We start from the raw sequence: 46,320 nt of genomic DNA, 5'->3' as shown, positions 1-46,320 counted from the left end.
CCGCACCACCGCCCGGGGCCCGGATCCTTTTCAGCACCCGGGCCCCGGTCTTCAGTAGCGGGGACAGGATTTGAACCTGCGACCTCTGGGTTATGAGCCCAGCGAGCTACCGAGCTGCTCCACCCCGCGTCGTTGAATGCAACATTACGTCACGCCGCCGACCAGTGCAAATTCATTCAGACGGCGGGTGCGGGCCGCCCGTCGGGCGCCCCGCACCGCTATGCGGTCAGTTCCTGGTGCAGCGCTTCCAGCAACCGTGCGGCCCGCTCGGCCACCTCGGCCGGCCCCAGCTCGACCGCCCGCGCGCACCAGCGCTGCCCCTCCGTGAGCTCGCCACGACGGGCGGCGAGCAGCGCGAGGCGCAGGGCCGCCCGGCCGTGCCCCTCGTTCGCCGCACGGCTCCACCACAGGGCCGCCTCGCGCTCGCTGCCCTCGCGGGCGAGCAGCAGCCCCAGGTTGAACGCGCCGTTGCGGCTGCCCGACTCGGCGGCTTCCCGGTACCAGTGCGCGGCACTCTCCATGTCGCCGCGCGCCGCGGCGAGCATTCCGACCCGCACCTGCGCACGGCGGTGCCCCTGCTGGGCGGCCCGCTCGTACCACTCCTCGCACTCGGTCTTCTCCGGCATCGGCTCCCCGAGCGCGGGCGGTCCGGGCGGCGGCTGTCGCGCGTCCAGCACACCGGCCAGCCGGAATGCGGCCTCGGCACTGCCGCCGCCCGCGGCGCAGCGCAGATGACGCTCGGCCTCCTGGCCCTTCCCGTCGCGCAGCAGCGCCATGCCGACCTGGAGGGACGCGTCGGTGTGCCCGGCCGCCGCGGCCCGCTGGTACCAGGCCAGCGCCGTACGGTCCTCGTCACGCCCCGCGTGCAGGATGCCGAGGTTGAAGGCCGCGTCGACGCTGCCGGCCTCGGCCGCCTTGGAGAACCAGGGCTCCGCTCCGGTGTGGTCCCCGGCCTGGAGCAGGAGCACGGCCAGCGCGTTGGCCGCCTCGCGGTGCCCCGCGTAGGCGGCACGGCGATACCACTGCTCGGCCTGCGGCGTACGGTCCTGGGCGGCGCAGAGCAGCCCGAGGTTGTACGCGCCGTTGACGTCACCCGCGTCCATGGCGGCGCGGTACCAGCGCTCAGCGGTCTGCTGCTCGCCCCGGGCGGCGTGGAGGGCCCCCAGGGCGTTGGCGGCGTTGCCGTCGCCGTCCTGGGCGGCACGCAGCCACCACACGGCCGCGCTCTCCTCGTCGCCCGCGTCCCGCAACAGGAAGCCGAGCGCGCAAGCGGCCCGCGGCTCACCCTCCTTGGCGGCGGTGAGGTACCACCGGCCGGCCTCCTTCAGCTCACCGCGCTGCTCCAGGATGGCGCCGAGGTGCAGAGCGGCCCGACGGTGACCGCGCGCGGCGGCCTGGCGGTACCACTGCTCGGCCTCGCCCATGCGTCCGGCGTCCGGGCCCGCCACGGGTCCGTCGCCGCTCCGCTTGCGCTCGCCGCCGGCCTTTCCGTCGCCGGCCCTGGCCTGCTTGACGATGCCCGTACGCGGACCGCTCGCGGCTTCCTCGGCCTGCGGCGCCTCCGGGGCTCCGGGCGCCCCGAGCACCCGGCCGGTGGCGTGGGAGCCCGTACCGCGTCCGAGACCGAAGGCGTCGTGCGGATCAGCGAGAGCCTTGCGCTCCAGGGTGCGCGCCAGGCGGTACGCGGCCTCGCGGTGCCCCTGCTCCGCGGCGGCCCGCAGCCATCGCTCGGCTCCGACATCGCTGCGGTGCTCCAGCAGGTCGGCCAGGGCGTAGGCGCCCAGAGCGTGGCCCTGCTCGGCGGACTGACGCAGCCAGTATTCGGCGCCCGGCTCGTCGCCGCGCTCCCGGAAGTGCCGGCCGAGGGCGTGGGCGGCGGCCGCGGAACCCGCGACGGCCGCGATCCGCCACCACCCGGCGGCCTCGTCCGCGTACCCGCGCTGGTGGAGGAGGACGCCCAGGTTGTTGGCCGCCGCCCGGTCGCCCTCGGCGGTGGCCGCGCGCAGGTACCGCTCGGCGGCGTCCAGGTCACCGCGGCGCAGCAGCAGCGCGCCGAGGACGCTCATCGAGGCGGTGTCACCGGCGTCGGCCGCACGGCGGTACCGCGCTTCGGTCTCGACTCCGTCCGCGGTCTCGGCGGCGTACGCGGTGTCGGCTGTGCAGATGGCGTCGGCAGAGCTGGTGGCATCGGTCGTCTCGGCGAGAGCGGCGACAAATGCCGCATCCGACATGCTTTCCGTCTTCTCGACGTGCCGCTGCACAAACCGCCCTGTCTCCAACAGAGTTGCCCTGTCCCCCATAAATACCATCGTCGCACCACCTGTAACCCGCGTACACCTGGTATATCGCGGACAGTGAGGTCACTTCAGCGTTTTGTCGACATGCCCACAGAGAGACAAGTCAAACACGCCCGGGCTCAACTCATGCCCCGCAAACCGCACTTCACGCGGATGGCGCCCGAAAGACTGACAACATGACAAAGGCCCGAATCCTGTTGGATTCGGGCCTTTGTCTTTTCAGTAGCGGGGACAGGATTTGAACCTGCGACCTCTGGGTTATGAGCCCAGCGAGCTACCGAGCTGCTCCACCCCGCGTCGTTGTGTTGAAACAGTACCACGACGCGGGGGTGGATTTTCTCAGCTCCCCTGGTCAGTGCCCTTGTCGTCGGCCTTGTCGGCCGCCTCGGCACCGTCCGCACCACTGCCCGGCTTGGGCTGAGCCGCGGCCGCCCTCCGCAGGGCGTCCTCCAGATCCGCCTGGGCCTTGCCATAGGCGGTCCAGTCCTGCTTCTGCAGGGCCTCCTCGCCCTCCGTGTACGCCTTCTGGGCGTCCGCGATGGCCTTCTTCAGTGCGGCGTCCCCGGTTGCCGGCGGCTCCGTGGGGTCGCCCGGCGGCTCCGTGGGCTCCGTGGGCTCCGTCGGACCGGTGTCCTCGACCCCGAAGACGGCGTTGAGCGCCTCACCGAGACTGTTCTCGAAGACGATCTTCGACCCGTACGACGCGGCCACCTTGCGCAGCAGCGGATAGTTCTGCGTGCCACCGCGCGTGTACACCGGTTCGATGTAGAGGAAGCCTCCGTCGAGCGGCACGGTCAGCAGATTGCCGTACTCGATGTCGGAGTCGGTGCCCTTGAGGTTTCTCACGAACTCGGCGACGTCGTCGTTGCCGTTGAGCTCACTCTGTACCTGGCCCGGGCCCTTCACCGTGGTGGTGACTCTCAGCAGCCTCATGGTGCCGTAGTCCTTGCTTGCCGCGTCCGCGTCCACCGCCATGAACGCCCCCAGGTCGGGCCGCCCCTTCGGTGTGAACGTCGTGGTCAGTGAGAACTTCTGCGCGTCCTGACCCGGCATCTTCATGCTCAGGTAGTACGGCGGAACGGCCCCCGGCTCCTTGTTGGTGGGGTCGTCCGGCACCTGCCAGGCGTCACTCCCGCTGTAGAACTGGGCGGGGTCCTGGACGTGATAGCGCGTGAGCAGCTCCCGCTGGACCTTGAACAGGTCCTGCGGGTAGCGCAGATGGTCCATCAGTTCGGTGGGGATGTCTCCGCGGGACTTCACGGTCCCGGGGAACGCCTTGCGCCAGGTCTTGAGGACCGGGTCCTTGGTGTCCCACTCGTAGAGCTTGACCTTGCCGTCGTAGGCGTCGACGGTGGCCTTCACCGAGTTGCGGATGTAGTTGACCTGGTTCTGCTGGGCGACGACCGCGCGCTGGTTGGTGGTCAGCGAGTCGGCCGTGGTGTCCCCCAGCGTCGTACGCGAGGCGTACGGGTAGCCGTTGGTCGTGGTGTAGGCGTCGACGATCCACTGGATACGGCCGTCGACGACCGCCGGGTAGGCGTCTCCGTCGATGGTCAGCCACGGGGCCACCGCTTCGACGCGCTCCTTGGGCGTGCGGTTGTACAGAATCCGCGAACCCTCGCCGATGGCTCCCGAGTACAGGATCTGCGGCTCGCTGAAGGACACGGCGTAGGCGGCGCGGTTGAACGCGTTGGCGAGACTGACGCCGCTGTCGCCGCTGTAGCTGGTGGTCTTCTCGCCGTCCTCCTCGTAGTCGAGCTCCTTCTGGGGCCCGCCGACGATGGAGTACTGAGCGGTCTTCTCGCCGTAGTAGATCCGCTGCTCGTACTTGCCCAGCTGGCCGCTGGCCGGCAGCCCCGACTCGGTGAAGTCCGGGGAGCCCGCCGGGTTCGTGCCCGTCGTGGTCCCCCGGGCCGCGATCGCGCCGTAGCCGTGGGTGTACGTGAAGTGGTCGTTGATCCAGTTCCGCTTGGGCAGACCTTCGAGGTTGAGTTCCCGAAGACCGATGACGGTGTCCTGCTCCTTGCCGTCCGGGCCCTTGTAGCGGTCGACGTCCAGCGTCTTGGGGAACTGGTAGTAGTTCCTCTTCTGCTGGAGCTGCTGGAAGGCCGGGGAGACGACGTTCGGGTCCATCACCCGGTAACTGGCCGCCGCGTCCGCGTCGGTGCGCAGCTTGGCGTCGTCGGTTTCCGTGCTCTTGCCCGTGTAGTCGTCGACCTGCGCGTCATCGATGTCGTACGCGTCGCGTGTGGCGTCGATGTTCTTCGCGATGAACGGCGCTTCCTTGGCCTGCTCGTTCGGCTGGACCTGGAACTTCTGCACGATCGCCGGGTAGAGCCCGCCGATCAGGATCGCCGAGAGCACCATGAGCCCGAAGCCGATCACGGGCAGCTGCCAGGTGCGGCGCCACAGCGTCGCGAAGAACAGCACGGCGCAGATAGCGGCGATGCAGAAGAGAATGGTCTTCGCCGGCAGGTAGGCGTTCGCGTCGACGTACCGGAGGCCCGTCCAGTTGTCGGTGGCCTTGAAGTCGCTCGACTTCACCGCCAGCCCGTACCGGTCGAGCCAGTACGCCACGGCCTTCAGCGAGACGAAGATGCCGAGCAGCACCGAGAGATGGCCGGTGGCCGCGGCGGTCGCCCGCGCGCCCGGGCTGGTGATCCGCAGTCCGCCGTACAGGTAGTGCGTCAGCGCGGCGGCGATCAGCGACAGCACGGCCGCCGCGAACCCGAAGCCGAGCATGAAGCGGTACCAGGGAAGGTCGAAGGCGTAGAAGGACACATCCAGGTTGAACTGGGGGTCCTTCTGGCCGAAGGCCACACCGTTGACGTACATCAGCCACGTACGCCACTGGCCCGAGGCGGACGCTCCGGCGATCAGCCCGACGAGCGCGGTGATCGCGAGCAGCACCCACTTCTTGTACGGGGCGACGCTCATCCGGTAGCGGTCCAGGCTCTGCTGTTCCAGCGACATCGCGCTCAGCGGCGGCCGGAGCCGGTGCGCGAGCCAGATGTTCACACCGACGGCGATCGCCATCAGCAGTCCGAAGACGAGGAACAGTCCGATCTTGGTCCACAGAGTGGTGGTGAAGACGGATGAATACTCGACCGACCTGTACCAGAGCCAGTCCGTCCAGAACCCCGCGAACATGACGAAGGCCATGGCGAGAACCGCCAGGACACCCAAAGTCATGAGCAGGGTACGGACGCGCCGGGACGGGCGGCCGACTCTGATCCGTGGCCCGGTCGGGCCTCCGCCGCGGTCCGGCATCTGGAAAGCCAACGTGCGCACCTCGAAGTTCGCGGTCGTGTGGAGCAGGCCCAGCGATCGTAGAGCCCACCTATGCAACTTACTGAGGCTTTACCTAGTTCCCGTTACCGGGGCGGAAGGAGGCAGGATATTGAGCATGCCCAACGTTTCCCCCTCCGGCCCTCCGATGGCCGCGAGCCCCCTCACTGTCGCCGTACTCGAAATCGACGCCTATGCCGCCAACCTCGGCTGGGACCAGCCGGCCCGGCTCTTCGCCCTGGTCGACACCGCCCGGCTGCGCGTCCAGGAGCCGGGCCTGGCCGCTCAGCTCGGTCTGGACGACACCGGTTCCACGACCGCCACCCTCACACCGGTCGAGCAGGACGAACTGCCCGCCGGTACCGCGCTGGACGAGTTCCTCGCCACCATCGCCTGGCCCGACGCGGTGGTCGGGTGCGCGATGACCGTCGAGCGGCTGATGCTGCCGCCGTCCGCCGAGGCTTCCGTCCCCGAAGGGCTGAGCGATGCTCAGCTGACCAAGTGGGTCGCCAAGCACCCGGACCGCCAGGAGGTCCGGATGACGGTGGCCGTCCTGCGCGACGGATCACGGGACTCGGCCGTACGGCTGCGGGAGAAGGACTCCCCGACCGAGGTGCTGACCGGCGCGGGACTCGTTCCCGGGCTGGCCGAGGCGCTCGCCGCGACCTTCGAGTCCTGACCCTCTCGTCCTGACCCTCTCGTCCCGGTCCCTCCGCTCCCGGTCCTCCCGGGCCGGAGGGGCCCGGCCGTCAGCTCGCCGAGCAGCTCGGCAGGCCGGCGGTGTCCCCCGTCCGGATCTTCTCCAGCGACTTCTTGGCGTCGTCGAGGGTCTTCACCCGTACCAGCGTGAGACCGCTGGGGATGTCGGACGCGGCGGCAGCGCAGTTGTCGTCGGGAGTCAGGAAGTACCGGGCTCCCGCGTCGCGCGCGCCCACCAGCTTCATGTTGATGCCGCCGATGGGGCCGACCGTGCCCTCGTCGTCGATCGTGCCGGTGCCGGCGATGAACTTGCCGCCCGTCAGGTTCCCGGGCGTCAGCTTGTCGATGATGCCCAGGGAGAACATCAGGCCAGCGCTGGGGCCGCCCACGTCGGCGAGCTCGATGTCGATCTCGAACGGGAACGTGTGGTCCGTCCCGGCCTGGATGCCGACGATCGCCCGGTTCTCCTTCGGCGCCTTCTTCGTCGTGATGACGATCTTCTCGGTGGAACGGGGCTGTTTGCCAGCCTTCTCGGCGGCAGCCGCCTCCTTGGCCGGGACGATCGTGAAGGTGACGTCCTCGCCCGGCTTGTGCTTGGTGACGAGCGCGGCGACGTCCTCGGGCTGCTTGACGGGCGCACCGTCGACGGCCTTGATCACGTCGCCCGCGTGCAGCTGCCCCTGGGCGGGGCTGCCCTTGATGACGGTGGACACCACGATGCGGGACGAGACGGGGATGTCCAGCTCCTCCAGGGCGGCGACCTTGGCGCTCTCCTGGGACTGGCTGAACTCCTCGGCGTTCTCCTGCGTCGACTCCTCTTCCGTCTTGCCGTCCGGGTAGAGGGTGTCGTGAGGTACGACCACGCTGTCGTGAGCCAGCCAGCCGTACACAGCTCCGACGATGTTCATCTCGTAGTCCGCACCGGTGACGCGGACCGTCGTCATGTTCAGATTCCCCGTGGTGGGGTATGTCTTACGGCCGCTGATCCGGAGGACGGGCTCGCCCCGTGCATCGCCCAGCGTGTTCACGGTCGGCCCCGGGGACATCTCGGAGTACCCCACGGGAATCAGCACGCCTGCGCAGAGCAGCGCGATGAGGATCAGGGTGGAGGCGAGCATCGTCGCGGTGCGGCGTGGCATGGAACGACAGTACGGGAATGGCCTGTCAGTGCACCGTCGGGGCCGGTCCGTACGAGGACGCCGGCGGGGCGACGGGCTGCGTCATGCGACGGGGTGCGGGGTCATACGGCATCGGAACCGGAGTGCGATTTCTCCATCGCGTCACGGAACCTTGCGTAGCCGGCGAGCTCGGACACATCGCCGGTCGTGCGATTACGCGCGGCCCAGCTCCCCCATATCGCAGCGCCGACAGCAGCGAAGAGTGGAATCAGCAACCAAGCGAGTGCCGCCATTACGACCTCCCTTCCCCGTGAGTGACCGCAAGTGACCGATCAGCAGATTAACGATCTGGAAGGCCAACGCTCACGGCAGGGGGGCGGTTACGCAAATCGGGGCTGATACTCCCCGGTCCGGTTTGCGCTCAGCAGGCTCCCACCCACTCCTCCGTGCCGTCCGAGAAGCGCTGGTGCTTCCAGATCGGGACCTCGTGTTTGAGGTCGTCGATGAGCTTCCGGCAGGCGTCGAACGCCTCTCCCCGGTGCGCGCAGGAGACGGCGACGACCACCGCCAGATCGCCTACCGCCAGTTCACCCACACGGTGGACAGCGGCCAGTGCGCGGACCGGGAACTCGGCGACGACCTTCTCGGCCACCTTCCGCATCTCGTCCTGCGCCGACGGATGACAGGAGTAGCCGAGCGCTCCGACGTCCTGTCCCTCGTCGTGATTGCGCACCGTGCCGACGAAGAGCGCGATGCCGCCCGCCGCGTCGTCCCCCACGGCTCGGAAGATCTCGTCGACGGAGAGCGGCGTTTCGCGGATCTCCAGCAGCCGGATGGGGTCGAGAGCCGCCTGCTCGCCGGGGTGGTCATGGGTACGTGCCATGGGGTCCATCGTGCCGCACGGCACCGACATCGCGGAACAGCGATTTCGTCCGGCGGACCGCCGGTGCCCTTGGAGCCTCCTACAGACACCCTGCGCGGCGTCTGCGCAGGGCCCGCAGCGGACGGACACCGGCGGCCTGATGCGAGCGATCCCTAGATGCGGCGGCGTGCCTTACGGGCGCGCCGGACCAGGGCGGCGGTGCCCAGCAGGGCGACGGTCGCCCCGGCGGCACCGGCAGCGGTGGCGTCCTTGCGGCCGAGCCGGCGTCCGGCGAGCGTGTGGCGGCCCTCCACCTCTTCGAGGAGCGCTCCGAGCACCTCCTCGTTGGTCCACTTGGGCCGCCATCCGGCGTCGTGCAGCCGGCTCACGCTGACCACCCAGGGATGCATCGTGTACGCGAGGTCGCCCGCCGGCGAGGGGGTGAGACCGATGCGGTGGAGCCGCGCCGCCGCGCCGAGCGCGACCGCCGAGGGGAGCTCCATGCGACGTACGCCACTGAGTTCCTCGACCTCCGGCTGCTCCAGCCACCCGTCGCAGCCGACGGCGAACTCTCCGTCGATCTTTTCGAGGGCGGCGTACTCCAGGGCGGTCACCAGGTCGTCGACGTGGCAGAACTGCCAGGTGGGACGTGATCCCGCGACGACCAGGAGCCGCGGCGACTCGAAGTAGCGGGTCAGCGCCGTGTCCGTACCGCCGACCAGGACCGTGGGCCGGACGACGGTGACGTTGAGCCCGGGGTGGGCGCGTGGTGCGCGGCGGCCCAGCCGCTCGATCTCCAGCAGGTCACCGACTCCGGTGGCCTCCGCCGTGGCGCGCAGTTCGGCGTCCTCGGAGAGCGGGACGTCGTTGTCCGGAAGGGCCCCGTAGACCATCGCCGAGGTGCACAGCACGACCCGGTGCACGCCCACGGCGGCGGCGGCCGTCAACACCGTCTGGGTGCCGCGCACGTTGTACGCCGTACGGGCGGCGGGGTCGGTCTCCAGGTCGAGATCGAGCGCCAGGTGCACCACGACGTCCGCGCCGCGGAGCTTCTCCGCGATGGCGGGGTCGCGTACGTCCAGGATGTGCCAGGTCGCCTCGGAGACCTCTCCCCGGCGTTCGTCGATGGCGATGACCTGCTTGATCTCGTCGGATGCGACAAGATGTGCGACGAGAAGTTCACCGACGCCGCTCGCGGCGCCGGTGACCGCCACCACGGGGCCCCGGTTCCTGGAGCGGTTCTTTTCGGGCTTGGTCTCGGACGAGGGGTCGGCCAGGTTTCGCGCTGCGCGAACCTGCGGATCTGGGGAACTCACCGGGCGTCTCCAGCGGTTGTCTTCAGTACGTACCCGAATGACGCGTACGTACCAGGTGGCGTCCATCCTGCCGCAGGCCGGGAGCCGGCGGAGCACTGAGGCCCTAAGCGGGCTTGGTGTCTACGCTGGATGGTGATGTCGGGCAGTCGCCGTCGGTTCGAGCCGGCGGCCCTACGAGCCGAGGAAACCCGTGAGTGACACCCCATTCGGATTCGGCCTTCCGCCGGAGGAGCCGGACAACGGCGACGAAGGCAAGAAGAAGGACCCCACCGGAGGTGGTCAGGGTCCGGGCGGCCCGGGCAACCCGTTCGGCTTCGGTCCGGGCGCGGGCGGTGACAATCCGTTCGCAGCCATGTTCGGTTCGATGAACCCGAACGACCTGGGTGCGGCCTTCCAGCAGCTCGGCCAGATGCTCAGCTACGAGGGCGGTCCCGTGAACTGGGACATGGCCAGGCAGATCGCCCGCCAGACGGTCTCGCAGGGCACCCCGGACGGCACCAAGGACGCGAGCGTGGGTCCCGCGGAGCGCACGGCGGTCGATGAGGCACTGCGGCTGGCGGACCTGTGGCTGGACGGCGTGACCTCGCTCCCGTCCGGTTCGGTCTCGACCGTCGCCTGGAGCCGCGCGGAGTGGGTCGAGGCGTCCCTCCCCGCCTGGCAGCAGCTCGTCGACCCGGTGGCCGAGCGTGTCGGCCTGGCCATGGGCGATGTCCTGCCCGAGGAGATGCAGGCCATGGCGGGCCCCCTGATCGGCATGATGCGGTCGATGGGCGGCGCCATGTTCGGCCAGCAGATCGGGCAGGCCGTGGGCGTGCTCGCCGGTGAGGTGGTCGGTTCCACGGACATCGGGCTGCCGCTCGGCCCGGCCGGCAAGGCGGCACTGCTTCCGCTGAACGTCGAGCTGTTCGGCAAGGACCTGGGCGTGTCCCAGGACGAGGTGCGGCTCTACCTCGCGCTGCGCGAGGCCGCCCACCAGCGTCTCTTCGCCCACGTGCCGTGGCTGCGCTCGCATCTCTTCGGTGCGGTCGAGGCGTACGCACGCGGGATCAAGGTGGACACCAGCAAGCTGGAGGACGTGGTCGGCCAGTTCGACCCGACGCAGCCCGAGCAGTTGCAGGACGCCCTCCAACAGGGAATGTTCCAGCCGGAGGACACCCCCGAGCAGAAGGCGTCGCTGGCCCGCCTGGAGACGGCGCTCGCGCTGGTCGAGGGCTGGGTGGACGCCGTGGTCCACGAGGCCGCCAAGTCGCGGCTGACCTCGGCGGACGCGCTGCGCGAGACGCTGCGCAGGCGCCGGGCGTCCGGTGGTCCCGCCGAGCAGACCTTCGCCACGCTGATCGGACTCCAGCTGCGCCCGCGCCGGCTGCGGGACGCCTCGCGGCTGTGGGCCTCGCTCACGGACGCACGGGGTGTCGACGGCCGTGACGGTCTGTGGGAGCACCCGGACATGCTGCCGACGGCCCGTGACCTGGACGATCCGGACGGCTTCGTCCATCACGAGCAGCTGGACTTCTCCGAGCTGGACAAGATGCTCGGTGAGGCCGCCAAGGGGCCGCAGAAGCCCGCTCCCGAGGCGGACGGCGGCACCGACGGGCCGGGCACCGAGGACAAGGGCGGCAAGGACAGCGGCGGCAAGGACAGCAAGGGCGACACCGACCAGTGAGCCTGCACGACGACGCCGTCCTCGTTCTGAAGGGCTACGCCCCCGAGGCCGACGCGGCGCAGGACGAACTGCGCCAGGTCTACCTCGACCACCTGGCACAGCACGCGGACGGCATGTGGAAGGCGTGCGGGGCCGGACACCTGACCGCCAGCGCGCTTGTGATCGACGCCGACCGCGGCCGGGTTCTGCTGACCCTGCACAGGAAGCTGCGGATGTGGCTCCAGATGGGCGGGCACTGCGAGCCGCAGGACTCCGCGCTCGCCGCCGCCGCCCTGCGTGAGGCGACGGAGGAATCCGGGATCGAGGGCCTGACGCTGCTGCCCGGCGGGCCGGTGCGGCTGGACCGGCACCCGATTCCGGCGCCCTGCCACTGGCACCTCGACGTGCAGTACGCGGCGCTTGCCCCGGCCGGAGCCACCGAGCAGCTCAGCGACGAATCGCTGGACCTGCGCTGGTACGCGTACGACGAAGTCGCGTCCGTGGCCGACGCCTCGGTCGCGCGGTTGCTGGAGGGGACGCTCACGGCGCTGGAACGGCGCGCACAGCCGTAACACCCGACCGGCATCGCGTAAGGGGCGGTCTCCAAAGAGACCGCCCCTTACGCGATGCCGCTGTGTACGGATCAGTTCCAGGCGTTGTTCTGGTTCTGAGCGTGCGCGCCCTGCTGGCCGACGCCGAACTGCGCGCGGGCACCCTGCCCGATCTCGGCGTGCTGCGGGGGCATGACCTCGCTCGGCTGGACGAGGGCGAAGCCCTGCCCGAGGAAGCTGAGCTCCCAGCCCTCACCGGTGTTGCCGCGCCGCCGCCTGACGCCGGAGGAGTGCGTCTGGGCCTGCATCTGCACGCGCAGCGAGCTGGACCAGGCCACGATCGCGTCGGCGTCGACGTTCACGTACTTGTCAGGCGTCACCTGCATCATCAGCGGCTGGCCGGAGGTCATCAGCGCGACCTTGCCGTTGCCGGTGATGTTGAGCTGGTACTTCCCGGTGCCCGAGAGGCCGTACTGACTGTCCACCGCGATGACCTCGGTGTGCAGCGTGGAGTCCAGGGCGAGGACGTAGGCGCTGTCCACCGTCATGCCCTCGTGGTCGACGTCCACGACGTGGATGTACTGGGCGAGGTTGGCCAGGTAGACGGTGCCCTGCCCGGTGCAGCGCATCAGGTCGAGGCCCTCGCCCGTGTTCGCACGGGCCCGGCGCTGGCCCTGCGAGCGGTACTCGCCGTCGAACTCCATCAGTCCCTGGTACGCGACCATGGCGCCCTTGCGGGCGAGGATGTCGTCGTGGCCGGTCAGCGAGACCCGCAGGAGCTGCGGGTTCTGGATGGTGTACCGGTCCTGGGACTGCTGCTCGGTGTGAGCGAAAAGCGGACTCTGCATGGTGTGTTCTCCCCCCTCAGTTCCGGACCCGAAGGCGGTCGGTACTGTCCTCGCTCGGCTGGACGACGACGATGCCCTGTCCCGAGAAGGCCATCTGGTACGCCTCTCCGCTGCCCCGCCCGATGAGCGAGGAAGCCTTGAAGCTGCGCTTGCCCTTCACCTTGAGGTTCGGGGACCACGCGACCAGGGCGTCCGGGTCGACGTACGTCTCGTCCTCGCCACGGCCGCAGTCGACGACGATAGGAGTGCCGCGGGAGGTGATGGCCACCCACCCGGTGCCCTGGATGCCGACGTTCCACAATCCCTGGCCGGCGAACTTGGCGAGGCCCTTGACCCGCTCGACGCCCCAGGTGAGATGGGCGTCGAAGGCCAGGAGGTTGGTGCCGTTGACCGAGAGGGAGTCGTTGTCGAGGTTGATGACGACTACATCGGCGCCGTAGTCGGCGAGGTAGAGCAGCCCGTCGCCGGAGCACTTCATGACGGGTGCGCCCTCGCCGGTGACCCACTGGGAGGCGGCCTGCCGGACGGCGGGCGGATTGGGTTCGTACTGGATGAAGCCCTCGTACGCCACCATCGAGCCGGTGCGTGCGTACAGGTCCTGGCCCGTGGCCATGGCGACCTTGAGCATCGTGCGGCCGTGATTCTCCATCCGGGCCGTTACGGGGGTCGGGGCGAAGCCCGCGAGTTGCTGGTTCATGACGGGCTCCCTCACACCTCGTAGGGCTGGACGACGATGAAGTTCCCGGGCGCTCCCCGGAACTGGAGGTTCACGGTCTCTCCGCTGTGTCCCGGATACGCGTTGCGGCGCAGCCTGACCTGGCTGGAGACGATCACCTGGGACGCCGACGACCAGGCGACGACGGCGTTGCAGTCGGCGAACGTGGTCGGGGTGACCGGCAGGACGACCGGGACACCATGGGTCTTCACGACCACGGTGCCTGTTCCCTGGAACAGCATGGTGAACAGGGCGCCGCCGGGGATGCCGTGTCCCTCGATCCTGCGGACCTCGTACTGGAGCGACTCGTCGAAGGCGAGCACGCTCTCGGCGGAGACGCAGATGCCGTCGCCCTGCAGCTCGATCGGATGCAGATGCGAACCTTCCTCGGCGAGGAAGACCTGGCCTCGGCCCGTACAGCGCATCAGCTGCATTTCCTGACCGGTGGCGTTACCGACCACACGGCCCGCGAAACCCGCGCTCTTGTAGCCGAAGTCGACCTTGCCCTGGTACATCACCATGCTGCCCTGGCGTGCCAGCACAGGGGTGTTGCCCATGGTCAGATCGACCCTCATGAGCTGCTGGTTCTGAGGGGTCCAGCGCTGGCCGGTCGGCGTCTCCTTGTAGAGCTGGAGAGCCGCCTGCAGACCGGCACCGCCCTGCGGGACCCCTTGGGGGACACCCTGGGGCACGCCTCCCGGCATACCGGGAGGCTGCTGCCCGAAGGGGGCCGGGGCCTGCTGACCGTAGGGAGCGGCAGGCGGCGCGCCCTGTCCGGGAACCTGCCCGAACTGCGGCTGCTGCGGCTGCGGCGGCTGTCCGTACGGGGACGGGGCCTGCGGCGCCACCGGGGCAGCCATGGTCGGCGCGGAGTGCATCGGCTGCTGCGGCGGCGCGGGTGGCGCTGCGGCAGGGGCTCCGAAGACCGGTGCGGGCTGAGGAGCCTGCGGTGCCTGTGGAGCCGGGGCTCCGAAGGCCGGGGGCGCGGTCGCCTGTGCGGGCGGGGCGAACGACGGGGCGGCCGCCTGCGGCTGGGGAGCGGCCTGGGCTTCCTCCGCGACCTCTCCGCCGAAGTTCTTCAGCAGAGCGTCCAGACCACCGTCGAAGCCCTGCCCGACGGCGGCGAAACGCCAGACGTCCTTGAGGTAGAAGTCGCCCAGCATCACGGCGCGCTCGGTGGTGAACTCCGAGCCGGTGAAGGCGTACCTCACCACCTCTTCGCCGCCGGCCACGATCCGGATGTATCCGGGTCCGACCTGCGACATCTGCCCCGCACCGTCGAGAGTCGCGGTGAATGACAGCTTATGGATGTTCGCCGGAATGCGGTCGAGCGTGACGCGGAACGACTCGGTGTCGCCGGACTGTGCGCCGAGCAGCTGAATGGACTCCTCGGGCGACTTCGGCTGATTGAAGAAGATGAAATACCGGTCGTCCGAGAGCTGCTCATTGGCGTCGAGGCCGAAGCAGCTGATGTCGAAGGTCAGTCCGGGTCCGGCGATCTGCACACCTACGTACAGATCCGTCCCTGGCGTGAGGTCACTGATCTTGGCCTTGTGGCCGCGTTGGAATTCCCTGGCCATGCGTAACGACCGTCCCCCATCCCGAATGTGAATGCGTCGCGTCAGGCTATCCGCAAACGACGACATCGAGCCAAGTCGGTACAGACCCGGTACAGAATCACCGAACGTCACTCCTCGCGCGCGGCGGGCAGGTGCGGAAGCCGGTCCGCCGCCACGACACCTTCGAGGTAGCCCCGGGCCCGCTCGGTGCGCGGATACGCCTCGAGCAGCTGCCAGAAGCGGGGGCCGTGACCGGGAACGAGCAGGTGTGCCAGCTCATGGACGAGGACGTAGTCGACGACGTACTCCGGCATGCCCTGCAGCCGGTGCGACAAGCGGATGGAGCCCTCGGCCGGGGTGCAGGAGCCCCATCGGGTGTTCTGGTTGGTCACCCACCTCACGGAAGCGGGCCTTGCCCGGCCTTCGAAATACTGGGCGGACAGCCGCTCGGCGCGCTCGGCCAGCTCGCTGTCGCCGATGACACGCTTGCTTTCCTGGGCGGCGAGCTTGTCGAGCATCACACTCACCCAGCGCCGTTCCTCCGCCTCCGACATCCGGGCGGGGATCAGCACGATGGTGCGGTCGCCCTCCCGGTACGCGGAGACCGTTCTGTTACGCCGCGCACTTCTGCGGACCTCGACCGCGCTCGTTGCCGAAGCCCGGGGCTGGCGGGCGGCCGCGCTGCGCTGATTGCTTCCGGCGCTGCGCACGGGGATCCCCCCGGCGAGGCCGGGTGACGATTCGGCGGGCACGCCCCGACGTTACCCGCTGTCAGTGGCGGAAGTCCCGGCTCCGGGACGGTTCGGCGCTGATCCGGTCCACAGCGTGCGCCATTTGAACGACTAATACCCCCTGCCTGTGGATAACTTTTCGCGGACTTCGCGCCGCCGCCGCATTCTGGCAAAGGATCTTCACAACGACCGGGGAGAAGTCATGCATCCGATGCTCAAGCCAGCACTGCGCCGCGCATGGCGCGGACGGAACACCGTCCAATTCGGGGTGACGCCCGCCCACGCGGTGACGCTCGGGCCCATGGATATCGCCACGGGGAGCTTTCTGGAACTGCTCGACGGCACGCGCGGTCTGCAACTCCTCCGCGAAGAAGCCCGGGCGCTGGATCTGTCGGACCGTCATGTGGACGTCCTCGTCGCGCGCCTGACGGAAGCCGGCCTGCTGGACGATCCCCGGGGCGGCGGCCCGGAGGCCGACGCGTTACGCGACCGGGCCGCCGCCCTGGAGCGGCAGCGGCCCGATCTCGCGTCACTCTCCGTCGTGCACCCGGAGCCCGGCAGCGGACTGCGGCGGCTCGCCGCCCGGCGGGCCATACGCGTGCAGGTGCGGGGAGCGGGCCGGGTGGGGGCCGTGATCGCCGGGGTGCTGTCCGGAGCGGGAGTGGGCCGGGTCGAGGTGCTGGACGGCGGTCGTGCCGAGCCGGGGGACGTCGCCCCCGGAGGTCTCCCGGCCTCCGCGGTCGGGGAGCGGAGGGACTCGGCGGCCCGTCAGCTCGTCCGCCGGTCGGCAGTGGGCGGAACGCCGCGGGCCGCCGAGACGGCCGGGACACCGGCCGGCGGCGAGCCGGGGCTGTCCCTGATCGTGGTCGCGCCGCGGGACGGCCTCTCGGTGTACGCCCCCGATCCCGCCACCGCCGCTCCATGGATCAGTTCGGGAACTCCCCATCTCTACGCGGGTGTGATCGAAGCCACAGGGGTGGTCGGGCCGTTGGTACTGCCCGGAGGCACGGGATGCGCGGGCTGCCTGGCCCTGCACCGCGCCGACCGCGACCCGCAGTGGCCGCGCATGCTGGCGCAGTGGCGCTCCGGGCGCCGCAGCGCCGTTCCGGCCTGCGACGTGGGCTTGGCCACAGCGGTGGCGGGGCTTGCGGCGGCCCACGCGCTGTCCTTCCTCGACGGGGAACTGCCGGCCAGCACGGGCGCCCGGTGGGAGGCCGCGATGCCACTGCTGGACTGGCGGTCGGAGCAGTTGGGGCCGCATCGCGACTGTTCGTGCGGTGCGGCCGGGCACACTGAGGGGGAGCTCACCTCCGAGGCGGGTGCCGCGCACGACACAATGGCCGGGTGACCGCTGTCGACGGCAACGCCGAAGACTCACGCGGCACGGTCTGGGAACTGGAGGGGCACATGTCTGATCTTCCCCGGAAGGCGGTCACCCGTACCGCCAAGCTGGCCGCGCTGCCGCTCGGCTTCGCGGGCCGTGCCACGTGGGGGCTGGGTAAGCGGATCGGCGGGAAGTCCGCCGAACTGGTGGCCCGCGAGGTGCAGCAGCGCACCGCCGACCAACTCTTCCGCGTCCTGGGTGAGTTGAAGGGCGGCGCGATGAAGCTCGGGCAGGCGCTGTCCGTCTTCGAATCGGCGCTGCCCGAAGAGGTCGCGGGACCCTACCGGGCGGCGCTCACCAAACTGCAGGAAGCCGCGCCGCCCATGCCCGCGCGCACGGTGCACGCGGTGCTGGAAGAACGACTGGGCGAGGACTGGCGGGATCTTTTCCTCTCGTTCGAGGACAAGCCCGCGGCCGCCGCGTCGATCGGGCAGGTCCACCGGGCGGTGTGGCACGACGGGCGGGACGTCGCGGTGAAGGTGCAGTACCCGGGCGCGGGTGAGGCACTGCTCTCGGATCTGACCCAGTTGAGCCGCTTCGCCCGGCTGTTCGGCCCGCTGGTCCCGGGGATGGACGTGAAGCCGCTCATCAAGGAACTGCGCGAGCGGGTGGCGGAGGAGCTGGACTACGGGCTGGAGGCGGAGTCCCAGCGGCAGCACGCGACGGAGTTCGAGGACGATCCCGACGTGGTCGTCCCGGGTGTGGTCCACCAGTCCGAACAGGTCCTGGTGTCGGAGTGGATCGACGGCATCCCCCTCGCCGACGTGATCGCCGAGGGCACGGTGGAACAGCGGGACCGGGCCGGTCAGTTGCTGGCGCGCTTCCTCTTCTCGGGTCCGGCGCGTACGGGTCTGCTGCACGCCGATCCGCATCCCGGCAACTTCCGGCTGCTGCCGGCGGCCGGCAGCGACGACGGGGACGAACAGGGTGCGGACGGCCTGGGCGCGGACGAGCAGGGCGCGGGCGGGCTGCAAGGTGACCCCGGGCAATGGCGTCTCGGGGTACTGGACTTCGGCACGGTGGACCGACTGCCGGGCGGGTTGCCGCAGACCATCGGCGACTCGCTGCGGATGACTCTGGAGGGCAACGCCGAAGCGGTGTACGAGCTGCTGCGCGAAGCCGGGTTCGTCAAGGAGTCGATCGAGCTCGCGCCGGACGCGGTGCTCGGCTACCTGCTGCCGATCATCGAGCCGGCGGAGGTGGACGAGTTCACTTTTACCCGCGGCTGGTTGCGTACGCAGGCGGCCCGCATAGCGGACCCGCGCTCCCCCGCCCACCAGCTGGGCAAGCAGCTGAACCTCCCGCCGTCCTATCTGCTGATACACCGCGTGACGCTGAGCACCATCGGCGTGCTGTGCCAGCTGGGCGCGACCGTGCGCCTCCGGGACGAACTCGAGTCCTGGCTCCCGGGCTTCGTCGCGGAGGACGAGCCGGTGGAGTGCGAGCAGGAAGCCGAGGAGCTGCCGGTCGAGCAGGAGGGCGCCGCCGTCGAGGCGTAGGACCGGCGGTTGAGCGGGGAGAGGGCCGCCGCCATCACCACCAGGCGGAGTCGAGGCGGCTCTCGATCGCCCTGATGTGGGCGCGGGCGCAGTCGCCGCACAGGTAGTGGCGTCTGCCGTTCTCCACGGAACAGCTCCACGTCGGCGGTGCGGTCCCGCCGTGGGCGGCGGTTCCGCACCGGGCGCACACCACACGCTCGGCACCCGGCTCTACGGGCTGAGTCTCCTCGTCCACCTGGTGACGATAACGCCGCGGAGGCCGCGCGGCGCGGTACAACGCACCGCGGGGCCGGCCTGTTCGGACCGGCCCCGCGGTGGGGGTGGCTGCTCACCGGGCAGAGCGGTTGCCCGGGCAGCCTGTTGTTTTCGGGGCTCGGCCCCAGGGATCTCCTCCGGAGATCCTCAGTGCATGACCGCCATGGCCAGCGCACGGCGGGCACGCATCGAGGCGCGCTCCGCACGGCGGTGCATCCGCCGGGCGGCGACGAGGCGCACGGCCTGTCGGTCCGCCTCGGCCTCCCTCAGGCGGTCGTGCATATGCGCACGAGCCATGGCTTCTGGGATGAGTTGCATCTCGCGGGTCCTGTTCTGACGCGAGTCGTTCGCGCCGGTGATGGTGACGTTCGGGGTTGCGGAGCCGATGGGCTCGCTCGTGGGGGAGGTCATTGGTGCCTGATTCCGGGGGTCATGGGTGTGGGGACGGTCGATGGTTCCGGTGCGCGTGAGGCGTGCGGGGGCGGGGACCCCCAGGCCGGCGGTCACGCCGCGACCGGGTTCTTGCGCGGGCGGCCACGCGGCCGCTTGCGGGCGACGACGACACCCTGGACGAAGAGCTCGCCGCCCCAGACGCCCCACGGCTCGCGCCGCTCCTTGGCGCCGGCGAGGCACGCCTCGACGAGCGGGCAGGTGCGGCAGAGGGACTTGGCGTACTCGACGTCGGCGGGCGACTCGGCGAAGAAGACCTCGGGGTCGTACGAACGACAGGGGACGGGCACACCGAGGTTCTCGATGGCGTCGTCGAGCGCGGTGAGCGCGGTGAGGGGGAGCAAGGTGGAGTCCTCCGTGAGGCCGGGCGGGGAGATCGTGTCGGAAGGCGGTACGGACGGGGCGTGCGTTTCGAGTTGCACGGTGGTGTTGTCCTCGTCTGGTCGTGCCGGCCTGTTGGCCGGTTGGCGGCTGGTACCAGGTGCTGCTTGTCCCGAGGCTCCTTCGTCACGTCTCATCCCGTTCGGACAAAACAAAAGGGCCGCGGATCCCGAGTGGGGTTCCGCGGCCCTGAAGGCGCCGGCCTGATTCTCGATCAGGCTGGATCGCTCCAGGGTTCAGGCCCACGGAAGGCCCACATCGTGTGGTGCTGCGTCGTCTGCTTCTTGGCTCCGGCACCGACGGCCGCAAAGGCATAGGCCGGGGCCTGTCCCTTCGCTACTGCTGCTGCCGGTGCCTCGATCGGTCGCTCATTGCGCTCCCGCATCACGGGCAGGAGAGCGGCCGGAGACAGCGGACGGGCGGCGGAAATGCCGGACAGACCGGTGCCACGAAGCACGGATTCCGAAGAGCAGGCGAGGCCGAGCGAGTACGCGGAGACGACCGAGAGATCGGTCATTTTGCTGGAGCTGATGATGCTGATCACAGGAATCGCCTCCTCTCGGCGTCTAGGGGGACCGGCCGGGGCCGGTCCTGCGTATTCGGATAAGTACAGCACGGAATCAGGGCTTCAGAGAAGTCGCTGTTCCCGTGGTTAAGAACCTATGGTGATGACTGGGGCGGGCGCAAACTATTTTTTCGACGAGTTTTTCTCACACCTCACCGTCGCCCTCCCCGGCCTCCCCATCCACGGCCTCACCTGCGCAGATGGCCAGCACGTCGGCGCCGAACCTGGTCAGCTTCCGGTTGCCGACGCCGGCGATGGTGACGAGCTCGCCCTCACTGCCCGGCACGGCCTCGGCGATCGCCATGAGGGTCTTGTCCGTGAACACGCAGAAGGCGGGCTGGCCGATCTGCTGAGCCTGCACGGCCCGCCAGTCGCGCAGCCGGCCGTACAGCGCCTCGTCCATGTCGGAGGGGCAGTCCTCGCAGCGCATCAGCTTCATCGCACCGGCCTCGGTGAGCGTCCTGCCGCAGACCCTGCACCGCACGGGGCCGCGGCGCTTGCGCCTGGCCCCGGCATCCGGCCCACCGCCGACCGCTCCCGTGCCCGCACCGGAGCCGCGGTCGATACCTCCGCCGCCACCCGCGCCGCCACGGGTGCCGAGCGCGACCGAGCCGGGCCGCAGGCCGTTCAGGAAGCGTGTGGGCCGTCGGCCGCCCCGGCCGCCGGGCGAACGGGAGAGCGCCCACGACAGCGTGAGGTGGAAACGGGCCCGGGTGACGCCGACGTAGAGCAGACGCCGCTCCTCCTCGACCTGTTCGTCGGTCTTGGCGTACGTGATCGGCATCATGCCCTCGGTCAGTCCGACGAGGAACACGGCGTCCCACTCCAGACCTTTCGCCGAGTGCAGCGAGGCCAGCGTGACGCCCTGGACGGTGGGGGCGTGCTGGGCGGCGGCCCGCTCGTCGAGCTCGGCCACGAGATCCGACAGGGTCGCTCCCGGCTTGGCCTGTTCGAAGTCCTCGGCGAGCCGCACCAGAGCGGCCAGTGACTCCCAGCGGTCCCGGACCGCACCGGAGCCGGCCGGCGGCCTGCTGGTCCAGCCCTTGGTGGAGAGCACCGCCCGCACCTCGGAGGGCAGACCCTCGGCCTGGTCGAGCAGGGAGTCGTTGCCCCCGGCGCGGGCGGCTCCGCGCAGGGCCATCCCCGCCTCCCTCACCTCCGCGCGCTCGAAGAAGCGCTCCGCGCCGCGCAGCTGGTAGGGCACGCCCGCGTCGGCGAGTGCCTGTTCGTAGACCTCGGACTGGGAGTTGACGCGGTAGAGCACGGCGATCTCGCCGGCCGGGACGCCCGCGGCGATCAGATCGCGGATGCGGCGTGCGGTGCCTTCCGCCTCCGCCGGTTCGTCCGCGTACTCCGTGTAGGCCGGGGCGGGGCCCTTGTCACGCTGCGAGACCAGTTCGAGCCGGTGCTCGGCCGCCCGGCCCCGGGCCTGGCTCAGCAGACCGTTGGCCAGGTGGACGACCTGGGGGGTCGAGCGGTAGTCCCGGACCAGCTTGACCATGGTGGCGTTCGGATGGCGGGTGCGGAAGTTCAGCAGATGGTCGGGGGTGGCTCCGGTGAAGGAGTAGATCGTCTGGCTGGCGTCACCGACGACGCACAAGGTGTCCCGGTCGCCTAGCCAGAGGTCGAGCAGCCGCTGCTGGAGCGGGCTGACGTCCTGGTACTCGTCGACCACGAAGTGCTGGTACTGGCTGCGGACGTGGTCCGCGATGTCGTGCCGGTCCTGGAGGATGCCGACGGTGAGGAGCAGCACGTCCTCGAAGTCGATCACGGAGCGGTCGCGCTTCAGCTGCTCGTACATCCCGTAGATCTGGGAGAGCTCGGCCGGATCGCGCGGGGCGTCCCGCTGGGTCTTGGCGACCGCGGCCGGATAGTCGGCCGGCACGGTCTGGGTGACCTTGGCCCACTCGATCTCGCTCGTGGCGTCCCGCAGTTCGTTGCGGTCGAGTTTGATCCCGCAGCGGGCGGCCGCCTCGGCGACCAGCTGCACCTTGCGTTCGACCAGTCGCGGGAGCTCGCCACCGACTGCTTTCGGCCAGAAGTACTGGAGCTGGCGCAGGGCCGCGGAGTGGAAGGTCCGCGCCTGCACACCGGTGGCGCCCAGCTGGCGGAGACGGCCCCGCATCTCGCCGGCCGCGCGGTTGGTGAAGGTGACGGCCAGCACTGTCGTCGGCTGGAGTATCCCCGCGCGCACCCCGTACGCGATGCGATGGGTGATCGCGCGCGTCTTGCCCGTACCGGCGCCGGCCAGCACGCACACGGGTCCGCTCAGAGCGGTCGCGACCTCGCGCTGCTCGGGGTCGAGCCCGTCGAGCACGGCGTCCGGGGACTCGGGGACCTGTGGGAAGAGGGTGGAGTGCGTTGCTGCTGTCACCCCGCCATGCTGCCAGGTCGCAGGAGGCGGGCGCGGAAGTTGTCCACAGGCGTGAACGATCCGTCGTACTTATCTCCGCCGACCGGCACCGTGCCTTCGTCGGGCCGGCAGGCCCCGATCCCGCTGAGGGCCCCGTTTTCCCGAGGTGCGGCGGGAATGGGGGGCGGGGTCCCGTACGTTCCCTTGCGTGCGGGAACGCACAATCTCAGCTTTACAGCGAGACGGACGAGACAGAGGAGCGCGAGACATGCAGGGCACTGTGACGATGTACAGCACCACGTGGTGCGGCTACTGCCGTCGGCTCAAGGGTCAGATGGACCGCGAGGGCATCGCCTACACCGAGATCAACATCGAGCAGGACCCGGATTCCGCGGCGTTCGTCGAGAAGGCGAATGGCGGAAACCAGACGGTTCCGACCGTACTGTTCCCGGACGGTTCGACCCTGACGAACCCCTCGCTGGCCCAGGTCAAGCAGAAGGTCGGCGTCTGACTCGCTGCCTTGTCCGCGCCGGAAAGCCCCCGCCGATGCGGGGGCTTTTCGCTGCCCTCGTGGAGCCGTCTCTGAGGCGTACAACGAGACGGTGGGTCAGGCCGTGCTGCGCGGCCTCGGGAGCGGCTTCCCGTACCAGAGCTCGATGAGCCTGGCGGCGATCGAGATGCCGAACGGCGGCATGACCTCGCCCGACTCGAAGGCCGCCGTCAGGTCCTCGCGGGAGAACCAGCGGGCCTCCTCGATCTCCTCGCCGTCCACGTTGATCTCGGACGTCGTCGCCCGCGCCATGAAGCCGAGCATCAGGCTGGACGGGAAGGGCCAGGGCTGGCTGGCGATGTACTCGACCTCGCCGACCGTGATGCCCGCCTCCTCGAAGACCTCGCGCGCCACGGACTGCTCGATCGACTCCCCCGGCTCGACGAAGCCCGCGAGCGTGGAGAAGCGGCCTTCCGGCCAGTGGACCTGGCGGCCCAGCAGGGCCCGGTCCTGGTCGTCCGTGACCAGCATGATCACCGCGGGGTCGGTACGCGGGTAGTGCTCGGCGCCGCACGCCTGGCAGCGGCGGATGTGGCCGGCCGCCGCGATGACGGTGCGCTCGCCGCAGCGCGAACAGAAGCGGTGCAGGCGCTGCCAGTTCTCCAGGGCGACCGCGTGGACCATGAGTCCGGCGTCGCGGGGGGCGAGGAGGAGCCCCGCCTCGCGCAGACCCGCCGGGCGGGCCGACTGGTCCATGCGGCCGGGCAGGGAGTCCTTCTGGAGGGCGAAGTAGCTGACGCCCTCCTCGTCGGTGCCCAGGAAGTAGCGGTGGGTCTCGGTGACCGGTGCCTCGAAGGCCGGGGTCATCACGATCTCGGTGCCGCCGTCGGCCGAGTCGTCGATCAGCACCTGGCCGCCGGAGACGACGAAGACCCTCGTCGTGGGGTGGCTCCAGGCTGCGGCCAGCCATGCCTCGTCGAGGCGGTGGTGGGCGGCGCGGTCGATGCCGCTCGGTGCGGTGAGACCGATGGGCCGGTCTGCCGTCGCGTTGTCGAAGGTGCTCACAGGTGCTTCCTACTCCCCCGGGATGGATCGGGTGCCATGAGGTCTCAGCGGAGTGCCGCGGCCAGCTCGCCCCAAAGATGGGCGGCGGTCTCCACACCCTTGAGAAGGAGGTCGAGCTCGACCTTCTCGTCGGGGGCGTGCCAGCCGTCGGACGGTACGGAGATGCCCAGGAAGAGGACGGGGGCGCCGAGCACGTCCTGCAGGTCGGCCGCCGGTCCCGAACCCCCTTCACGGGTGAAGAGGATCTTCTTCCCGAAGGCCCGGCCCATCGCGCGGGTCACCGCCTGAAGGGCGGGGTGGTCCAGCGGTGTCAGACAGGGCCTGGTGGCGGGCGAGAAGGTGATGCGGTGACGGACGCCCGGCGGGATCTGCGCCTCGGCCCAGGTCCGTACGCACTGCTCGATGTGGTCCGGGTGCTGGCCCGCGACCAGCCGGAAGCTGAGCTTCACCAGCGCGGACGACGGAATGATCGTCTTGCTGCCCGCGCCCTGGTAGCCGCCGCCGATGCCGTTGACCTCGGCGGTGGGACGAGCCCAGATCCGCTCAAGGGTGGAGTAGCCCGCCTCGCCCGACGCCGCCTGTGACTTCGCGGTGCGCAGCCAGGTGGCCTCGTCGAAGGGGAGCTCGGCGAAGAGGGCCCGCTCGGTGTCGGTGAGTTCGGCCACGCCGTCGTAGAAACCGGGGACCGTGACCCGTCCGTCCGCGTCGTGCAGCGCCGCCACCAGACGGGCGACGGCGGTCGCGGGGTTGGGCACCGCGCCGCCGAACGATCCGGAGTGGATGTCCTGCCCGGGGCCGTACAGCTGGATCTCGCACTCGGCGAGGCCGCGCATGCCGGTGCAGACGGTCGGGGTCGTCTCGTCCCACATGCCGGTGTCGGAGACGATCACCGCGTCGGCCGCGAGGCGGGCGGCGTGCTGCTCGGCCAGGGCACGGAAGTTCGGGGAGCCGGACTCCTCCTCGCCCTCGATGAGGAGCTTGAGGTGGACGGCGGGCGTGGAGCGTCCGGTGGCGGCGAGGTGGGCCCGGACGCCGAGGGTGTGGAAGAACACCTGACCCTTGTCGTCGGCCGCGCCGCGCCCGTACATCCTGCCGTCGCGGATCACCGGTTCGAACGGGTCGGTGTGCCAGCCGTCCTCGCGGGCCGCGGGCTGCACGTCGTGGTGGCCGTAGACGAGCACGGTCGGGGCGTCCGGGTCGTCGCTCGGCCACTCGGCGAAGACGGCGGGGGCGCCGGGCGTCTCCCAGATCTCGGCGACGGGGAAGCCGGTCTCCCTGAGTTTGGCGGACAGCCACTCGGCACTGCTCCGTACGTCCCCGTCGTGCTCCGGCTGGGCGGAGACGGACGGGATGCGCAGCCAGGCGGAGAGGTCTTCGAGGAAGGCCGCACGGTGCGTGTCTATGTACGTACGGACAGCGCTGTCCGGGGTGTCGCTCATGGTCGTGAGCCTATCGGCCCGGCGGGGGTGGCTCGTCCAGCAGGATGCGCTCCAGCTCCGCGCGGCCCGGCAGGTTCGTGGGGTGGACGGTCTCTCCGCTGCGTACGTAGAGGAAGGTGGCCGTGACCGAGTCGAGCGGCAGCTCGTGGAGCTCCGCCCAGGCGAGGCGGTAGACGGCGAGCTGGAGCGGGTCGGCGGTCCTGTTGCGGCTGGTCTTCCAGTCGACGATCTCGTACGTGTCACCCGTGCGGTATACGGCGTCGATCCGGCCCCGGATGACCCGGCCCGCGAGGCTTGTCTGGAAGGGTGTCTCGACGCGGTACGGGGTGCGGCGGGCGTACTCCGTGCGCTCGAACGCCTCCTTGAGCTCCGCGAGGTCCTGCTCGTCGGCGATCTCGGCGTCGCTCCCGTCGCCGCCGGGGAGCTCGTCGGGGCCGAGCATTGGCAGCGGGAGCTCCTCGTAGCGTGACTCCACCCAGGCGTGGAAGCGCGTGCCCCTGCGGGCGGCGGGCTGGGGCGGGCGCGGCATGGGGCGGGCCAGCTCCTGGGCGAAGCCGTGCGGGTCCTCGGCGAGACGCAGCAGCTGGGTGGCGGAGAGGGAGGCGGGGACGACCACGTCGCGCACGGTGGCGCGGGCACGGCGCAGTTCCCCGGCGAGTGCTTCGAGATCGCGGTCCCAGGAGGCGAGGGTGCGGGACTCCTCCGGGGTGGGGAGGGGGATACGGGCGGGGTCCACGGGGGCCCGGGCCCCCGGGACGTGCGGGACTTCCGGTGCCGAGAGGGGCGCCGGTGCGAGGGCTGTGGGCGGTTCGGCGGCGAGGGCGTCCCAGTCGGCGGCCTCGTCCGGGTACGGCTCGCCGTCCGGGAACGGGTCGTCGTACAGGGCGTCGTAGGGAGGTTCGTACGGAGTGTCCGCCTCGCCGGAGGCGTCGTACACGTCAGGTACGGGGCCGGCGGCGGCCAGTGCTTCCAGGTGGGCCAGCACCGTGTCCCTGGCCGCGCGGCGGCGGGCCGTCGCCGCCTCGTCCAGCGGCAGCGGCCACGCCTGGTCGGCGTCCTTCTCCTGGAGGGCGGGATTCTCCTCGTCCTCGGCCGGTTCGTCGGCCCAGACCTCGATCTCGCCGTACCCGGCGGCGCAGTGCTCGTACAGCGCGTCCAGGAAGTCGGACGGACCGCGCGTCTTCTTCTGGGACGGCCCCCACCAGTGGCCGGAGCCGAGCAGCAGCGTGCGCGGGCGCGTGAAGGTGACGTACCCGAGGCGGAGCTCCTCGGTCCGCTGATGCTCCTTCATCTCCTCCTTGAACGCCTTGAGTCCCTTGGCGTCCCAGGAGTGCACCACCGGGAGCGTGGCCGTGTCACCGCGCAGGGCGTGCGGCAGGACCTTGGACTGGGAGGTCCAGGAGTCCCGGGTCTGGCCGCTCGGGAACTGGCCCGTGACCAGCCCGGGCACCGCGACGACGTCCCATTCGAGGCCCTTGGACTTGTGCGCGGTGAGGACCTTGACGGTGTTCTCACCGCCCGGCAGGGCGTTGTCCAGCCCTTTCTCGTACTGTGCGGCGGTGCGCAGGTAGCCGAGGAAGGCGAGGAGCGTTGCTTCGCCGTCGACCGAGGCGAAGCCTGCCGCTATGTCCAGGAAGTTGCTCAGGGTCTCCCTGCGGCGGGCCGCCAGGGCCTGCGGTGACGCGGAGAGTTCGACCTCCAGGCCGGTGGTGGCGAGGACGCGGTGCAGCACGTCCATGAGGGGGTCGGCCAGGGAGCGGCGCAGGTCGCGCAGTTCGGCGGCGAGCCGGGCGAAACGGATGCGGGCCTCGGCGGAGAACGGCAGGCCGTCGTCCTCGGTACCGCCCGATTCCAGGAACGTGTCGAGGGCGTCGGCGAGGGAGATCACTTCGGCGGGGTCGATGCCCTCGACGGCCTCGGCGAGCCGGCGGTCGGGGTCGGCGTCCTCGTCGTCGTGGGAGGCACGGTGCACGAGGAGGCGGGCCCGGCGGCCGAGGAGGGCGAGGTCGCGGGGGCCGATCCGCCACCGCGGTCCGGTGAGCAGCCGGACCAGGGAGGCGTTGGCCCCCGGGTCCTGAAGGACTTCGCAGACGGCGACGAGGTCGGCGACCTCGGGAAGGTGCAGCAGCCCGGACAGGCCGACGACCTCGACGGGGATGTCGCGGTTCACCAGCGCGGCCTGGATCTCGGCGAAGTCGCCCGCGGTGCGGCACAGGACGGCGATCTCCCCGGGTGCCCTGCCCGTCGCCACGAGATGGGCGATCGAGTCGGCGAGCCACGCGATCTCCTCCGTGTGGGTACGGAGCAGGGCGCAGCGGACGGTGCCGTCGTGTTCGGCGCCGGGGGCGGGGCGCAGCGCCTCGACGCCCTCGTGCATGGCGCGCAGCGGATCGGCGAGGCCGTTGGCCAGGTGGAGGAGACGGCCGCCACTGCGCCGGTTCTCGCTGAGCGAGTAGCGGGTGGCGGGGGTGCCGTCGGCGTGCGGGAAGTGCACCGGGAAGTCGTCGAGGTTGGCGACGGAGGCTCCGCGCCAGCCGTAGATCGCCTGGCAGGGGTCGCCGACCGCGGTCACGGCGTGGCCCGCCGCGCCCGCCTCGTGCCCGCCGAACAGGGCGGAGAGGAGGAGCCGCTGGGCGACGGACGTGTCCTGGTACTCGTCGAGCAGGACGACCCGGAACTCGTCGCGCAGGATGGCGCCGACCTCGGGCCGGGTGAGGGCCAGCTCGGCGGAGAGCGCGATCTGGTCACCGAAGTCGAGGAGATCACGGCTGCGCTTGGCGGCCCGGTAGCGCATGGTCAGGCCGAGCAGCTCCCTGCGGGCCTCTGCGGTCTCCGGGAGCTTGCGCAGTTCGGCGTTGCTGAGCTTGGCCGTTTCGAGGGTCCGGAGCAGCTCGGTGTCGTACTCCGCGAGCTGCTCGGGGCGTACGAGGTGTTCGGCGAGCTCGGCGTCGAGCGCCAGCAGATCGCTCACCAGGGTGGGGAACGATCTGGTCAGCGCCGGATAGGGGCCCGGGGCCCCGCGCAGCACGCGGGCGGCGAGCTGATAGCGGGTGGCGTCGGCGAGGAGGCGGGTGGTGGGTTCGAGACCGATGCGCAGCCCGTGCTCGGTCAGCAGGCGGCCGGCGAACGCGTGGTACGTCGAGATGCTCGGTTCGCCCGGGGGGTTGTCCGGGTCGATGACGTCCGGGTCGGTGACTCCGGCGGCCACCAGGGCCTTGCGGACCCGCTCGGCGAGCTCGCCCGCCGCCTTGTTCGTGAAGGTGAGTCCGAGAACCTGCTCGGGGGCGACCTGTCCGGTGCCGACCAGCCAGACCACCCGCGCCGCCATCACCGTGGTCTTCCCGGACCCGGCTCCGGCCACGATCACCTGCGGGGCGGGCGGCGCGGTGATGCAGGCCGTCTGCTCCGGGGTGAACGGAATCCCGAGCAGCTCCTTGAGCTCCTCGGGATCGCTGATACGTGAGGACACTCCAGAGAGGCTAACCGGACCCACTGACAACGTGCGGCGAGTGCCCTGGGTCCGCTCAGTCCACGACCTGACGGCCCTCCGGCTGCGCGCTGCACGAGGCACGGAACGTGCAGTGTGTGCAGTGCTGGCCGGTCGTGGGGGTGAACCGTTCGTCCAGGACCCGTCCCGCGGCCGTCGCCAGCAGATCGGAGACCCACTCGCCGGACAGGGGTTCCTGGGCCTGTACGCGGGGAAGGGCGTCGCCGCCCTCCTTCTTGGGGGCGGGCTGGCGCAGCTGTACGAGCTCGGCGCCGCCGGACTCGGGCCGGTGTCCGTCGAAGACCTCGTCGACGGCGCCTTCCCTGACAGCCAGCTGGTACACGGCGAGCTGGGGGTGGGCGGCCACCTCGTCCCTGGTCGGCGATGCCTTTCCGGTCTTGAAGTCGACGACGTAGGCGCGGCCGTCGGCGTCCTGTTCGACGCGGTCCATGGAGCCCCGGATGCGTACCGCGTACTCCCCCGCTTCGAGCGTCACATCGAAATCGTGTTCGCTCGCGACGGGGGTGCGGCCGGTGCGGTCCATGACGTGCCAGCGCAGGAAGCGTTCGAGTGCGGCGCGCGCGTGGTCCTTCTCCTGCTGGGACTTCCAGGGCGCGTCGAAGGCCAGCCCGTTCCAGACGGAGTCCAGGCGCTCCATCAGAACGTCCAGGTCGGCGGGGGTCCGGCCGGAGGCGACCTCGTCCGCCAGGACGTGGACGACGTTGCCGAAGCCCTGTGCGGCGGTCGCCGGGGCGTCGGCCTTCACCTCGCGGCCCAGGAACCACTGGAGCGCGCAGGTGTTGGCCAGCTGGTCGAGCGCGCTGCCGGACAGGGCGACGGGGTGGTCGCGGTCACGCAGCGGGACGGCCGAGCGGGTCGGTTCGTCCAGGCCCCACCAGCGGTACGGGTGAGCTGCCGGAACGAGCGGCTGGCCCTCCTCGTCGGTCAGCGCGGCCAGGCGGGCGAGCCGGTGGGCGGCGGCCTCGCGCAGGGTGTCGGAGGCGGCGGGGTCGACGGTGGTGGCCCGCAGCTCGGCGACGAGCGCGGCGACGGCCAGGGGGCGGCGGGGGCGGCCGGCGACGTCCCGGGGCTCGACACCGAGCTCGGTGAGGAAGCGCGACGGCTGGTCGCCGTCGTCGGCCGGGGCCTTGACGGCGGTGACGACGAGACGGTCCCGCGCGCGGGTCGCCGCGACGTAGAAGAGCCTGCGCTCCTCGGCGAGGAGCGCACCCGGGGTGAGTGGTTCGGCGAGGCCGTCGCGGCCGATCCGGTCGGCTTCCAGGAGTGATCCACGGCGCCGCAGGTCGGGCCAGAGGCCCTCCTGCACGCCGGTGACGACGACGAGTCGCCACTCCAGGCCCTTGGAGCGGTGCGCTGTCATCAGGCGTACGGCGTCGGGCCGCACCACGCGCTTGGAGAGGGTGTCGGCGGCGATGTCCTGGGCGTCGATCTCCTCCAGGAAGTTGAGCGCGCCGCGCCCGCCGGTGCGCTCCTCGGCACGGGCCGCGGTGTCGAAGAGGGCGCAGACGGCGTCGAGGTCCCGGTCCGCGTTGCGGCCGGCGGGGCCGCCGCGCAGGGCGGACCGTTCGAGCCGGCCGGGCCACGGGGTGCCGTCCCAGAGCACCCAGAGGGCCTCTTCGGCGGTGCCGCCGCCTTCGAGGAGTTCACGTGCCTTGCGCAGGAGGGCGCCCAGGCGCTGGGCACCACGGGCGTACGAGGGGTCGTGCGCGACGAGGCGTTCGGGTTCGGCGAGTGCCCGGGCCAGCAGTTCGCCGGAGGGCGGCGGTACGCGGTTGCCCGCGGCGCGCTCCTCGTCCCGCAGTGCGCGGCCGAGGCGGCGCAGGTCGGCGGCGTCCATGGAGCCGAGGGGGGACGTGAGGAGGGTGAGGGCGGTCTCGGTATCGAGCCAGGACAGTGCGTCGGCGGCGGTCGCGGTGTCCGTCGCCTCTTCCTCCTCCGAGGAGGCGGACGCCGTGGAAGCAGGCGCCGTGGAGTCGGGCGCCGTGGAAGCAGCCGCCGTGGAAGCAGCCGCCGTGGAAGCAGCCGCCGTCCCGTTCAGGGCTGCCGTGGCGATCGTGCGGAGCGCGGTCAGCAGCGGCGCGACCGCGGGTTCGTGGCGCAGGGGGAGATCGTCACCGGCCACCTCCAGGGGCACGCCCGCGGAGGTGAGGGCGCGGCGCACGGAGGGGATGGAGCGGCCTCCGGCCCGCACCAGCACCGCCATCTCGTTCCACGGCACCCCGTCCTCCAGGTGCGCCCGGCGCAGCAGGTCCGCGATGTTGTCGAGCTCCGCCGACGCGGTCGGATAGGTGTACGTCTCGACCCGGCCGCCCTCCCGGGCCGCCGTGAGCTCGCGATGGGCGCGCACCTTCTCCGAAGGCAGCCGGGTGAGCGGCATCCGGCGGGTGAGCAGCCGGGTCGCGGCGAGCAGCCCGGCCCCCGAGCGGCGCGAGGTGGTGAGGACGGCGACGGGCGCGGGTGCTCCGTCGGCACGCGGGAAGGCGTCCGGGAAGTCGAGGATGCCGTTCACGTCGGCGCCGCGGAACGTGTAGATCGACTGGTCCGGGTCGCCGAACGCGACCAGGGTCCGCCCGCCGCCGGCCCCCGGCAGGCTTCCCCGGTTCCCGGCCAGCGCGCGCAGCAGCCTTACCTGCGACGGGTCCGTGTCCTGGTACTCGTCGACGAACACCGCGTCGTACCGCTCCGCGAGCAGTGCCGACACCTCGGGCCGCTCCGCGAGCAGCACCGCCCGGTGGACCAGCTCCGCGTAGTCCAGGACTCCCTGGGCGTCCAGGACGTCCAGGTACTCGGCGAGGAACTGCGCGGCGGCGCTCCAGTCGGGACGGCCTGTGCGCCGGGCGAAGGCGCCCAGGGCGTCCGGGCCGAGACCCAGCTCCCGGCTGCGCGCCAGCACCGCCCGGACCTCGTCGGCGAAGCCGCGCGTGGTCAGGCAGGCCCGCAGTTCGTCGGGCCAGCGGACATGGGCGAGGCCCTGGCCCTCCAGGTCGACCTGGCCGGCGAGCAGCTCACGGACGGTCACGTCCTGCTCCGGGCCCGAGAGCAGGCGCAGCGGGTCGGCGAACAGGTCGGCGTCCTGGTGGGCGCGGACCAGTGCGTAACAGTAGGAGTGGAAGGTGGTCGCCTGCGGCCCCCGGGCGGCGCCGAGACGGGCCGCCATCCGGTCGCGGAGCTCCACCGCGGCCTTGCGGCTGAAGGTGAGGACGAGGATGCGTGCCGGATCGGTCCCGTCGGACACCTTCGCCGCGACCGCCTCGACGAGGGTCGTCGTCTTGCCCGTGCCGGGTCCCGCGAGCACCAGGAGCGGCCCTCCCCGGTGGTCAACCACGGCGCGCTGCCCCGCGTCCAGAAGAGGGGGGCGCACCGTGCCCGGTGGGGTGCGGACCAGTCGGTACGCGCCCGGGGTCCCCCGCCTGGCCTGGCGGTGCGGACTGTGCCGGGTGGAAGAGGAGGAGCTCACGTGGGTCGCCGGTCCTGGTGGGTGTACTCGGTGTACGGGTGTTTCGGGTGCTGGTGATCCGGTGACGCGGGGTTCACGGATGGTTCCGCGCACCGGTGCGCCGAGGGGGCGGAGTGTGCCGCGCGTGAACGACGCTACGCCAGCCGCGGCCCGGGACGCAGCGGGTCCGTCGCGTCCCTCGTCACGTGTCCGGCCGGCCGGGACCGCGCGCGGCGGCGTGGACCCGACGCGCGCCCGTTGTGGGCCCGGCGCCGCCCGCGGGACGGGCGGATGGCCGAAACTGTCAGATGTGAGCTTCCTCGCCCTCGTCGCCGGCACTGGCCGCGCCTGTGCCGCCGTCCCACCTCGCACGCTTCATGTCGAGGCGCGGAAGGTGCCCGTCCGCGTTGCGCGGCGCCTCACGCAGCGGGGTGCTCTCCTCGCGGTAGTGGTCCAGGGCCCGCAGTTCGTGGCCGGGCAGCAGCGCCCCGTCGGCCCGCACGACCCGCCACCAGGGCGCCGCGGAGCCGTAAAGCGCCATCACCCGGCCGACCTGCCGCGGCCCGCCCTCACCGAGCCACTCCGCGACGTCCCCGTACGTCATGACGCGGCCGGGCGGGATCAGGTCGGCGACGTCCAGGACCCGCTCCGCGTACTCCGGCAGGGCCGGGCCGATCGGCTCCGCGCCACCACCGCTCGTCCCGTTCTCGCTCATCCGGCACATCCTGCCGTACGCCACCGACAGCGCGTCCATGATCGTGTTCTCTCGGTCACAGCGCGTGCGCGTGCGAGCAAAGGGGCGTATCTTGCGCTTCGCGCGCCCATGCGATGCACCCTGATGCCCCCCTCTGTCCGCAGGCCGTGCCACCATCATGCGGGCGGTGACCGGTGATACGAGAACACGAAGACCAATCAGAGGCGACGAAGGAGCAGGGCGTGCAGGCACCGAAGGCGGCGGGCGCCTCTGATGCCGAGTCCCACCCGGACGCGTCGGAGACCCAGGGGCACGCATCAGCCACTCCCGGGCCCGCTTCGGACGTTCCGGAGCACGAAACCGGCGACCTCACCGGGTCGACGCTCTCGACCGCGGGCGACGAGCTGACCGACCGCGTCTCCGGCGACGAACCGCTGCTGCCCGCCCGGGTGCACCGCCCCGCCGACCTCATGCGGCTCCTCATCGGCGTCCTCGCGATCGTCGTGCTGTTCTCCATCGCCGCGTTCGCCCAGGGCACCACCACAGGGCTCGAGGACGACATCACCAAGGGCACGGACCAGGCCCCCGACCTGCTGATCAAGCTCGCCGGACTGGTCTCCAGCATCGCCGTGCTGCTCGTGCCCGTCGCCTTCGCCATCGAGCGCCTCGTCAAACGTGACGGGCTGCGCATCGCGGACGGTGTGCTCGCCGCCGTGCTCGCCCACGGCGTCACCCTCGCCACCGACCTCTGGGTGGCCCGGTCCGCCCCCGGCACCATCCAGGACGCCCTGACCCAGCCCCAGCCCGGGGACGCGCTCACCGATCCGGTGCACGGCTATCTCGCCCCCGTCATCGCCTATATGACGGCGGTCGGGATGGCCCGGAGGCCGCGCTGGCGGGTCGTGCTGTGGGTGGTGCTGCTCCTGGACGCGTTCGCGATGCTGGTGGGCGGCTACACCACCCCGTTCTCGATCATCCTCACCGTGCTGATCGGCTGGACCGTGGCGTACGGGACGGTGTACGCGGTCGGCTCGCCCAACGTCCGCCCGACCGGCCAGCATCTGATGGCCGGCCTGCGCCACGTCGGGTTCCGCCCGGTCGCGGCGATGCGCGCCGACGACGCCCCCGACAACGCCGACCACAACGACCGCGGCCGCCGGTATCTGGTCACTCTGGAGGACGGGCCACCTCTGGACGTGACGGTCGTCGACCGTGAACAGCAGGCCCAGGGGTTCTTCTACCGGGCCTGGCGCAGACTCACCCTGCGCGGCATCACCCAGCGCCGCTCCATCCAGTCGCTGCGGCAGGCCCTGGAGCAGGAGGCACTGCTCGCGTACGCGGCGATCGCCGCCGGGGCCAACGCACCCAAACTGATCGCCACCTCCGAGCTGGGCCCCGACGCGGTGATGCTCGTGTACGAGCACATCGGCGGGCGCTCGCTGGACGCGATGACGGATGAGGAGATCACCGACGACCTCGTACGCGGCGCCTGGCGGCAGGTGAAGGCCCTCCAGTCGCGGCGGATCGCCCACCGCAGGCTCACCGGCGACGCGATTCTGGTGGATCGTTCCGGCACGGTGTTCGTCACCGATCTGCGCGGCGGCGAGATCGCGGCCGGTGACCTCGTCCTGCGGATGGACGTCGCCCAGCTGCTCACCACCACCGGCCTGCGGGTGGGTGCGGAGAGGGCCGTGGCCGGTGCGCTCGCCGTGCTCGGCCCGGACGCCGTCGCCGACTCGCTGCCGCTCCTCCAGCCGATCGCGCTCAGCCGCTCCACCCGGGCCACGCTGCGCAGGATCGCCCGGGAGCGTTCGCAGCGCGAGCGCGAGGCCGTGCTGGAGGCTTCGCAGGCGGCCAAGCACGCCAAGGAACCCGAGGCCGAAGCGGGGGGCAGCGGCGACCGCAAGTCCGCGCGGAAGTCCCTGCGTACCGAGAAGCAGGCGGAGAAGCGGGCGATCGACGAGGCGATCGACGAGGCCCGCGAGGAGGACCTGCTCGCGCAGATCCGCCGCGAGGTGCTGCTGATCCGGCCGCAGGCACCGGTCGAACCGGTCCGGCTGGAACGCATCAAGCCGCGCACCCTGTTCAGCTTCATCGCCGGTTCGATCGCCGCGTACTTCCTGATCTCGCAGGTCACCGAGGCCGACTTCGGCACGGTCGTCGAACAGGCCGAATGGGGCTGGGTCGCCGCCGCGCTGGGCTTCTCGGCCCTCAGCTACATCGCCGCCGCGATGAGCCTGCTGGGCTTCGTGCCGGAGCGGGTGCCCTTCGGCAAGACCGTGGTGGCGCAGGTCGCGGGGTCGTTCGTGAAGATCGTCGCCCCGGCCGCGGTCGGCGGGGTGGCACTGAACACGCGCTTCCTGCAACGCGCCGGAGTGCGCCCCGGCCTCGCCGTCGCGAGTGTCGGTGCCTCCCAGCTCTTCGGTCTCGGCTGCCACATCCTGCTGCTGGCCCTGTTCGGCTATCTGACGGGTACGGAGAGGACCCCGGACTCGCTCACCCCGTCCCGGACGGTGATCGCCGGGCTGCTCACGGTCGCGGTGCTGGTGCTGGTGGTGACCGCGATCCCGTTCCTGCGGAAGTTCGTGGTGACCCGGGTGCGCTCGCTGTTCGCCGGAGTCGTCCCGCGCATGCTCGACGTGGTGCAGCGCCCGCAGAAACTGCTCACCGGTATCGGCGGCATGCTGCTGCTGACCGGCCTCTTCGTGCTCTGTCTGGACGCGTCGATCCGGGCCTTCAGCGGCCCGGACGTGCCCCAGCTCAGCTACGCGAGCATCGCGGTGGTCTTCCTCGCGGGCAACGCGCTGGGCTCGGCGGCGCCGACCCCGGGCGGTATGGGAGCGGTCGAGACCGCGCTGACCCTGGGCCTGATCGCGGTGGGTCTGCCGTCGGAGGTCGCGGCGCCCGCCGTGCTGCTGTACCGCGTGATGACGCTGTGGCTGCCGGTGCTTCCCGGCTGGATCTGCTTCAACCAGCTGACCCGCAAGGGCGAGCTCTGAGGAGAGGCGCGCGGGGCGGCAGCGGCCGCCACCACCCGCTTGGACCGCGCCCCGCGCGCTCCCCCGCGCGCCGCAGCACGATGGGCTCATGAGGACTTCCCCTGCCCTTCGTGCCGCCGCCCTCGCCGCCACCGCCACCGTGCTGCTGCCGCTGGCCGCGTGTTCGGACAGCGGGGACGGCGACAGTGCGGAGCCTTCGAAGCCCTCACCGGCCTCGACCGCCTCCCCCGCGTCGACGGCGGACGAGCTGTCCTCCCAGAAGCTCGACTGGAAGCCGTGTCCGGCCCCGAACGAGGCCCAGGGCGGTGGCGGCTCGCCCTCGCCGCTGCCCGGCGGATCGGTCTGGGAGTGCACGTTCATGGACGTCCCGCTCGACTACGCGAAGCCGGAAGGCAAGACGATCGAGCTGGCGCTCGTGCGGGCCAAGGCCCGGAACCAGGACAAGCGGATCGGCTCCCTCATCTTCAACTTCGGTGGCCCGGGAGCCTCCGGGGTGGCCACCCTGCCCTCCTTCGGCACGGACTACGACAAGCTCAGGACCCGCTACGACCTAATCAGCTTCGACCCGCGCGGGGTCGGCCGCAGCGAGGGCGTCGAGTGCTCCGACGACGCCCGGCTCGACGAGCTCTACGCCGAGGACGCCACCCCGGACGACGAGGCCGAGGAGAAGACGTACACCGACGGCCTGAAGTCGTACGTCGCCGACTGCGAGAAGAACTCGGGCTCCGAACTGCCCTACGTGGGCACGACGAACGCCGCCCGCGACATGGACCTGATGCGCGAGGTGCTCGGCGACGACAAGCTGTACTACTTCGGCATCTCGTACGGCACCGAACTGGGCGGCGTCTACGCCCATCTGTTCCCCGAGAAGGTCGGCAGGGCGGTCCTGGACGCGGTGGTCGATCCGACCGAGAGCGCCCGGCAGTCCTCGCTCGGCCAGGCCGAGGGCTTCCAGCTCGCCCTGGACAACTTCACCGCGGACTGCGCGGAGCGCGACGACTGCGCGCTTCCCGGCTCCACGGGGAAGGAGGTCGAGCAGTGGATCTCCGACCTCCTCGACCAGTTGGACGAGGAGCCCGTCGAGGGGCTCGGCGGGCGGCAGCTGACGCAGACCCAGGCCACCACCGGCATCGCGTCCTCCCTGTACTCCCAGGAGACCTGGCCGCTGCTCGAACAGGGCCTCGACGAGGCGGAGGGCGGCAACGGCGGGCTGCTCCTGGCGCTGGCCGACTCACTGAACGGACGCTCCGAGGAGGGCCGTTACGACAACTCCAACGCGGCCAACGCCGCGATCAACTGCGCCGACTCCAAGGCACGGTTCACACTCGCGCAGACCAAGGCGGCGCTCCCCGAATTCCGCGAGGCATCGCCCGTCTTCGGCGACTACCTGGGCTGGGGACTGATGGGCTGCGCCGGCTGGCCCGTCACGGGTGCCTGGGACACCCCGGACGTCAGCGCCCCGGGAGCCGCCCCGATCCTCGTCATCGGCAACACCGGTGACCCGGCGACCCCGTACGAGGGGGCGAGGGCGATGGCCGAGGAGCTGGGCAAGGGCGTCGGGATCGAGCTCACCTACAAGGGCGAGGGGCACGGCGCGTACAACAGCGGCAACGCCTGTGTGCAGAAGGCCGTGGACGGCTACCTGCTGAACGGCAAGGTCCCCGCGACGGGCACCGTCTGCGGCTGAGCGGCCGGCCGGGCTGTCGGAGGCGGCGATTAGCATGGCCGCACATCTGTACCGCCCGGCGCGCGTTCCCACGCCTTCGGGCATCGGGGAGGGAACGCATCATGGGCGTACACGGACGGATTCGGCGGGCCGCCATCCTGGCCGGGGCGGCGCTGCTGGTGACGGGGGTGCTCACGGGATGCGATGCCGGCCCGGAACCGGAGGCGTCGGAGCCGCCCCCCGACCGGCGAACGCCGTCGGCCACCGCCGAGGGTGAGCCGGGCTCACCCGGGCTGCCCGCGGCCCTCACCTCCCAGCGCCCGGACTGGAAGCGCTGCAAGGCCCCCCAGGGCGGCACGGACCCCGGCTCCGGCTGGCGGTGCGCCACCGTCGACGTGCCGCTGGACTACGCGAAGCCGGCCGGCGAGACGATAGGCATCGCGCTGATCCGCAAGGAGGCCCGGGACGAGGGCCGGCGGCTCGGTTCGATGCTCTTCAACTTCGGCGGGCCAGGTGGTTCGGGCGTCGACTTCCTGCCGCGCGCCGCCTCCTCGTACGAGAAGCTCAACTCCCGTTACGACCTGGTGGGCTTCGACCCGCGCGGGGTCGCCGCGAGCTCCGGGGTCAGGTGCCGCACCGACGGGGAGCAGGAAACCACCCACCGTACGGTCGACATGACGCCGGACACCCCGGCGGAGGAGGCCGCCTTCGTCAAGGACGGCGCGGCCTTCGGAGCGGGCTGCGAACGCCGCTCCGGCACCCTCCTCCCGCACGTCGGTACGTCGGACGCGGCCCGGGACATGGACCTGATCCGTCACGTCCTCGGCGACGGCAAGCTCTCCTATTTCGGCATCTCCTACGGTACGGAGCTGGGCGCGACGTACGCCCACCTCTTCCCCGAGAACGTGGGACGCACCGTCCTGGACGCGGTCGTCGACCCGACGGCGGACTCGGTGGGGCACGCCCGCAATCAGGCGACCGGTTTCCAGCGGGCTCTGGAGAACTATCTGAAGGGCCGCGGCCAGGACCCGAAGGCGGGCACCGAGCGCATAGCGCGGCTGCTCCAGCGCATCGACGGACAGCCCCTGCCGACCGATTCGGGACGGAAGCTCAACGAGTCCCTGGCGATCACGGGCATCGTGACACCGCTCTACTCCGAGAGCAGCTGGCCCGCGCTGACGTCGGCGCTGGACGAGGCCGAGAAGAGCGGCACGGGCAACGAGCTGCTCCGGCTCGCCGACGCCTACAACGGCCGTGACGCGGACGGGGGTTACGACACCCAGAGCCACTCGCAGCGTGCCATCTCCTGTGCCGACACCAAGGCCCGGCCGACGGCCGCGGACGCCAGGGCACTACTGCCCGAATTCCGGAAGCTGTCCCCGGTGTTCGGACCGTTCCTGGCCTGGGACACGGCCGGCTGGTGTGCGCAGTGGCCGGTCGACGGCGAGCACGAAACGCCGGAGGCGAGCGCTCCGGGCGCGGGCCCGATCCTCGTCATAGGCACGACCGGAGACCCCGCCACGCCGTACGAGGGCGCGCGGAAGATGGCGGACGAGCTGGGCGAGGGTGTCGGCGTCATGGTCACCAACAAGGGTGAGGGACACGGCGCGTACGGCGAGAGCGTGTGTGTGACCTCGACGGTCGACGACTACTTCCTGGACGGCAAGGTCCCGGCGGACGGCAAGACCTGCTCGTAGCGGCGACGCGCACGAGAAGGGGCCGGTCCGCGGATGTGCGGACCGGCCCCTGTCTCGTGCCGCGGGTCTAGTAGACCGGCTTCTCGGGCTCGATCTGGTGGACCCAGCCGATCACGCCGCCGCCCACGTGCACGGCGTCGGCGAAGCCCGCGGACTTGAGGACCGCGAGGACCTCGGCGCTGCGGACACCGGTCTTGCAGTGCAGGACGATGCGCTTGTCCTGCGGAAGGTCCTGGAGGGCGTTGCCCATCAGGAACTCGTTCTTCGGGATCAGCCTGGCGCCCGGGATCGAGACGATCTCGTACTCGTTCGGCTCGCGAACGTCGATGATCTCGATCTTCTCGTCCCCGTCGATCCACTCCTTGAGCTGCTTGGGAGTGATCGTGGAGCCGAGCGCCGCCTCCTGGGCCTCTTCGGACACGACGCCGCAGAAGGCTTCGTAGTCGATGAGTTCGGTGACGGTCGGGTTCTCGCCGCAGACCGCGCAGTTGGGGTCCTTGCGGACCTTCACCTGGCGGTACTGCATCTCCAGCGCGTCGTAGATCATCAGCCGGCCGACGAGCGGGTCACCGATACCGGCAAGCAGCTTGATGGCCTCGTTGACCTGGATGGAGCCGATGGACGCGCAGAGCACGCCCAGGACACCGCCCTCGGCGCAGGAGGGAACCATGCCGGGGGGCGGCGGCTCCGGGTAGAGGCAGCGGTAGCAGGGACCGTGCTCGGACCAGAAGACGGACGCCTGGCCGTCGAACCGGTAGATCGAGCCCCATACGTACGGCTTGTTCAGCAGAACGGCCGCGTCGTTGACGAGATAGCGGGTGGCGAAGTTGTCCGTGCCGTCCACGATCAGGTCGTACTGGGCGAAGATGTCCATCACGTTGTCGGCTTCGAGCCGCTCTTCGTGGAGGACGACCTTCACGTACGGGTTGATGCCCAGCACCGAGTCCTTGGCGGACTGGGCCTTGGAGCGGCCGATGTCGGCCTGGCTGTGAATGATCTGGCGCTGCAGGTTCGACTCGTCGACCTCGTCGAACTCCACGATGCCGAGCGTGCCGACACCGGCCGCGGCCAGGTACATCAGGGCCGGCGAGCCGAGGCCGCCGGCGCCGACACACAGCACCTTCGCGTTCTTCAGCCGCTTCTGTCCGTCCATCCCGACATCCGGGATGATCAGGTGGCGGGAGTACCTGCGGACCTCGTCGACGGTGAGCTCAGCAGCTGGCTCGACCAAGGGGGGCAGCGACACAGGAACCTCAACAATGCAGGTGGTCGGTTTCTACGTACTTCAGCTACGTACGGTTGTTCTTGCCGTAACACTGCCACGCCCCCTCTCATTCCGAGATACCAGGTCCGATCCGCGAGACGATTTCGTCCCAGTAACTGGGCAGCGCCGCGAATGGGTCGATTTGTCCACCTTCTTGGACGTGAGCGGTCCGGTCCGTGAAGAAGATCGTCCCCGCCCCCTGCCAGCGGGCGACGCGCATGGCCTCGTCGAGGTGCGTGCGCGGGACTCCGTGCACGAAGTGCGCGAAGCGGCCGGGCGGGTAGGCGGCGGTCCACTCCGCCACCTGCGACCAGCGGTAGTCGGTCCACGGCCCCCGGAAGGTGACGAGTTGGTCGGCCGTCTCGGCGTAGCCCGGATACGGGTGGGTGTCGTGCCCCAGGACGAGCCTGCCTCCGCCGTCGGCGCTGTCGCTGTCCGCCAGGAGGGCGGAGAGCGTGCTGGTGAGCCTCCTGACCGCCGGGAGCCCGACGCGCCCGGCGGGGCACCGGGCCAGGTAGAAACCCCCGACCCGGTACCAGCTCACGAAGGACCGGGCGTCGGTGACGATCTCGTCGAAGGGCCGGTCGCCCCCGGCGAGATCGAGGTGGCCGAGCAGCCTGCCCCCGGCGGCGCGGACGGGGTCGTCGGGTGCCTCGCCGCGCAGGGCCCGTTCCCTGGCGTTGCGGAGCCGGCCCGCGGCCTCCAGGCAGTGCGGGTCGGGCCGGGCGCCGGGCCCGTTGTCGATGTTGAGGACCGCCCAGTGCAGCGGGGTGCCGGCCCGGGTCAGTTCGGCCCATTCGGTGGGGGCGAGCAAGGGGTGCGCGTAGCCGGGGACGCCGAATCCGAGCTGGTCGCCGCCACTGGTCCGCCGGGCCGTCCCGGTGGTGGTCAGATGCGGCATGCCGCCTCCATCCAGATGTCCGCGAGGGACTCCTCCAGGTTGATCCGGGGGCGCCAGCCGAGCCGGTCGCGGGCGGTGCGGACGTCGGCCTGCTGCCACGCGCCGCAGCCGTCCGGGTAGGGGGACGGGGTCGCCGAGAGGTGTTCGACGACGGTCTCGACGGAGGCGCGGGGGGCACCGATCGGGAGCCTGGACGGAGGGGTGTCCAGCTCGTGGAGCGCGCCCGCGTAGCCGGCGACCCGGGCGAGGACGGCGGCGGCGTCGCGGAGCCGGACGGCCCTGCCCGTACCGATGTTGACGACACCCTGGGCTGCGGAGAGCGAGGCGGCGTGCACGGCGCGGGCCACGTCGCGTACGTCGACGAAGTCGCGCTGCACGCCGAGTCCGCTGAGCTTGAGCTCGCCGTCGCCCGACTGCATGGCCCGGCGCATGGCCTCGGCGAGGCGGCCGAGCGGGGACCCGGCGGGGGTCCCGGGGCCGACGGGCGAGAAGACCCGCAGCACGACCGCGTCGAGGTCGGAGCCGAGGACGAGTTCGGTGGCGGCGAGCTTGCTGACCCCGTACGGGCCGCCGGGCCGGGGCACGGCGTCCTCGGCCGTCGACGATCCGGGCTGCGAGGGCCCGTATTCGGCGGAGCAGCCGACCTGGACGAGCCGGGCGCCGCAGCCGCTCCGGCGCAGGGCCTCGCAGACGGTGGCGACGGCGACGGTGTTGTGGCGGGTCAGATCGCGGGCGCCGCCGCGGGTGGCGCCCGCGCAGTTGACGACGACTCCGGGGTGGACGGCGTCCAGGAAGCGGGTGAGCGCCCCCGGGCTGCCGCCCGCGAGGTCGAACCGCACGTCGGCGTCGTCACCCCGGCCGAGTGCCGTGAGGTGGACGGCCGGGTCGGCGAGCAGGCGGTCGGCGACGAAACGGCCCAGGAATCCGTTGGCTCCGAGCAGCAGCACCCTCATCGTGCGCCCCCTGGGTGCCGACGGCGGGCTGCCGGTGCGGGGGATTGGCGGGTCATGTCCGGTTTCTCCTTGGTGGTGATGTCGATATACACGGTGTGTGGGGGGCCCGCGGCGTCGGCTCCACGGGCCTGGGGCGGTGGATCGGTGTCACTTCGTGTCCGCTCGCGCCGTGGCATGAGCGGATGCCCTGGAGAGGGCGACCGCGGCGTGGATCAGCAGCCCGAGGGCAGCCGCACCGCAGGCGAGGGTCGGTACGGTTCCGGTGCCCGCCGCCGCGACGACGGCGTCGACGGGGCGGGCGAGCGGGTCGAGGCCGGGCAGGCGCCCGGCCAGGACCAGGGCGGGGGCCGCCACTTCGACGGCGCAGGCGGCTGCGAGACCGGTGGTGGCCGGTTCGGGGAAGCCGTGCACGGTGAGCAGGCGGGCCAGGAAAAGCAGGACCCCGAGCGCGGTCGCCGCGGCGGGGACACCGCCGGTTCCGTGGGCGAGGCCGGCGAGGGAGAGCAGGACGAGGAGGGCGCAGAGGAAGAGCGCCACGACCCCGAGGAGTACGGGGCGCACGCCCGCGCCGAACTCCTCCAGTGCGCGGCTGCCGGCGAGTTTGCGGTGTGCGTGTACGGAGAAGAGGTGCACGCACCAGGCGGCGGGAGCGACGGCGAGTGCGAGGCCGAGCAGGGGGGCGGGGTCACCGGCCCAACCGCCGTCCGGGCCACCGCTCATGACCTGGGCCAGCAGCCCCTCGCCGTACATGGCGTAGCCGAGGAGCCAGCAGCCGTACACCGTGGCCGCACCGATGGGACGGCTCTCGGCGCGCAGGGGCCCCCGGCGCAGACAGAGCCGCAGCCCGAGGAGGACGAGGAGTGCTCCGGCGCCGGTCACCACGGACCGCGCGCCGCCGCCGAGTACCCCTTCGGTGGCCCGGAGCAGGCCGACGGTCGCGAGGCAGGCGGCACCCGGGAGCAGCGCGAGCAGGGTCCATCCCGCCCGCGCCTCCGTGTCGCGCCCGGCGCGCGGGGGCGGCGGTGCGTCCGGTTCGCGCACGATGCCGGGGACCCTGGCGTACAGCTCCTCGGCGAGCGAGAAGACGTCACGGTGCCGGTAGCGGGCGGCGGTTCGGTCGGTGAGCCCGTGGGCCTCAAGACCTGCGGCGATCTCCAGCGGATCGACGGCCCGCTCGCAGAGTTCGCGGTGCCGGTGCATGAGCGACTTCACGGGGTCGGCGGGCCCCCGCCGCGCGGCGGGTTTGCGCGCGGAGCCACCGGGGGCGACCTCGGGCGCGCGGCGGAGCGCGACCGGGCCGGGGGCAGGGGCGGGAGCGGGGGCGGGGGCCGAGGCAGGGGTGAGCGTGAGGGCGGGGTGCTCGGCTCCGGGGCTCCCGGCGAGGGCGTCGGCGGCATCGGCATCGACTCCGGGGCGTTCGACCGCTCCGGGAAGCTCGGCGCCTTCCGGGGCTCCCTCTTCCGCGCCGTCCCTCTGGTCCGCGGCGCCGCGGGCCGTCGGCGCGGGACCGTCCGCGGCGGAACCCTCCGCGACAGGACCGTCCGCGGCGGGTACGGCTTCTTCCCCGGCGGCCCGAGCCGGTTCCACGGCATGGTCCGGCAGACCCCATGGCGGCACGGAGATCTCGGTCAGGTCCGAGGGCGCGTGGAGCAGGGCGTCCGAGCGGGGGCCCCGGCCCCCGTCGGCGCGGGGGGCGGCAGGCGCGTCCAGGGCTTCGGTCGTTCGTCGGCCCATCGGGGGTCCTCCGTGGTCATGGCCGGTCGTGTGGTCACCCATCGCCGTCCCCCGCCCCGGCGGCGGCGCACACGCCCTCGGGCTCGGTGGCCCAGCTCGGCAGCCGGGCGGCGCCCGGGCAGGCGGTGACCGTGGAGGGGGTCTGCGTGGCCGTCCAGTGGCCGAGCACATGGGCCTCGGGCGGGGTGGCGAAAGGGCGCGGTCCGCCGTAGGCGTCCACCGCGTCGGCCTCCCGCCACGCAGGGGAGCGCGAGATCAGCTCCAGGTAAATGCCGCGAAATGCCGCGAGGTTCTGTTCGACGGTGAAGAGTTCGAGCGCCCTGGCGCGCGCCGCCGCGCCGAGGCGTGCACGGCGCTCGGGATCGCGCAGCAGCGCGATGCAGGCGTCGGCGAGCGCCCGCGGATTACGCGGAGGCACCACGAGCCCCGTGCCCCCGATGACCTCCACGACCGCGCCCACGTCCGTGGAGACGGTCGCCCGGCCGCAGAACATCGCCTCGACGAGGCTGATGGGGAAGCCTTCGACGACGCTGGACAGGACGATGACGCCGCCTGCCGCGTACGCCTCCGCGAGGTCGGGGACGTCGGGGCCGCCGATCTCCTCGAACGAGACCGGGTTGTCGCCCACGGCGTGCGCGCCCGTGGCCTCGTCGGGGAAGAGCTGGGCGGCGAGGGCCCGGCAGCTCGCGAGGTACGCGTCACCCTCGGCCCCCTGCGCCGGCGCGCCGAAGATCCGGAGCCGGGCGTCCGGTTCGGCCCGGCGTACCTCGGCGAAGGCGTGCAGCAGCGCGATGAGGTCCTTGGCGGGCTCGATCCGGCCGACCCACACGAGCGTGTCGGGGCCACCGTTGTCGTCGCTCTCCCCCACGCCCCGGAAGCGGTCCGCCGCCATGCCCGGGTAGACCGTGCGAAGTCTGGCGCGGTCGGCGCCGCACCGCTCCTGCCACCGGCGCACATGGGTGTTGCCGGGGGTGATGATCGCGGCCTGGCGGTAGACCTCGGCGGCGAGCTGCCCGTGGAAGTTGGCGAGCAGCGCGCGCACCGGCGCCGTGAACGGCTCGCCGGGCGTGGCGAGGTAGTGCGCCCGCAGGTGCACGCCGTGTTCCGTGACCAGCAGCGGCACTCCGAAGAAGCGTTTGGCCAGAAGTCCGGGAAGGGCTGCCGCGCCGCCCGAAGCCGCGTGGCAGAGGTCGACGGAGCCCAGGCTCTCCCCGTCGTACCAGTCGAGCGAGAGGGGGCGCAGCACCCGCTCCAGCTCGGCGGCGAAGGTGAGGAGATCGGGCACGGTGGCGGTCTGGACGGTGCGTCCGGTGCCCCGTGCCCGGCACGCCGATTCCAGGACGCGCATGGTGGTCTCGGAGCGGAGCGCGGTGTGCAGTCCGCCGCGTTCCCGGGCGAGTTCGGCGAGCCCGTACAGGGCCTCCGTGAAGCGGGTGCCGGCCGCGCTGCCCGCTCCGGCGTCCGCCGCGGCGCCCGTGCCGCTGTCGTCGGCGGCGCAGACGGTGGTGGCGAGCGCCGTCAGGTGCGCCGTGAAGCGCCGGAGTTCGCGGCGCCCGAAGGACCGTCCGGCACCGGTGAGGACCCTGGCCAGCAGCCCCTTGTGGCTGCTGCCGCGCAGGGCGTCGTCGTCGGAGGTCCACAGGGGGGCCGTACGCACCCGGCTGACCTGGGGCGGAAGCCTGACCCAGCCCTGTTCCTCCTGGTGGGCGGAGCGGCTGAGCGCGTAGAGGTCGAATTCGTGCTGGGGAAGCCCGCGCACCAGCCGGTCGCACCAGAGCCTGGACTCACCGGTCGCATACGGATAGCCACCGTCCGTGAGCAGTCCGATCCGCACGAGCACACCCCCGATCTCCCTTGTGGGCGGCCGCCGTTGGATTGGCGACTCGCAGCGGGACGACCGTAAGCGGATACGCCGGTGGGGGGGGGGCCGCGGGTGGGGGGCCGCGCCCAACAAGGGGGGA

33 protein-coding genes and 2 tRNA genes are annotated in these 46,320 nt (G+C 71.4%); 9 read left to right on the top strand and 26 right to left on the bottom strand.

The window, feature by feature from the left end; genetic code table 11:
- Positions 1–55 precede the first annotated feature (55 nt).
- The 4 genes from ACFWSK_RS23000 to ACFWSK_RS22985 all read right to left on the bottom strand — a co-directional run bounded on the left by ACFWSK_RS23000 (position 56) and on the right by ACFWSK_RS22985 (position 5,567).
- A tRNA-Met gene (locus ACFWSK_RS23000) sits at positions 56–129 on the bottom strand.
- Positions 130–218: 89 nt separating this feature from the next.
- Positions 219–2,309 carry a tetratricopeptide repeat protein gene (locus ACFWSK_RS22995; RefSeq protein ID WP_383789231.1) on the bottom strand — a complete coding sequence of 697 codons (2,091 nt, stop codon included), beginning with the start codon at positions 2,307–2,309 and terminating at the stop codon, positions 219–221.
- Positions 2,310–2,520: 211 nt separating this feature from the next.
- A tRNA-Met gene (locus ACFWSK_RS22990) sits at positions 2,521–2,594 on the bottom strand.
- 42 nt (positions 2,595–2,636) lie between these two features.
- On the bottom strand, positions 2,637–5,567 hold the full coding sequence (locus ACFWSK_RS22985; RefSeq protein WP_383789251.1) for a UPF0182 family protein: 2,931 nt from the start codon (positions 5,565–5,567) through the stop codon (positions 2,637–2,639).
- 136 nt (positions 5,568–5,703) lie between these two features.
- Here ACFWSK_RS22985 and ACFWSK_RS22980 point away from each other — a divergent pair, with 136 nt between their 5' ends.
- The gene (locus ACFWSK_RS22980; RefSeq protein ID WP_362835485.1) at positions 5,704–6,264 is read left to right on the top strand and encodes a PPA1309 family protein; all 561 of its coding nucleotides are present in this window, start codon (positions 5,704–5,706) and stop codon (positions 6,262–6,264) included.
- Positions 6,265–6,334: 70 nt separating this feature from the next.
- Here ACFWSK_RS22980 and ACFWSK_RS22975 read toward each other — a convergent pair whose 3' ends face one another.
- From ACFWSK_RS22975 to ACFWSK_RS22965, 3 genes are all read right to left on the bottom strand, one after another.
- Positions 6,335–7,423 carry a PDZ domain-containing protein gene (locus ACFWSK_RS22975; RefSeq protein WP_383789228.1) on the bottom strand — a complete coding sequence of 363 codons (1,089 nt, stop codon included), beginning with the start codon at positions 7,421–7,423 and terminating at the stop codon, positions 6,335–6,337.
- Between the two features lie 400 nt (positions 7,424–7,823).
- Positions 7,824–8,285 carry a molybdenum cofactor biosynthesis protein MoaE gene (locus ACFWSK_RS22970; protein ID WP_383789226.1) on the bottom strand — a complete coding sequence of 154 codons (462 nt, stop codon included), beginning with the start codon at positions 8,283–8,285 and terminating at the stop codon, positions 7,824–7,826.
- A 152-nt stretch (positions 8,286–8,437) separates the two neighbouring features.
- Entirely contained in the window at positions 8,438–9,580 is a 1,143-nt protein-coding gene (locus ACFWSK_RS22965) for an SDR family oxidoreductase (protein ID WP_383789223.1), read from the bottom strand.
- Between the two features lie 190 nt (positions 9,581–9,770).
- Between ACFWSK_RS22965 and ACFWSK_RS22960 the strand changes: the two genes are divergently transcribed.
- Positions 9,771–11,243: a zinc-dependent metalloprotease gene (locus ACFWSK_RS22960; RefSeq protein WP_383789220.1), complete on the top strand. Its 1,473-nt coding sequence runs from the start codon at positions 9,771–9,773 to the stop codon at positions 11,241–11,243.
- The gene (locus ACFWSK_RS22955; RefSeq protein ID WP_383789217.1) at positions 11,240–11,794 is read left to right on the top strand and encodes an NUDIX hydrolase; all 555 of its coding nucleotides are present in this window, start codon (positions 11,240–11,242) and stop codon (positions 11,792–11,794) included. Before ACFWSK_RS22960 ends, ACFWSK_RS22955 begins: the two co-directional genes overlap by 4 nt.
- A gap of 71 nt (positions 11,795–11,865) precedes the next feature.
- Here the strand turns inward: ACFWSK_RS22955 and ACFWSK_RS22950 are convergent, their stop codons facing one another.
- The 4 genes from ACFWSK_RS22950 to ACFWSK_RS22935 form a co-directional block, all read right to left on the bottom strand.
- The gene (locus tag ACFWSK_RS22950; protein ID WP_383789214.1) at positions 11,866–12,621 is read right to left on the bottom strand and encodes an AIM24 family protein; all 756 of its coding nucleotides are present in this window, start codon (positions 12,619–12,621) and stop codon (positions 11,866–11,868) included.
- 16 nt (positions 12,622–12,637) lie between these two features.
- Positions 12,638–13,318, bottom strand: coding sequence for an AIM24 family protein (locus tag ACFWSK_RS22945; RefSeq protein WP_383789211.1), 681 nt, complete (start codon positions 13,316–13,318; stop codon positions 12,638–12,640).
- A gap of 11 nt (positions 13,319–13,329) precedes the next feature.
- Positions 13,330–14,916 (bottom strand): TerD family protein, encoded by a 1,587-nt coding sequence (locus tag ACFWSK_RS22940; RefSeq protein WP_383789208.1) that lies wholly within the window; start codon positions 14,914–14,916, stop codon positions 13,330–13,332.
- Between the two features lie 107 nt (positions 14,917–15,023).
- A complete protein-coding gene (locus tag ACFWSK_RS22935; RefSeq protein ID WP_383789206.1) occupies positions 15,024–15,647 on the bottom strand; it encodes a M48 family metallopeptidase in 624 nt (207 codons plus the stop codon).
- 181 nt (positions 15,648–15,828) lie between these two features.
- Between ACFWSK_RS22935 and ACFWSK_RS22930 the strand changes: the two genes are divergently transcribed.
- Positions 15,829–16,974: a ThiF family adenylyltransferase gene (locus tag ACFWSK_RS22930; protein WP_383789203.1), complete on the top strand. Its 1,146-nt coding sequence runs from the start codon at positions 15,829–15,831 to the stop codon at positions 16,972–16,974.
- Positions 16,975–17,033: 59 nt separating this feature from the next.
- Positions 17,034–18,509, top strand: a complete 1,476-nt coding sequence (locus tag ACFWSK_RS22925; RefSeq protein WP_383789248.1) for an ABC1 kinase family protein — start codon at positions 17,034–17,036, stop codon at positions 18,507–18,509.
- 34 nt (positions 18,510–18,543) lie between these two features.
- On the opposite strand, the gene ACFWSK_RS22920 is transcribed toward ACFWSK_RS22925, so the two are convergent.
- The 5 genes from ACFWSK_RS22920 to ACFWSK_RS22900 form a co-directional block, all read right to left on the bottom strand.
- Positions 18,544–18,744 carry a hypothetical protein gene (locus ACFWSK_RS22920; RefSeq protein ID WP_383789200.1) on the bottom strand — a complete coding sequence of 67 codons (201 nt, stop codon included), beginning with the start codon at positions 18,742–18,744 and terminating at the stop codon, positions 18,544–18,546.
- A 167-nt stretch (positions 18,745–18,911) separates the two neighbouring features.
- A complete protein-coding gene (locus tag ACFWSK_RS22915) occupies positions 18,912–19,271 on the bottom strand; it encodes a hypothetical protein (RefSeq protein WP_383789197.1) in 360 nt (119 codons plus the stop codon).
- Positions 19,268–19,636 carry a WhiB family transcriptional regulator gene (locus tag ACFWSK_RS22910; protein ID WP_325744921.1) on the bottom strand — a complete coding sequence of 123 codons (369 nt, stop codon included), beginning with the start codon at positions 19,634–19,636 and terminating at the stop codon, positions 19,268–19,270. The genes ACFWSK_RS22915 and ACFWSK_RS22910 overlap by 4 nt, the downstream gene beginning before the upstream one ends.
- A gap of 173 nt (positions 19,637–19,809) precedes the next feature.
- Positions 19,810–20,139 (bottom strand): hypothetical protein, encoded by a 330-nt coding sequence (locus tag ACFWSK_RS22905; protein WP_383789194.1) that lies wholly within the window; start codon positions 20,137–20,139, stop codon positions 19,810–19,812.
- Positions 20,140–20,305: 166 nt separating this feature from the next.
- Entirely contained in the window at positions 20,306–22,534 is a 2,229-nt protein-coding gene (locus ACFWSK_RS22900; protein ID WP_383789191.1) for an ATP-dependent DNA helicase UvrD2, read from the bottom strand.
- Between the two features lie 247 nt (positions 22,535–22,781).
- Here ACFWSK_RS22900 and ACFWSK_RS22895 point away from each other — a divergent pair, with 247 nt between their 5' ends.
- Positions 22,782–23,024, top strand: coding sequence for a mycoredoxin (locus tag ACFWSK_RS22895; RefSeq protein WP_383789189.1), 243 nt, complete (start codon positions 22,782–22,784; stop codon positions 23,022–23,024).
- A gap of 96 nt (positions 23,025–23,120) precedes the next feature.
- On the opposite strand, the gene nudC is transcribed toward ACFWSK_RS22895, so the two are convergent.
- From nudC to ACFWSK_RS22870, 5 genes are all read right to left on the bottom strand, one after another.
- Positions 23,121–24,068 (bottom strand): NAD(+) diphosphatase, encoded by a 948-nt coding sequence (gene nudC, locus ACFWSK_RS22890; RefSeq protein WP_383789186.1) that lies wholly within the window; start codon positions 24,066–24,068, stop codon positions 23,121–23,123.
- A 44-nt stretch (positions 24,069–24,112) separates the two neighbouring features.
- Positions 24,113–25,507 (bottom strand): dipeptidase, encoded by a 1,395-nt coding sequence (locus ACFWSK_RS22885; protein WP_383789183.1) that lies wholly within the window; start codon positions 25,505–25,507, stop codon positions 24,113–24,115.
- Between the two features lie 10 nt (positions 25,508–25,517).
- Entirely contained in the window at positions 25,518–28,976 is a 3,459-nt protein-coding gene (locus ACFWSK_RS22880; protein WP_383789180.1) for a UvrD-helicase domain-containing protein, read from the bottom strand.
- A 55-nt stretch (positions 28,977–29,031) separates the two neighbouring features.
- Positions 29,032–32,472 carry an ATP-dependent helicase gene (locus ACFWSK_RS22875; RefSeq protein ID WP_383789177.1) on the bottom strand — a complete coding sequence of 1,147 codons (3,441 nt, stop codon included), beginning with the start codon at positions 32,470–32,472 and terminating at the stop codon, positions 29,032–29,034.
- Positions 32,473–32,755: 283 nt separating this feature from the next.
- Complete coding sequence (locus ACFWSK_RS22870; RefSeq protein WP_383789245.1) at positions 32,756–33,166, bottom strand: MGMT family protein; 411 nt, start codon at positions 33,164–33,166, stop codon at positions 32,756–32,758.
- A 221-nt stretch (positions 33,167–33,387) separates the two neighbouring features.
- Between ACFWSK_RS22870 and ACFWSK_RS22865 the strand changes: the two genes are divergently transcribed.
- From ACFWSK_RS22865 to ACFWSK_RS22855, 3 genes are all read left to right on the top strand, one after another.
- Positions 33,388–36,144, top strand: a complete 2,757-nt coding sequence (locus tag ACFWSK_RS22865; RefSeq protein ID WP_383789174.1) for a lysylphosphatidylglycerol synthase domain-containing protein — start codon at positions 33,388–33,390, stop codon at positions 36,142–36,144.
- A gap of 88 nt (positions 36,145–36,232) precedes the next feature.
- Positions 36,233–37,831 carry an alpha/beta hydrolase gene (locus ACFWSK_RS22860; protein WP_383789172.1) on the top strand — a complete coding sequence of 533 codons (1,599 nt, stop codon included), beginning with the start codon at positions 36,233–36,235 and terminating at the stop codon, positions 37,829–37,831.
- 101 nt (positions 37,832–37,932) lie between these two features.
- Entirely contained in the window at positions 37,933–39,507 is a 1,575-nt protein-coding gene (locus tag ACFWSK_RS22855; protein ID WP_383789169.1) for an alpha/beta hydrolase, read from the top strand.
- A gap of 67 nt (positions 39,508–39,574) precedes the next feature.
- Here the strand turns inward: ACFWSK_RS22855 and moeZ are convergent, their stop codons facing one another.
- The 5 genes from moeZ to ACFWSK_RS22830 form a co-directional block, all read right to left on the bottom strand.
- Positions 39,575–40,753 carry an adenylyltransferase/sulfurtransferase MoeZ gene (gene moeZ, locus ACFWSK_RS22850; RefSeq protein ID WP_383789166.1) on the bottom strand — a complete coding sequence of 393 codons (1,179 nt, stop codon included), beginning with the start codon at positions 40,751–40,753 and terminating at the stop codon, positions 39,575–39,577.
- 85 nt (positions 40,754–40,838) lie between these two features.
- Positions 40,839–41,672, bottom strand: a complete 834-nt coding sequence (locus tag ACFWSK_RS22845) for a spherulation-specific family 4 protein (RefSeq protein WP_383789163.1) — start codon at positions 41,670–41,672, stop codon at positions 40,839–40,841.
- A complete protein-coding gene (locus tag ACFWSK_RS22840) occupies positions 41,660–42,625 on the bottom strand; it encodes an NAD(P)-dependent oxidoreductase (protein WP_185298628.1) in 966 nt (321 codons plus the stop codon). Before ACFWSK_RS22840 ends, ACFWSK_RS22845 begins: the two co-directional genes overlap by 13 nt.
- A gap of 147 nt (positions 42,626–42,772) precedes the next feature.
- Positions 42,773–43,825, bottom strand: coding sequence for a hypothetical protein (locus tag ACFWSK_RS22835; RefSeq protein WP_383789243.1), 1,053 nt, complete (start codon positions 43,823–43,825; stop codon positions 42,773–42,775).
- Between the two features lie 568 nt (positions 43,826–44,393).
- Positions 44,394–46,193, bottom strand: a complete 1,800-nt coding sequence (locus tag ACFWSK_RS22830) for a DUF3492 domain-containing protein (protein WP_383789240.1) — start codon at positions 46,191–46,193, stop codon at positions 44,394–44,396.
- Positions 46,194–46,320: the final 127 nt, after the last annotated feature.

Source organism: Streptomyces sp. NPDC058620 (genome assembly GCF_042717135.1).
GTDB lineage: Bacteria > Actinomycetota > Actinomycetes > Streptomycetales > Streptomycetaceae > Streptomyces.
This window is presented reverse-complemented; position numbering and strand designations above follow the sequence as displayed.

Coding starts and splice junctions, on each gene's coding strand:
- ACFWSK_RS22995 (WP_383789231.1), bottom strand. CDS start 2,309: ATGGTATTTATGGGGGACAGGGCAACTCTGTTGGAGACAGGGCGGTTT.
- ACFWSK_RS22985 (WP_383789251.1), bottom strand. CDS start 5,567: ATGCCGGACCGCGGCGGAGGCCCGACCGGGCCACGGATCAGAGTCGGC.
- ACFWSK_RS22980 (WP_362835485.1), top strand. CDS start 5,704: ATGCCCAACGTTTCCCCCTCCGGCCCTCCGATGGCCGCGAGCCCCCTC.
- ACFWSK_RS22975 (WP_383789228.1), bottom strand. CDS start 7,423: ATGCCACGCCGCACCGCGACGATGCTCGCCTCCACCCTGATCCTCATC.
- ACFWSK_RS22970 (WP_383789226.1), bottom strand. CDS start 8,285: ATGGCACGTACCCATGACCACCCCGGCGAGCAGGCGGCTCTCGACCCC.
- ACFWSK_RS22950 (WP_383789214.1), bottom strand. CDS start 12,621: ATGCAGAGTCCGCTTTTCGCTCACACCGAGCAGCAGTCCCAGGACCGG.
- ACFWSK_RS22945 (WP_383789211.1), bottom strand. CDS start 13,318: ATGAACCAGCAACTCGCGGGCTTCGCCCCGACCCCCGTAACGGCCCGG.
- ACFWSK_RS22940 (WP_383789208.1), bottom strand. CDS start 14,916: ATGGCCAGGGAATTCCAACGCGGCCACAAGGCCAAGATCAGTGACCTC.
- ACFWSK_RS22930 (WP_383789203.1), top strand. CDS start 15,829: ATGCATCCGATGCTCAAGCCAGCACTGCGCCGCGCATGGCGCGGACGG.
- ACFWSK_RS22925 (WP_383789248.1), top strand. CDS start 17,034: ATGTCTGATCTTCCCCGGAAGGCGGTCACCCGTACCGCCAAGCTGGCC.
- ACFWSK_RS22895 (WP_383789189.1), top strand. CDS start 22,782: ATGCAGGGCACTGTGACGATGTACAGCACCACGTGGTGCGGCTACTGC.
- ACFWSK_RS22885 (WP_383789183.1), bottom strand. CDS start 25,507: ATGAGCGACACCCCGGACAGCGCTGTCCGTACGTACATAGACACGCAC.
- ACFWSK_RS22870 (WP_383789245.1), bottom strand. CDS start 33,166: ATGAGCGAGAACGGGACGAGCGGTGGTGGCGCGGAGCCGATCGGCCCG.
- ACFWSK_RS22860 (WP_383789172.1), top strand. CDS start 36,233: ATGAGGACTTCCCCTGCCCTTCGTGCCGCCGCCCTCGCCGCCACCGCC.
- ACFWSK_RS22855 (WP_383789169.1), top strand. CDS start 37,933: ATGGGCGTACACGGACGGATTCGGCGGGCCGCCATCCTGGCCGGGGCG.
- ACFWSK_RS22845 (WP_383789163.1), bottom strand. CDS start 41,672: ATGCCGCATCTGACCACCACCGGGACGGCCCGGCGGACCAGTGGCGGC.
- ACFWSK_RS22840 (WP_185298628.1), bottom strand. CDS start 42,625: ATGAGGGTGCTGCTGCTCGGAGCCAACGGATTCCTGGGCCGTTTCGTC.
- ACFWSK_RS22835 (WP_383789243.1), bottom strand. CDS start 43,825: ATGCACCGGCACCGCGAACTCTGCGAGCGGGCCGTCGATCCGCTGGAG.